This is a genomic window from Agathobacter rectalis ATCC 33656, assembly GCF_000020605.1.
Taxonomy (GTDB): domain Bacteria; phylum Bacillota; class Clostridia; order Lachnospirales; family Lachnospiraceae; genus Roseburia; species Roseburia rectalis.
The window spans coordinates 1427501-1485171 of sequence record NC_012781.1 but is presented as its reverse complement, the minus strand read 5'-3'; the positions used below and the strand labels follow the sequence as shown (position 1 = coordinate 1485171).

Sequence of the window (57671 nt, the reverse complement as noted above, 5' to 3'; positions counted from 1 at the left end):
TCGCCCATGCGTCCATGCATGGGCGTTGTTGGTTTTCGTATGCAATTCTACAGACTCTAAGCAGCTTCGTATATGCGGGCAAGGGCAAAAGCCCCGGCTGCGCCGGGTTCTGTCTTTGATAACTTTCTACTTTTATATGTGCATATGTTGCTCGTTGCACTCGCTTATATGCTAGCTAGGACAGATGCTTCAAAATCTCATCATACTGGGTATACATCTTCTGCACTTCATTTTCCAGTGTATAGTAGTGCATGATATATGGCACCAACAGCACTAGGAATAACAGTGTAAGTACAAGAAGCATTGGGTTGCTTATCATGATGGATGCGATTATTGACATCATGGTGAGTATAGCAAAGGTTACTGTCACTATGAGGTGCACAAGGCGCTCATGCTGGAAGAAGGCTATTTGTGTCAGGTGTTCCTGCAGTATTTTCTTCCACTCTTCTTTTGATATCTTATCAGGATTGGCAAGCAGATTGTCAATCTTAAGTCTATAATTAATTATTCGTTTTTTCATTTTATTTTCCACCTTTCCTAATACGTACTTTTTTATTTTAATACAATGATAATTGAATCTAAAAATCCGCTATACCAACCTCTGGCATAGCGGATTAAAAAATAAAATGCAATTAAAGATATCACCTGTTATGTGATTATAACTGGTTCAAGACATTTGATGTTTGCAGATAAACACCAGCAATAGCATTGATAACTGCAAGTACGATGGTAATAATTGACATAACAATACCAGCGGTTGCCATGCCCCTTCCACCCTTTTTCCTGCCTACGATACCGAGGATAAGTCCTACAATACCAATAGGTCCGCCAAGGATTGGAATACACCAGAATACCAGACCGATAATACCAAGCACCATAGATGCAATTGACATTCCCTTCTTTTCCTCCATCGGCGGCATAGGCGGTATATTTGGATTGCCCTGCTGATTCGCCTGATCATACATATTGAAGTTGTCGCTCATAACTATTCTCCTACCTTTCTTTTGTTTAAATGATATAATAACTGTCACTGTAATTTGTAACCATGGAGTATCGTAACATACTTTGACTACGAAAGCAATATATTTTTCATTACCGGATGCAACATCCCAGATAGTTACTGTTCACACCTAACAGTGTGACCAGCAACGATTACAGCCAATTTAAAATTTCTCTCCAACCACCCTGCACCGTTTCCTGCAAAAAGCAATGCCATAGGCTAAAATATCACACCGGTCCTCATCCCGCAGAGCCTCATCATAGCGCTTGTCCTTAATCTGCGTTATCGCAGCCTCGCACGCTGCGTCAAGTTCCTTCATCTCCTTAGCATACTTCACCTCTATAACGATGCCCGCATCAGGATCCTCCGGCATGATTAAAATATCGCTAAAACCATCTCCCGACTCACGATTCGACTTGATAAGCCAGTCCGGATTGCTGCCTCGAAGCAGACCAAGAAGTAAGCCATGATAGAAATTCTCCTTCATAGCATCAGGCGCCTTTGTATCGAGTATACTTATCATGCGGCTCATCACGATGTTTAGCTGCCTGGCAATCTGTTTCTCATCTTTATCCAGAATTGCCCTTGATAAAAGCTTCATAGTATCATCATCTTTTGCAACAACAGCCTTGAACCACTCCTGAATTTGGAGAATAAACACCTCACGCACCTCTTTATTAGGAATCACAAGCTTATAGGCATAGCTCTCACTGTCAGGCACCTTGACCTCTCCGATTTTGGTGAGATAGCCTGTAGTAAAGAGCACACTCCACAGATTGTCAATCGTATTGTCAATCTCATCATAGGTCAGATCAAGCCGAAGCTGCTTCTCCACAAATCCACCTGCCACGAGCTTCTCAATCTCATCTCTCGTGGTCTGATCAGCCTTGTCCACAAAGCGCTTCACCATATCATTGCCACTGCTGTTAATCCAGAACGCACTCGGTCTGGCTGACGGATCTGAAACAAGCTTCTTGGCAAAATTTATCACATCCCATGGACAATAAATATCCGCATTACCAAAATGATAACCGTCATACCATTCCTTTACGTCCGGGTACCTCTCGCTCCTGTCATAATCAGAAAGAAGTTTCATGACCTCATCATCAGTAAAGCCAAACTGCTCATCATGGTCAATATCCACAATAGAATTGATTTCAAAGTTATTGAGCCCTGTAAAAATGCTCTCCTTTGACACGCGAAGGCAGCCCGTGAGCACCGCAAACTGTAAAAACTCATTGGTCTTGAGCGCCTGCCCGAAAAGCCCTCTGATGAGAGAAACCATCTCCTTGTAGTAGCCATTCTGAAATGCCTTGTCGAGCGGAACATCATACTCATCTATGAGAATAACCACTTTCTGACCATAGTGCTTATACAACAGCTTTGAAAGCATTCGTATACTATCCTCAATATTGTCATCCTGCCCATGAAGCATCTTTGTAAACAGTATTCTATCCTCATCAGTCAATACAGCACTGGTCTTCAAATAGTAATGTCTGTCAAGCTCATCCTTTAAAATAGCACACAGCATACGTCTTGCCGTAATAAAGTCTAAACCATCCACACCCTTGAATGAAAGAAATATGACAGGATACTTACCCATATGCTCATCACAAAGTACTTTGTTGCCAGAAATATATAAGCCGTCAAACAAAGATTTGTCCATTCCTATTTCAAAAAAGCTCCTAAGCATACTCATATTGAGAGTCTTGCCGAAACGCCTAGGGCGTGTAAAAAGAGTCACCTTTCCCCATCCCTGTAAAAGCTGTTCTATAAGCCTTGTCTTGTCAATATAATAGAACCCCAGTTTACGAATTTCCTCAAAATTTTCAATTCCAACCGGTAACTTCAAAGTATTTGCCATAAAAGCCTCCAAAAAATAATCCGCTATACTTAACTCTAGTATAGCGGATTGCCATGTAAAATACAATATTTATGATTTCTTACCTTGTCCAAATTCAGCTCTCATTTCTGTCCGACAACTGTTTATTTCATTGCCACAATAAAGAATATAAAAATTTAATGGTGCCAGGCACCACCACTGCATCTACATATTTTGTAATTTTCTTACAATAAACACAAGAAATACAAAAAGATGTGTCGCGAAATCATAAGGGATTTCGACAATCTGCCTATGACAGATGAGATTAAGCCGCGTGTCGGCGTGGTCGGTGAGATCCTCGTCAAGTTCCTGCCTGCAGCAAACAACTATGTGGTTGACCTGCTCGAAGCTGAAGGAGCCGAGGCTGTAGTGCCTGATCTGACTGATTTCTTACTCTACTGCTGCTACAACACGAATTTCAAGGCTGACTATCTCGGTGCTTCTAAGAAAGCTAAGTTTATGAACAACCGACTTATCGCCTTCTTCGAGTGGCTCAGAAAGGATGCAAGGGATGAGCTGGCTAAGAGCAAGCACTTTGAGCCAACCGCTCACGTGCAGGATCTCGCAGAGTATGCTTCTCCTATCGTTTCTTGCGGTAATCAGACCTGTGAGGGCTGGTTTTTGACAGGTGAGATGCTTGAGCTCATCAATGAGGGCGTCACAAACATCATCTGTGCGCAGCCTTTTGCATGCTTACCGAACCATATTGTGGGTAAGGGAGTTATAAAGAGAATCAGACATGATCATCCGGATGCCAATATCGTGGCTATCGATTATGATCCGGGTGCTTCTGAGGTGAACCAGCTGAACCGTATTAAGCTGATGCTTTCTACGGCACAGAAGAAGCTTAAGAAGTAAGAGAATTGCACTGTTGTTGCTAGTGGGACGAACCCGGCGCAGCCGGGGCTTTCTGCCCTTTCCCGCATGAACTACGCTGCTAAGTGTCTGTACGAATTGCATATGCCGGTTGTGGCTTTTTGACACAACCGGCTTTTATGCGCCGTCCATGGCGCATAACACCTCGCCCATGCGTCCATGCATGGGCGTTGTTGGTTTTCGTATGCAATTCTACAGACTCTAAGCAGCTTCGTATATGCGGTCAAGGGCAAAAGCCCCGGCTGCGCCGGGTTCTGTCTTTGATAACTTTCTACTTTTATATGTGCATATGTTGCTCGTTGCACTCGCTTATATGCTTGCTAGCTAGGACAGATGCTTTAATATCTCATCATACTGGGTATACATCTTCTGCACTTCATTTTCCAGTGTATAGTAGTGCATGATATACGGCACCAACAGCACTAAGAATAACAGTGTAAGTACAAGAAGCATTGGGTTGCTTATCATGATGGATGCAATTATTGAAATCATGGTGAGTATGGCAAAGGTTACTGTCACTATGAGGTGCACGAGGCGCTCATGCTGGAAGAAGGCTATTTGTGTCAGGTGCTCCTGCAGTATTTTCTTCCACTCTTCTTTTGATATCTTATCAGGATTGGCAAGCAGATTGTCAATCTTAAGTCTATAATTAATTATTCGTTTTTTCACAGTATTTTCGACCTTCTTTTATCAATCAGATAGCAATTTTTAATTAAGCTTGGATTTAATTTCTTCCATCCTTGTATCATCCAGCTTATAAAACCTCTTAAACACAAATATGCCCACGATGAGCAGGATAACAGACGGAATCGTCATCCACATGCGAAGAGCATCAAGTGTATCCTGTGTCTGTACCGCAGCCGCGGTATCCAGATGAATCCAGTCAACCACCAGCCCAGCCAGAAATACTGCTACACCGGATGCGAGCTTTACCGTAAATGTCTGCATTGAGAAAATGACCGACTCCTCTCTCGTGCCATTCATCACCTCACCATAATCAACAGAATCTGAAAGAAATATAGTCATGATAACATTGAGCATACCATAGCCCAGATAAATCAAAATACCCGGCAGGCAGAGTATGTACCAGCTCTGCGGCGTGTAGAGCTTTGCAAATGCCATGATAAGTATCACCGCAAAGCCTGCTATCTGAATAATAAATCCTGATATAAAAAGCTGGCTTTTGCTGAATCTCTTGCGAAGCAGCGGTATAACCATCATGACAAGCACCTGTGCTGCAAAAGCAACTGCAGCAAATAAGGAATATGCGCCCTCGTTTCCCACATCAAACCTGAAGAAATAAAGCACTAGGTTGCCACAGATATTGAGTGATGTATACACGAGAATGATTGATACTACAACAGTCATAGCCTGGTCGTTCTTAAATAAGGCTTTAAACATATCAGATATCTTTCCCGGCTTCTCATCACAGGCAACCAGTCTTTCAGGCACACATGCCACGCATACAAGCTCAGAAATCACAAATACTACCGCTATAATAAGTGCCCACCACTTAAATCCAATCCTGTAGTCAGCCATAGAGCTTCCTGCACCAAGAATAGGCACCACTGTCATCGTGAGCACCGTAGGGATAGCATCTCCGATGCCAGAGCATGTCCTCGCAAGCGATGTAAGCTGCTCCCTGTCGCTGCCCGGCTCAGTGATTGCGGGAATCATAGACCAGAACGGAATATCCATAAGCGTATATGTGATGCCCCATGCAAAGTAAAACACCGTAAGCCACACTCTCTGCGCTGAATCACCCATAGACTCAGGAGTGGCATACAAAGCATAGATGGTCACGGCATTGAGCACCGTGCCGGCAAAAATCCAAGGCCTAAACCTCCCCCACCTAGTACGTGTCTTTGCTACGATAATACCCATCACCGGGTCATTGAATGCATCAAAAATCCTGGCCGCCATCATCACCGTACCGATAAACACACTGCTCATCCCAAGCACTACATTGTAGTAGTAGAGCAAATACGATGAAATAAGCATATACACAATATCTTTTCCGAATGCACCAAATCCAAATGCACACTTTTGTCCTGTTTTAAGCTTCATATAAATACCTCCAAAATAATCCGCTATACTTAATACTAGTATAGCGGATTGCTATGTAAAATACAATTTAAAGTTAATGTGCTTACAAATATAATTTACTGTACATTGCGACACATTGCGCCATCTGCACTGACATTCTTATCTCACAAAAATAGGCCACTTTATATACTTAAAATACTTATACTTACCATATTGTTGCACATATTCATCCCATGTAAAATATACAATTTGAGTACATTTATCTGTGCTTTCATATATAGTAACACCATTTTCGTCATGCCCGAGCAGTATTTGAGAATGTTTATAGTGCCCCATTCTGTCATTTCCCTTAATTTCATCACATATTCTAATAACAGCTCCCAACTCCGCTGTTCCTAAATACTTCTTACAATGTTCATGTGTAATGGTTCTGTCAGACAAGGAAGTATAAATTCGCATCATATCATCTTCTGTCCCGGTTCTGTTTGTAAAACTTTCCCGCCATATATGCCAGTATACATTCCTTGTAAAGCTCCAACAATTACTCCTTCCATAACTAGGCCAATCATTATGACCATCACAAGGACCATAAAATATATTATTTTCAATATAAGGTAATATTTTTTCCCGTATAATGTAAAACACCTTTTCTACTTCTGTTTCGTCAAACGGCTCTTTTCTACTTTCTGTAATTCGACAATCTCTTATCATATTTCTCCACACAAGAGCTCTATTTAAATCAATTCTGGCAATTTGGACTGCATGTGGATACAAAACCATTCGTTTTGGTGTAACTCTTGCTCCTGTAAGAGACAAAATCGCAACGTAAAACTCATCTATATCCCAATCTCTCACCTTTGCATCACCAAATAACTTATCAATAGATTTAAATTCATTTCCAAACATGTTAATTCTTATAGAATGCAGATAAACATATAATATAAACTTTTTAAATTCTCTACGCTTATTATTCTGAGTATTCTCATAATAATTTTTTAATCCATTAAAAAATAAATATGTATAAAAAAATTCAAAGAACTTACGACGTACAACACATTTATCATAACCTTTTTCTATTCCGATACAACGAATAAGCTGCATTTCCAGTGTTGAACAGCCTCGGATTTTACTTTTTAATCTATGGAAAAAATATATAACCGACCATGTTGAAGAAGCAATTTTCTCCTTTATTTTCCGTAAAACATATCTAAATAATTTAAACTTTCTGATTAGACTCCATATACACAAAAGCATATGCTTCAGAGATTTTTTCTCCCTATGTTCTTTAAGCCACTTTCTATTCTCTTTAAACGCCTTGATCTTATATTTCACAAATTCTATGGAAAACCAATTATACGAATTATCTCTATCAAAGTATGATTTATCCTCAAGCTCCACCATAATATCAAATCTACGCTGCAATTCCAAATCATCCCATTTTATCTTTATACCATCAAATTTATCAAAATAGCTTTTTATAACGGAAAAATCATAAAGACCAAACTTTGAAGTATTAAGCAGATGGATTGTAAACAACAAGATTATAATATTAACTACATAAAACCACCATATTTGAATATCCGTCTGAACAAACCAATCCTTTAACCATTTTCCAGATATGATTATATTTATTACAATACAAGCACCCATATCTATAAAAATAAATTGATATAAAAAATCGCATATCTTATACCAGATGTTACTTAGTAATTCACCCTTTACCTTATCATCCAAAAGGTATTCTTCCATAATAAACATTGATATAACAAGCATAGACAAAGTAACGGACCATTTATATCCTGATATGAGCTCCATAGCTATAGTTGTTGCATATATCAGCGAAACTCTCTGACATTTAGAAAAATGCTGATAATTCAATATTACTATGCAAGATAAAAAATATACATATATTGAATTGTTATTAAAATTTTGTATTTGCGCCAACATTGCCATTATAAATTTATCTCCAAATCCACTTTATAATCCATCACCTGACCACTTGATTGTCCAAGCGCAGACCATTATACAGTCCTTATAAAAAGAAAGGCTGCCAAGCCACTCCAACAAAATTAATCAGATTTCGAAATCTTGGTAAAAAGCATATATATTGTAACAGATTTTACAAAAGAAGAAAAGGATAGCATATTTTTTAACAGCTTTAACAGCTTATTAAAAATTGCAAAGTTTAATTCCGCCTTCAGTTTTATCAGAGATGACAGTGAATTTGCTGGTCTGTTGTATTGATTATATTTATGTTGTTTGAGGATGTGACGGATGAACGTTTTGTCCTGTACAACATATGAATTTCTCCGGTGCCATATGTGGCAGCTCCATATGCAAGGATTGAATTGAATATACAAAGTATGCTCTTTGTAACGCTCTCACCGGCTGTCTCAGGCAGTAGCTTGAGTATTTCATTGTGATTTAACTGATCTATGACACTTTCTCCCCAGTTTGGTTTAATATATTTATTGTATATAGTAGAATACTTTTGAATGGTAGAGCACTTCCGGCTGGATGCTATACTTTCAAGCCATTTCTCAGCGACTTCTTTTACGGTGATAGCGGACTGCTTGTGGGCTGCTGTTTGATTAAGTGAAGCAGCTTTTGCTGTAAGCAGCCTTTCTGTTACTTCCTTATAGCTGTGGCCGTATACCGATTTGCACTTTTTACTGCCGGCTGTGTCTACTATGTAGTAGCGGCCTTCCCAGCGTCCGTTGGCTCTCTTTCTGATATTGATTCCTCTTCTTGACATATCTGTTTCCTCCTTAAAATATATATGTATATATATAATTTATAGGAAGAAGAATATTAACTCCATATAATATCTTCAGTTTTATTTCTGACCACAATTTTGACCATCTAAAAATAAAAAATATATAAAATACATACCAATATTCCCTTAAAAATGTAAAAAGATACAAAAAAAGATACAGCCGTTGACATAAAATGACTAAAGTTTTATTATATATCTAGTGTTTTTTAACAGAGGTGATTTTCGCAGATTGTAATAATCTGCGAATTTTTTATTACATTCTTTCTGATTAGGCAATAGCAAAATATCATGAAAAAAGAGAGCGGGCCGGCGAATGGGAAGTTCGCCGGCCCAGATTTACACTAGGAGCAAAGTTTATACTTTGCGGAGATAAAATATGTTTTTCGTGGCCTTTCATGTTGTCGCGGCCACGCTATAGTCTGATTTGCTTATACCGCTGCCAGCTTCTTTCCAAGCTCCTCGCAGGCTGTCTTTGCATCATCGTCCGGTGCATCCTGGCAGATAACACCCTCGCCGCCTACCACTGTAGCTCCGGCTGCTGTCATCCGCTCTACCCAGTCGCGCATCCACTCGCCATCGCCCCATCCGTATGAACCGAACAGACCGATTGTCTTGCCTGCCACGCAGCCCTCAAGCTCTGTGACAAACGGCTCCATCTCGCCCTCCTCAAGTACCTCTGCACCCATTGCAGGACATCCGAGTGCGAATGCTGTCTCTGATTTAAGCTCATCTATTGAAGCACTGCTTACGAATACGATTTCTGCTTCCTTTCCGGCATCTGTGACGCCCTTTGCAACTGCCTCTGCCATTGCTGCTGTATTGCCTGACTGTGACCAATAAACTACACTGATTTTGCTCATTTTAATTCCTCCTATACCGCTATCTGCTGCGGTTCTTCTTTATATATTTCCAGTATCAGCCTCATATCTATGTCCTCGGCCAATAGCTGTATGACACTTTCCTTCGCCTTTTCAAAATCCTCAAACATCTTCTTTTTGAGTGGTACGTTGCGGTACACCTTCCAGTATCCTGAATACAGGCAACCGCATCCGTTATGCTCTATAAAGCCTCTCACATCCTCTATCGGATATCCAAGCAAAAGCCCCATCTCATGTGGAAACTGCTTGTGTTCATCATTCAGATACGCTTCGTAGCGTTTTTTGAATCTAAGTAATATCTTGCCGAATGAAAAATCCTCATATCCCGCTTTCTTTAGTATGTCCAAAGCCTCTGAATTATTCAGATATGCTTCTAAGAGGCTCCTGCGGAATAAGAGGAAGGCGGTTTTCTCATTCCTTGCTGCAAGCCTGAAATGCGATATCCCGGAAGCCCTCAGAATCACTCTCATGGCACTCTCATCAGCGCTGTCTATCATGAGCATATTTGAAATTCTCGCTCCTGTAATTAGTGGGGCACACTGGAGGGCAAGCTGCATTTCCACGCTCTTTAAATCCATGCTCATAGCAATCTGAAATACTTCCTGGCACATTTTAGCTCCTTTCGTGTTAGTTGTCTCTAACCTGAGTTAAATATATCTTACTTATACTTATATGTCAAGTATTTTTTTGCCATTTTTACACTTTTTATTCTCAATTAATTGCAACAAAAAACACACTAAGAATCTTTAATTCTCAGTGTGCTTTCCTTATTGCCGTTCTTCTTTTTATACAATTCCTATAAAACCAGGCTTATGACACCTGCACTCTATACATATTTTTGCGGTCAATCGCTCCAATCTCTTCGAGCGTATTGATCATCCGATACACCGTAGCAGTCCCGATAGAGTGGTCTATCTTTGATGCCCGGTAATAAATCTCTTTGCAGCTTCCGCACTCGCCCTCGAGGATTACATCAAGCAAAATAAGTCTCTGCTTTGTAATCCTGCATCCGCTGTCCTTTAGCTTGCCAACGATTACCTCTTTTTGCTCTATTGCTTCTTTCGACATACATCCTCCTATCGTTACCGATGCCGGCAGATGCAGCTTAAGCGGCAGATGAGTTCTTTCCATGAAATGCCCATCCTGTGCTTCATACACATCATGCCGTGGATTAATGACAGCCCTTGCAATGGCTGCAGTCCATTCCACACTGCAGGCTTTTGCCTGCTTTCTTTGATTTGATTATTGTCCTGATTACAAGTGCAACTATCACTACGAGAATTGCAATTACAATGATATCAGCCAGCATGTCATCATCTCCTATTCACTACAAATGCTACTAATTATACTACTGTGTTATTTCTTTTCCTTGAAAAATCCTATTATTATCTTTACGGCAAGCCCCAGCAGGCATAGAAGAACTATGACTGCTATGAGGTCTGCTGTGTTAAATTCCAGATTGATTCTCATTTAAAAACCCGTTACACGTTTGATGCCGCAAATGAAGTGCTCTTTGCTGTTGCCTTATTAGGGTCTTTTCTGAACAATAAGTATAATACACCTGCAAGGAGTACAAATGCAACTACTGTCCAGAAGTTGAAGGCTACCTCACCTATGCAAAGTCCCACAATCTGGTAGAACATAAGTGTTACACAGTAAGCTGATACGTTCTGGAATATGATTGTAAACCAGAAGAACTTACGGTTGTTAAGCTCCTTTGCGGTTGTTGAGATAGCTGCAAGACATGGTGAGTCAAACAGGTTGAACAGCAAGAATGATACTGCTACCATTGTTGTTGGGAAGAATGCTGCAAACTGATCATGCATGCTTACTGCATACTCTTCTACCTCTCCAAGTCCTGCGAGTACACCCATTGTTGAAACGATACCCTCTTTTGCCACAAAGCCTGAGAGTGATGATGCAACTGCCTGCCATGTATTGAATCCAAGTGGTGCAAAGATAACTGCGATTGCAGATCCGATTACTGCGAGTAAGCTGTTTTCTGTGTCAACAAGTCCGAATGCGCCATCCTGGATGCCGAAGCTTGAAAGGAACCACATAACTGCACAGCAGAGGAAAAGGATTGTTCCGGCCTTCTTAATGAATGCCCATACTCTCTCCCATACGTGTAACAGCACACCCTTTACTGAAGGGATATGATACTGTGGAAGCTCCATTACGAACGGTGCAGGTTCTCCTGCAAATGCTCTTGTCTTCTTTAAAATGATACAGTAGATGATTGTGAGACCGATTCCTGTAAAGTACATAAGAGGTGCCATCCACCAGCAACCGTCACCCATGATAAAGCCTGCGATAAGTGCGATAACAGGAAGCTTTGCTCCACATGGGATATTTGTTACTGTCATCATTGTCATACGACGGTCTTTTTCGTTCTCGATAGTACGTGTTGCCATGATTCCGGGTACACCACATCCTGATCCGATGAGGAATGGGATGAAGGACTTTCCTGAGAGACCGAATCTACGGAAGATTCTGTCCATGATGAAAGCTACTCGTGCCATGTATCCGCAGTCCTCAAGGATTGAGAGGAATAAGAATACGATAGCCATCTGTGGTGCAAATCCGATAGGTGCACCAAGACCTCCGATGATACCGTCAACTACAAGTGATACGAGCCATTCAGAGCAGCCTGCATTTTCCATGAATGTCTGTACTGCCGGCTGAATCCACTCACCAAAGAGTGTGTCGTTTGTCCAATCTGTTACAATTCCACCAAGTGATGATACTGCAACATAATATACAGCCCACATAATGAGTGCGAAAATAGGCAGTGCCAAAAATCTGTTTGTAACAATCTTATCAATTTTGTCTGATACTGTCTCTTTTCCGGCGCGTGCCTTCTTTACACATGAGCCGATGATTGAAGATATGTACTGATATCTCTCGTTTGTGATGATACTCTCTGTGTCATCATCGTATTTGTCCTCGAGAGCTTTAATCTCTGCGTCTACGTTTGGAGCACTCTTTAATACCTCAGAAATCTTTGAGTCACGCTCTAAAAGCTTGATTGCAAAGAATCTCTTCTGATTCTCTGCTACTGCAAGACCAAGCTTATCCTCGATGCCTGCGATTGTGCTCTCCACATCATCTGCGAAGTGATGCACCCTCTGAACGGATTTACCTGACTTTGCAATCTGGATTGCCTTCTCTGCAGTCTCCTTGATTCCTGTCTTCTTTAAAGCTGAAATCTCAACAACCTCACAGCCAAGCTTCTCTCCAAGTGCTTTGATATTGATTTTATCTCCGTTTTTTCTTACAATGTCCATCATATTGACAGCCATAAGCACCGGAATACCAAGCTCGATAATCTGTGTTGTCAGATACAGATTACGCTCGATATTTGTTCCGTCCACGATATTGATAATCGCATCAGGCTGCTCTCCGATTAAGTAATTTCTTGCAACAACCTCCTCGAGAGTATATGGAGAAAGTGAGTAGATACCCGGTAAATCCACCAGGTCTACATCCTTGTGACCGATAAGCTTTCCCTCTTTTTTCTCAACTGTAACACCAGGCCAGTTACCAACATACTGATTGGCACCTGTTAAGGCATTGAACAGTGTTGTTTTTCCGCAGTTCGGGTTTCCTGCGAGAGCAATTTTTACTGTCATGTTTTAATCTCCTTATTTTTGTTTGCTCATTCTGCCTATAGTTTGTATTTACTAACCTATAGTCAAAAAAAATTTACTCTACTTCTATCATAGAGGCATCGTCCTTACGAAGTGATAGCTCATAGCCTCTCACTGTCACCTCTACCGGATCGCCAAGCGGTGCCACCTTGCGGATAAATATCTCAACACCCTTAGTAATTCCCATATCCATGATACGCCTCTTGACTGCACCCTGGCCTGTGAGCTTGACAACCTTGACTGTCTCGCCTACTTTGGCTTGCTTTAATGTCTTCATGCTGACTACTCCTTTTTAATTTTATTGTTGTTTAAAAATTTATATAAACGTTTGCATAATATCATATACAAAGTCGTTTAAATCTTAAATGATTACAGCTTATACAGCACATTGCTGCATGTGTTGTATGTGTTATATGTGTCATACATGCTATATCCATGCCTGTTACATTGTTATATCAGACCATGATCTTATTTGCCATGTCCTTGCCGATTGCTACTCTGGCGCCCTTTACATTGACTATCATATTGCCGGCTATCTCTGAGATGACAGTCACCTCTGTGCCTACTACAAAGCCCAGCTTCTCAAGGAAAGATCTCACCTCTTCCTTTCCGCCGATTTTCTTGATTATCTGTGCCTCCCCAGCACCACTCATTGATAATGGCATCATATTTACCTCTTTTCACGTCTTTTCTTCACGTCTTTAATGATAAAAAACATCATTTGGTACCTCTTACGGGTGTTAGTATACTCTAACGTGGCTTAGATGTCAATAATATTTTTTAGATTTTTCTTACTTTTTTCAGTTGTGGCTAATAGTGTGGGGGCCCAAGACTCGGCACCATCGGGCTTGCTCGCGGATTCTCACCAGCTTAGTACTCTCGCGTTCGCTACTAAGATACTGTACGAAATTATGCTTGTTAGGATTTTCTGCAATTTCAGCTTCTTTTTCACGCAATTTTTCTGGCTTATGGGCTGGGTTGGGGAGCTGTTTTGTGGATTTCTACGGTTTCAGCTACCTTTTTCTGGATTTTTTTCGGCTTTTGGGTTTGGTTGTACATTATGCTAATTTAGTCCTACTTAATAAATATACTTTTTTGACTGAATGTCGGTACGCGCGCCCCGGGCACCGGTGGCGCACACATACTCTCCTTCAGGCGCATAGCGAAACAGTTTAGATACTGTTAGAATTATGCCCACGAATCGAGTAGGAGGCGGTGACTAACCGCCGTCCTCTCACAGCACCGTACGTACCGTTCGGTATACGGCGCTTTCAATAGTTGACGTGCACAGACTGATAGGCTGTGGCTAAATCGTAAAAGCCACTGTTTATCAGTCTTTCTTTATTCAGCGCCCAAATCACAGCTTTGTTATTGCTGATATACCAATACTTTCTGCGACTGTTTGCTATTGTTGACGCATAGTGTTCTGGGATTCCAAGTTTGACTAGATTTTTATATTTCGTTCTAGGTTTCTTCCACTGTTTCCATATACACATGCATATTCTGTGATAGAGCCATCCGTTGATGTCATCTATGTTGCTCTTCATACTTGCAATTCCGTAGTAGTTAAGCCATCCCCTTGCATACACCTTGATTTTCTCAAGGCTTGGCTTGATTGACTGACATCGCTTACGGGAAGATAACTCCTTCAATCTGGACTTAAACTTCTTCCATGACTTCGAATGAACTCGGACATAAGTGCCTTTCCCGTTCCTTCCCAATGCAAAGCCAAGGAATTTAAAATTTCGGATTGCAAACACGCTGACAGTACGGCTCTTTTCTCGGTTGACTGTAAGTTTCAGCCTCTTCTCAAGATATTTTGTACTGCTTTCCAAGAGTCTCTCTGATGCTCGTCCGCTCTTTGCAAGAAGCACGATGTCATCTGCATATCTTATGCATGGAACACCTCTTTTCAGGAACTCCTGGTCGAACTCATTGAGGTAGACATTTGCCAGCAATGGTGATAGATTTCCACCTTGTGGTGAGCCTTCCTCTGTGTCAATGACCACTCCGTTTTCCATTACACCGCTTTTCAGATAGCGCTTTATCAACTGTACTACACGTTCATCTTTTACATTCTTTCGGAGAAGATTGATGAGAATTTCGTGATTAAGAGTATCGAAGTACTTTGACAAGTCAAGGACTACAGCGAATGTATAGCCTTGTTCTGCATACTCCTTAACCTTAAGTATTGCATCTTTTGCACTTCTGTTCGGACGATAGCCATAGCTACCATCTGCAAACAGCGGTTCATAGATTGGCACTAACTGTTGGGTTATTGCCTGTTGAAGTGTACGGTCTATCACTGTTGGTATGCCAAGCTTTCGCACACCACCATCTGGTTTGGGAATTTCAACTCGTCTTACTGGAGACGGAGTATACTTTCCACGATAAATGCGGTCAGTTATCTCTTGTTGATGTTCCTTTAGATATGGAAGAGCCTCTTCAATGGTCATGCCATCAATTCCCGGCGCTCCCTTGTTTGCCTTAACTCTCTTATACGCTCTGTTAAAGTTGTCTTTATACAGTATCGTTTCCAAAAGTCTCGGCTGTGCACTGTCTCTTTCTTTCCATATCCGATTGAATGACCTAGACGCTTTCACATACCCTTCATGTTCCGCATTATCTCTTTGCGAACAGCCATTGTTTTCAATGTTTTCTGCCATAGACGGTCATTCCTCCTTTCTCGGTCATACTCAAGACTCCTACTGATTCGGTCCTTCACCTCTCGGCTACTATGACCTCTGCTGACTTCTGTGCGTTCAGCATTGCTTTATGCAATGGTTACCTCTTTCAAGGCATACCGCACAGACCTCCCTAGGTACCACACGTTTCTTCCTCTCCATCCATCTGCCTCATTTATCATGCATGATTCCGTGTAGTTATCGGGCTTCAACATGGCTTGCTGCCTTACCCACATGCATGACCTCATATGAGATTTCTGTTCGTCAGACCAGAGATTTGCCCGTGAGTTAGTATATTCCTCACATCCAGCTTCCTTCAGATTCCATCTCACGATGGACACCCTTGCTTTCGGCTATATCCTTCCCACTACCGGGCGGATTCGGGACTTTAACCCGTTAGAAACGTGCGCCGCTAGGCGCACAACGCAGAAACGCTCCTGCAAGGACGCAGGAGCGAGGAGAACCGCGCCATGGACGGCGCGTTTCGACGGTTTCGTCAAGCATAGAAACCCTAAAAAGCATAATTCATACAGTATCTTAACTGTAAAGCGTAGCCTGCAGGAAAGTACGTGTGCGACACCTAGTGCCCGGGGCGCGCGTACCGACCTCAGTCAAAAAAGTATATTATAATATTATATTACGTAAAACCAGCTCGAATCCGTCTCCATCTCGCTGGCCACAAGCTCCTTTCGCTCTCCTGTTCTGATGGAAAGCTCCTGGTTTTTGATGCTCACACGAGCCCCCGGCTCGATAGATGAGGTAATAAATGCATTACTTCCGATGACAGCACCTCTTCCGATGACAGTCTCACCACCAAGTATCGAAGCTCCTGCATAGATGATGACATTATCCTCAATAGTAGGATGTCTCTTCACTCCCTTTAGCTTCTGACCACCTCTGGTAGAAAGTGCTCCGATAGTCACACCCTGATATACCTTGACATTGTCACCGATAATAGTAGTCTCACCGACCACGATGCCTGTTCCGTGGTCTATAAAGAAATTCTTGCCAATAGTGGCACCCGGATGGATATCAATACCGGTCTTGCTGTGTGCATGCTCTGTCATCATACGCGGGATGAGCGGTACTCCAAGCAGATGAAGCTCGTGGGCTATACGGTTTGTAGTGATTGCAAGCAGTCCCGGATAGCAAAGGATAATCTCATTGTAATTGTAGGCTGCAGGGTCTCCGTCAAAAAACGCAGCCACATCAGTCTCCACCAAAGCTCTGATTTTTGGAATCCTTTTAAAGAAATCATTGCTGATTTTCTCAGACATATTGACAAGCTCGTGATGTGATAAGCTCCTGTATTTAGGATTCTGCGGCAAGGCAAGCACCACCTGCTTGCGCAGATTGTACATAATATCCTCCAAAAGAACAGCAATCTGGCTGTCCAGGTTGTAATATCTGAAGCTCGTGCCCTTGAAATAGCCCGGATACATTATCTTAATAAGCTTTGAGAGCAGATCACAAACAGCCTCCTTGTCCGGCTGTGAAAAAAGTGCCTGCTGATTTATGATTTTGTCATCATGATAATCGTCAAGTATCTGTGATACAAGCCCTTCTATCATTTCTTTATTATTATCCATATATTCGAAGCCTCCGAATTTACTATTTATAATATTTTTTTGCCTCCATACGCTCCTCCCATGTGCGGTTTATTATACCGCCTATGAAAAGCACATACATGCAACCATATAACCATACCATTATAAGCGCAATAGTGGTCATTGTGCCATAAAATGAAGAATAATTATTGTATTTATCCACGTACACAGAAAAGATTCCCGAAAAAATCATCCATGCAGCAGCCGCAAATACCGCTCCCGGCAACTGGTACTTTGCCCTACGCTTCTTGTTTGGCAGAAACACATAAATCACCCAGAAAAATAAAATAAGCACCGGCAGGCAGATTACCAGACGATAATCGACCACACTGCCTATTATACTTCCAATTATATGATGAACATTCGAAAAATACATCTTCCTGAGCATATTTCCAAACACCATGACACCCAATAAAAAAATGAGCGCCAGTGCAAAAACGATACTGTAAAGCACCGAATATATGCGCCGCAAAATAAAATTTCTGTTTTCCTTCACATGGTACATATCGTCAAGCCCAAGCTGAAACGAAATAAAAGCCTTTGAGCTTAAGTACACGGCTGTAATCATCGTAATAGAAAGCCTGCCTGTGCCGCTGGCATACACCTCACTGGCCAGATCCTTCATGATGTCACCAAACGACTCCGGAATAAACGAACTCGCCCACATCAAAAAATCAGCCTCTGTAAGCGGTGTCCAGCTCAGCAGTGAAAAGAAAAACAATAAAAACGGGAAAAACGACAGCATCAAAAAGAAGGCTGCCTGCCCTGCGTATGCAGAAATAGAGCTCTCTGAAAAATTAGTCACAAAATCAAAGGCTGTCACAATGATATCCCATCTTCTGCTGTATTTCCTCGCACTTTTTCCTTCGATGTTAGATTCTTTACAATCACCACCTACGGCCTTACGTTTCTCCGTTTTGATTTCCGGTGTTTTACTACCTAAATCCGTTCTACTTTGCTTTGTCATCTGCCTTCTTCTGGAATTTCTCCTCAAATACTATAAAACGCTCATGAGTACCCTCACCAATGAGTCCTGCCTCATCAAAAGCCTTTACAGAAAAAGTGAGCGCTCTACCATCCACCTTTACAAGCTCCGACTCACAAGTCACCTTCATGCCAACCGGTGTAGCCGAAACATGCTTAATATCAAGCGCAGTACCAACAGTACCACTTCCCTCCTCAAGCTCAGGCGCAACACTCTCAAAAGCTGTATTTTCCATCAGCGCAATCATAGCCGGAGTAGCAAACACATCCATCGTACCGCTTCCCATAGCCTTCGCTGTCTTATCCAAAGTCACTGTAATCTCTTTCTTACCTTTAATACCTGTCTGTAACATATCAGTCTCCTTATATCTATATTATAAAATAAATCCTAGCATTTTTACGCCACAATGTCCAGTGAAAAATAAGTTTATAAACTTTTCACAATTCCAAAAATACCCAATTCATGCGGTTTTCTGTCGTTTTGTTAGCACTCACTATTTTTGAGTGCTAATTTTCTATTGACTTTTCCGATAATGCGAACTATTATTTTATTATGCTTATAAAACAAGCTGATTTACTGCAAATATTAAATGACCTACACTCGCGGAAATAAGCTAAATTTGCGGGTAGCAGACAGTTGTTCCGAAGATAAAATATGAACTGCCATAGGGTTCCATTACCGGACAAAGCGGCGCAACCAAAATCATGCCACAAACTATCCATACAAAATCCTGTGGCTGACTTCATATTTTCTCTGAGGAATTATTGGCTGATACATCGCAACCTCATAGCCCATAGCCGCGGTGTAAAACATTTAACTTAATCTACATTCGCGGAAATAAGCTAACATTGCGGGTAACAGACAGTTGTTCCGAAGATAAAATATGAACTGCCACAGGGTTCCATTACCGGACAAGGCGGCACAACCAAAATCATGCCACAAACTATCCATACAAAATCCTGTGGCTGACTTCATATTTTCTCTGAGGAATTATTGGCTGCTACACCGCAACTTCACAGCTCATAACCGCGGCGTAAATGTAAAATAAAAAACAAGGAGTGTGTAAAAATGACAGAAAAACACGGCAATCTTTCAATTGACAGCGACAACCTGTTCCCTATTATAAAGAAATGGTTATATTCAGACCACGATATCTTCTATCGTGAGCTCATCTCAAACGGCTGCGATGCCATCACTAAGCTCAAAAAGCTCGACATGATGGGTGAATATTCCCTTCCTGCAGACTACAAGGGCAAGATTCAGGTGCTCGTAAACCCTGACGAAAAGACAATAAAGATTATAGATAACGGTCTTGGTATGACAGCTGATGAGGTTGAGGAATACATAAGCCGTATCGCTTTTTCAGGTGCTACAGACTTCATCGAGAAATACAAGGACAAGTCAAACGATGACCAGATTATCGGTCATTTCGGTCTCGGCTTCTACTCAGCATTCATGGTAGCCGACGAGGTAACAATCGATACTCTCTCTTATAAAGAAGGCTCTACACCTGTACACTGGTCATGTGACGGTGGCACAGAGTACAACATGGAGGATGGCGACATGGACGACGTCGGAACAGAGATTACTCTCTACTTAAACGACGACTGTCTTGAGTTCGCAAACGAGTACCGCGCACGTGAGGTCATCGAGAAGTACTGTTCTTTCATGCCTACTGAGATTTACCTTGCAAAGGAAAATGCTCCTGAGGAGTACGAGACAATAGACAAGGCCGACAAGCGTGACACTGACACTGTCATCGAGGAAATCCATGAAGACGCCAAGTACGAGGAAAAAGAAAATGACAAGGGCGAGAAGGAGCAGGTAGAGGTATCTCCTGCAAAGGATCAGCTCAAAATCGTTAAGCGCCCTGTTCCGCTCAATGATACAACCCCACTCTGGATCAAGAGCCCGAATGAGTGTACCGACGAGGAATACAAGGAGTTTTACAGAAAGGTATTCTTAGACTACAAGGAGCCTCTTTTCTGGATTCACCTGAATATGGACTATCCTTTCAACTTAAAGGGTATCCTCTACTTCCCTAAGATCAACACAGAGTACGACTCAATCGAGGGAACTATTAAGCTTTACAACAACCAGGTATTTATCGCAGACAATATCAAAGAGGTCATTCCTGAGTTTTTGATGCTCCTTAAGGGTGTTATCGATTGTCCTGATTTACCGCTTAACGTATCACGTTCTGCTCTCCAGAATGATGGCTTCGTAAAGAAGATTTCTGAGTACATCACCAAGAAAGTAGCTGACAAGCTCATCGGTATGTGCAAGACAGATAAGGAAGCCTATGAGAAATACTGGGATGACATCAGCCCATTCATCAAGTTTGGCTGCTTAAAGGACGAGAAGTTCTGTGACAAGATAAACGACTATATTCTTTTCAAGGACATCAATGACAAGTATCAGACTCTTCCGGAGCTGCTCGCACCTGTTGCGGAAGATGAAAAATCAGATGCAGAAAGTGCCGATGCTTCTGATGATACAAAGAAAGCTGACAATACTGATGCAAATGCCTCTGATGAAAACAAGGAGCCTGAGAAGAATACAGTTTACTATGTCACAGATGTAGTACAGCAGGGTCAGTATATCAAGCTGTTCAAGGAGCAGGGAATGAACGCTGTTATCCTTGACCACAATATCGATACCTCATTCATCACACAGCTTGAGCAGAGAAATGACCACTACAAGTTCATGAGAATAGATGCAGACCTCACAGAGTCTCTCAAGGATGAATCCGGTGCAGACCTCACAGAGGCAACCACTACTCTCTCAGAGGTATTCAAAAAGGCTTTGAACAACGATAAGCTTACTGTAAAGGTAGAAAACCTTAAGAACGCAGATGTAGCATCTGTGCTCACACTCTCAGAGCAGGGCAGACGTATGCAGGATATGATGAAGATGTACGCAGCCGGAGGCATGGGTGGAATGGATCCAAGCATGTTTGCCGCTGACCAGACACTCACATTAAATGCCAACAACGAGCTTGTGAAGTACATCTTAGACAATAAGGATTCTGAGCACGTTCCAATGTTTGCTGAGCAGCTTTACGATCTTGCAATGCTTTCTAACCAGCCGCTTTCAGTTGACCAGATGACTAAATTTGTAAAGAGAAGTAATGATATCATGCTTCTTCTCACAAAGTAATCCAACAAAGTAATTTTACTGTTAACATCTCATAAAAAAGCTGTACACTATGCAGGTTTCATAGACCTGCATATGTACAGCTTTTTATTAATTATTTGTATTCGTTCTATTATTATACGTTATTATTTATGCCATTTTATGTGACACTTCTTTAGCTTTATTTAGTCATCTCGCTCTTACCGGCTCTCTTAAACAAAAAGTTTACAAACACAGCCGATACCACCCCAAGCACTGCTCCGGCCAGGACATCCGTTGGGAAATGCATGAAGTTGTACATGCGCGAAAACGCTATAAGTACCGCAAGTACAATCGCCGGTATTCCCATTCTTTTGTCTATAAACATAAGTGTCACTGCCGCTGTTATGCCGTTTAACGTGTGTCCCGAAGGAAATGATGAGTCAAACGGTATCTTTACAATAAGACTGACTGTCTTATCTATCTGACATGGTCTCAATCTGTCGACCATATTTTTTATTATCAGATTGCCCACTATAAAGCTCAAAAGCTCTGCCGAAAGCATCTGCATACCTCCACGACGGTATTTTTTTGAAATACAAAGCACTACACCTATCACAATCCACAATACGCCTGCATTTCCGATGGTGGATAAAAACGCCATTAGCTTGTCTAAAAACGGTGTTCTGATGCTCTGAATTGCATATAGGATGTCAAATTCCCAGTCCATATTATATGCTCCTGTCTATTATTAATTATTATCGGCCTGTTCAATTGTCGGCCTGAAAGTATTTATTGTACACAGTAAAAAAGGAGCTTGTTTTCACATCCTTTTCATCCTTTATACTGATTGAATCCCACAGGTCATTGTTTAAACTAAAGCCTGCTTTTTTTACAAAGTGCTCGTAGTCATCATTAAACTGCTCCTGTTGTCTCTTTTGCAGTATAGTGACCTTGTTCTGCTCTGTTTTTTCCCGGTCCAGCTTGGATATACACTTGATGAAATAGTAGCCGTCATCTGTGCTTATCATATCAGATGTCTCTCCATCGCCAAGCTCAAATGCTACAGCCTCAACCTCCTGTGGCAGAGTGCCCTTTGCCGCATACAGCTCTGTCTGGCTGTCCTCACTGCTGCCTGATGCAACTGCTGCAAAATCTTCCTTTGACAAAAGCTTCTGGCTCACAGCATCTGCGCTCTCCTTGCTCTTTACAAAGATTTTCTGTATATGGATAACTCTTGCATCCTCATCACTCACCTCTGTATCAACGCCCTTCGATAGAGAATTGTACAGCTTTTGCGCAATCGCATAATGCTCATATGCGCTCTCAATGTCTGATAAATCAGCCTTTGTGAATTTCTTTTCAGCTTCGTTTAATGAGTCATAGTATTCCTTCGCAGCCTTTGACACACTACTCTTCTCCTTGTCTGTAAGTGTAATCTTCTTCTGCTTTGCAATTGAAACCATGCAGTATATGCGCGTCAGCTCATCAACAGTGACATCCCTGATATATTTTTCCACGTTCGACGCATCATCTGTCTCGAGCAGGTTTACATCATACATAGTGCCATACAGATTTTTGTAATTGGCTAAATATATGAGTGCCTCCGTCTTATCGCACTTCATATTGTCCACGGAAAAAACTGTATGGCTGTTCGTGGTATTTATATCAAGCACTATCTCCTTGCCGCCAATACTGCAGCCGGTGAGAAGTGTCGCTGATGCAAGCAGCATACACATCGTTTTCTTAAAATACTTCATACCTGCTATCCTTCCACAACAAGGAATCTGCCGTCCGCAATGGCAAAGACCTCACTCTGGTCCATAAGCTCATCATCTGACATGCCCGAAATATCTGAGCCTGCCTCATCAAAATAATCTCTTACTTCTTTTATATTCTTACATACCACAGCCATGCAGTCCTCTAAAAATTCCTCTGCAGCCTCCGGAGTATCTGCGACCTCCTCACTAAAAAGCTGTGTCTGTTTCTTTAAAAATGTGTCTAAAACCTCGTCGTCGTACTCGTACATATCGTATTCCTCCATGTAAATTATCTCTTTTCTTTGGCCTTATATACAGCTGTTCATACAGCAATTATGTCTGATATATTAATAGATTGTATATTTTTGTACCGCCTGTTAGACATTATATAATAGATTGCTGTGACATGCCACTATTTTTTATATTCACAACAGGTAACAATTGTCTGCTGTAAACGGAATGAATATATGAGCCTCTCATCCGCCTGTATGCTTTTCCCATCTGTAGAAAAAATCCTTCCAAGTGCATCAGCATACAGTTTTAACTGTGTGCTGTATCTGTCGATAAGCTCTTTAGCAGCATTTACCCTGTCTGTCTTATAATCAAGCAGCACTATTTTATCATTCTCCAGCCAGAAAACATCAATAATTCCCTGAACCAACACACCCTCATAGTCCATCACAAAAGGCTTCTCTTTATACAAATCGCCTCTCTTATCCGCCTGTGCCATACGCGCTGCCACATCTGATGATATAAACTGCTCTATAAGCTTTGGTCTGGTCAGCCTGTACATGTCATCTGTGATAAGCCTCTTTTCTAGCATTTCATCCATGCTTTTCTTCACAAATGCACTGACTGCCACATGATCTTTTGTATCTATATCACACAGGCTCTTGAAATCCAGACACTCCATGACACGGTGCACTGCAGTTCCGCGCAGCGCTCCCTGATTCACACCTGCTGCATTTTTAGGCTCTTTGCTTTCATTAGAAGCACCGCCTGCCTCATCATCCCTCGCAAAGTCCGGCACATACGTCTCCTTCTCCTCCAATAAGAACTTAGGACGCTCTGCCTCCCTCTCTGTGCTGTCGTACTTTTCAACCATAGAGTCATGCTTCAGCTCAGATACAGAATATTTGCTTTTTTTAGTTATATCAGAAGCATATACATACTCAAAATCAAATTCCTCTGCGAGCTCTTTGGCTTTTGTTTCATCCGCTGCACTTATGTGCCCAATAAGCTGCGCTTTTGATATATCGTTTGCCGCCATATCCATCGCAGTTCGTGCAGCGAACTCTGTTGCATCGACTGTGGATACCGTATACTTATCCGGGTACGACAGCATGGCAGGTATAATCCAGTCCAGGTAACACCCTGCTCCCTCCCTTTGTCCAAAGCTTATTGGCTGGTTCGCATTTACATTGCCTCTATACTTCTCAAAGGATTTTTGGGCATTTGAAAGTCCCCCTGTCAGGATAATCTTTTCCTTCGCCCTGGTGAGTGCTACATACAGCACACGCAGCTCCTCTCCCAGATTTTCCCTTTTAATGCGGCTCTCTATCTCATTTCTTATCAGTGATGGTCGCTTTGTCCTTGGGCTTTTTGTTTTTTCCACAAGACCAAGCCCAAGCTTTTCATGTATCACAAGGTCTGATTTTGTGTCCTGCGTGTTAAAGCTCTTGCCAAGCCCAGAAACAAACACTACAGGAAACTCAAGACCCTTGCTCTTATGGATTGTCATAATGCGCACCACATCGTCATTCTCGCCTGCGGTATCGGCCTCTCCATAGTCTATCTCATATTTCTGCTGTATATCTATGTACCTGACAAAGTGAAACAGCCCCTTGTAGCTGGTCTTTTCATAGGCTGCGGCCATCTCAATCAGCATATCTATATTCTGTCTGCGCCGTTTTCCTGCCGGCATGGCCGATGCATACCTGTAAAAGCCTGTCTCATCAAGCATCATGTACAAAAGCTCATGGATTGGCGTATCAGCTACAGCACCTCTTAGTCTCTCAAATACCAAAGCGAAGGCTTTAAGCTTCTCGTCCTCATAGCCATCCTCACCTGCCATGGCGCTAAGTGCAGCCTGTGCAAAGCTTACCCCCTTAAAGGCAGACCTGATCTGTGCCAGCTCCTCATCATCCATGCCCACGATAGGCGAGGCAAGCACTGCTGCCATCGGAATATCCTGCAGCGGATTATCGAGTATGCGAAGCATCGACAGAATAACCTGTATCTCATACGATGAAAAGTAGCCTGTATTCGACTCTACATGCGCCGGAATATCACAGTCCTTTAATACTGCTGCCACTGTATTGCCCCAGGTTGCAACACTTCTCGAAAGTATCACTATATCCCTGTACTGCACGGCTCTTAGCTGCCCTGTCTTTTTATCGGTCACCATGCCGTTTTCCATCAGACTCCTGATACGGTTTGCAATCAAAAGTGCCTCTATCTGCACCTTATCTCCATCCTCATCCTCTATAATTTCAGACAGATCCTCATCCTTATAGTCAACAAGCAAAAGCTCAGGACGCATCGTCTCCTTTGGATAGCTTGCACCGGGATACAGTGCCGCATCGTCATCATACTGCACATTGCCCAAATCTGCTGCCATGATTTTGTAGAATATGTCGTTAGTAAAGTCTAACACCTCATTCCTGCTTCTGAAATTTTTATGCAGGTCTATTCTCTGGTGTGCACTGTCATCTGATGTATATGTGTTGTATTTTTCCATAAACAGCTCAGGACGTGCCATTCGAAACCTGTATATGCTCTGCTTTACATCGCCAACCATAAACATGTTGCCGACTCCCTGGTGCTCTCTTGAAATAGCGGTAAGTATATCCTCCTGCACCTGGTTTGAGTCCTGATACTCGTCAATCATGATTTCCTCAAAATGTTTTGAAAACTCACGCGCTGTCTCTGTGGGCTCCAGTGTCTGTTCATCCACCAGTATACGAAGCGCAAAGTGCTCTATATCAGAAAAATCAAATACTCTTTTTTTTATCTTTACAGCCTCCATCGCATCATAAAACTCGAGTGAGAGCCTTATCAGCTCTTTAACAAATGGCCTTTGACGCTCCAGCTGCTCATACATAAGCTCAATTGACATGCCAAAGTATTTCTGCTTTATTCCGTCTACCTTCTTCTTGGCAGCATCGCGCATGCTTTTCACGCGCTCCTTTTTCTTCTCGTCTCCGTCAAATTTCCTGATGGCAGCAATTCTGCCAAAGGATATTTTGTTTAAGAACTCCTGCATGCCGACATAGCCTGTCACATCAGCCATTCCATCAAACAATGCTATATCCTCTGAAAGTGTAAGCGCATACTTTTCAAGCCCGGGTGTAGCTGATGCCAGGTCTTTCGCCATTGTAAGCTCCTGAACAGCCTCCTCCAAAAGCACCCTGCTGTAATCCACTATCTCCTTAATGATTTCTGAGTCCTCAAGCTGTTTAGCTGACTTTATATCATAGAGCCTTAGGAGTCTGTTCATCCACTTTCTCGGCCATGATGAGCTGCCCGCCTTATAGTAGATATCCTCCACCATCTGCCTGACGGCAGAGTCATTTCTCCCCTTGCTGTAGGTATCTATAAGATTGATAAATGCCTCGTTGTCTTCTCTTGCATAATTGTCCTCAAATACCTGTGCCAAAGCATCCTTTAGCATAAGCTTAAGCTCTGCCTGATCACCGATTCTGAAATCAGGATCCAGATTAAGCTGTGCGAAATTATTCTGCACCACAAACAGACAAAACGAATCGATTGTAGTGATAAGCGCATTGTGAACCAGTGTCGACTGCCTCTGCAGATTCTCATCATCCGGCTTTTGCTCCTTCAAGCTGTCTATCGCACAGCTGACACGCTCCCTCATCTCAGCAGCTGCAGCCTTGGTAAACGTCACCACAAGCATCCTGTCGATATCCACCGGCGGATTATCCACACATATTCTGTTTACTATACGCTCAACGAGTACAGCTGTCTTTCCTGAGCCCGCTGCCGCCGATACAAGTATATCCCTGTCTCTTAAATCTATAACCTTTTTCTGTTCACTGGTCCATTTAACATCCATATTATGTCTCCCGATTATGGCTTTATATTATTATCTCCATAGCATGCTTCATGCTCTGCCGCTGCAATCTGTGTACGCATTTTATCAAGTACATCTTCCTTATTGTCACCGTTAAAGCTTCTTTCGCTAAAGCCCGGTATCCTTGAATCATACCTGCATATGGCCTGAAAAGCGCAATATGCGCAGCTGTCTATTTTCTTGTTCTTGATAGGATTGACGTCAACATTTCCATCGTATATTTCTCTTCCTATCTCGCGAAGCTTCTCTCGCGCAAACCTTGTTATCACATCAAACTCTTCGGCGTTTGCCACCTTTGAGCCTGCAGCCGGTGTCTGATCCTTTTTTAAGGTGACAGGGATTACGTCAGAGCTTTTCTCAAAGTCCCTGTCCATGCCTCTGTATGCCTTTTCGTCCGAGTTGATAAGCCCGTCAGGCTTGAGCTTCTTTAATATCATCTGATTGATTTCTTCCTCAGACAGCTCAGTGCCCGGTGTCACATCCTTTAAATCAATTACAGGATCGTCGATGTGATAGTACAGCATACCGCCCGGCTCCACACTTACCTGCTTTAGCGCCTCTTTCTTTTGTTCCATGACAGCGTCCATGTACACTGCAAGCTGAAGCTGCGTGCCATAGTACAGCTTCACCAGGTCAAAAACTGTATTTCCCGACTTGTAATCCAGTACCTTCACAAAAAGCCTGTCCTCATCCGTATATGTGTCAGTCCTGTCCACGCGTCCCTTTATATCAACCGTCACATCATTTGCCATATCAAGGCTCTCGTAAAAAGAAAACTCAAACCTCTCAGGCACAAAGCTGCCTCTTCGTATCTGGGTTGTAAGTGCCCATACTGTCTGCTTAAAGACCGCCTTCATATGTGATATCGAATGTTGGCTTTCCGCTGTATCAAATATGCCAAAGCCTGCATACTCATCAATCACCTCATTTATTGCTTCCATCGCAAGCTCATCCCTTTTTGCATCTGTCACGCTAAACCAGTCAGTACTCTCCCTATCAAGCTTCTTACTGTATCTTTCCAGTGCTTCATGGTATATATTACCCATATCAAGAGATGTAAAGCCGCTCTCCTCACGCTCTGTAAGCCTCAATCCATAATTTAAAAAATGCGCATATGCACATCTGGCAAACTGCTCAAAGCGCGTGATACTGCCCTCCATGTGTCTGCCGTATATGCTTCTTGCCACATTTCGGCTAATCGGATCCTTTGAATAATGCTCAAACCTTGCATTGATGAGCCGCTCCACAGAATTTTTTTGAGTAAATGCTTTATCGTCTACTTCATTACCGTCCCCTGCATCACTGACTGATGCGTCATAGAACATCACTGCTGCTGCAATCTCGCACCATCTGTCATCCACCTCATTTGACAGCAGATAATCCAGAGCACTCTGCCTGCTTGATATATCCAAAAGCTGTTCTACATCCTCTGTCTCAGTCACGACAAGCTCCGGAAACATCCCCTTTAATATACCTATGAGGTACGATGGCTGGGCAGCCTTTTTTTCACTGTCAAGTCTCGTATAGCTGATATAAAGCTCCCTGGATGGCTTTGTCATGTTCAGATACAGATAAAACCTCTGTATAAATGCCTGCTCCCTTGCCCCAGGCGCAAGCTCTATATCCAGCTCCTTAAGTGCCTCTCTCTCATACTGTGATATGATGCCGCCTCTTCCTGCTGCCTTTGGCACAATCCCATCGTTTACGCCTGCAAAAAACATGACCTTTATGTTGGTCAGACGCGTTCTCTCAATATCTCCGATGGTCACAGTGTCGTATCCCGGCGGTATGACTGCTACATCTGCCGCATCCAGTCCTGCATCCAGTATCTGTGTAAATTCCTCTGCATCCATGCATTCATCGCCCAGCACCGCCACATATTTTTCAAAGAGCTGCATGACTATTTTGTATATCTGTCCATATTCCTTTGATGCGGTCTGGTCCCCTGCATCAAGCAGTGCCTGCTCCTTTTTTGCAAGCTTATCAGGTATATCAAGCAAAACTATCAGCTTATATATAGCGAGCACATAGTCCTTTACCGTTGACTTTTTATCGGAAAACACCTGATATACCGGCTTTAGCAGCTCCATTATATACTCCCTGCTTTGGTTTAAAAGCTCAATGTCATAGCCTGCCTTATGCTTTGGCAGCCTGACCCACTTTTTGTCCCATGCGCTTTTACCTCTTACTCCACAGGCGAGCACGTAGTTTTCAAGTACATCTATTTCACTGGCCGAAAGCTCCGTAAAGCCGCACCGCAAAAATCTGAACACCGCATCTGCCGAGAAATTTTGTGCCGCAATATCGGGTATTGACCTGATAAACTCAATAAACGGATGGAAAAGTATCTCCTGTGTGGCATCGATAAAGTAAGGAATATTGTATTTGTCAAATATTTCACGCACATAACCTGCATATATATTCACATCTCCTGTGACTATAGCAATATCTCGGTAACGCAGGTTTTCGTTCCTTACAAGCTCATTAATTCTTCTGGCTATCTTTGTCAGCTCCTGCTTCGGGTCACGCAGACAGTCTATATGAATGTGCTTTGGTGCTTTTTTAAAGGAGCTTCTTCGTTTTCTGAAAAGCTGCTGTTCCATAAAGCTTAGCTCTTCGTTTTCTGCAAGCCGGTAGTTTTTATCAAGGATAATAGGTTCCTCGACTTCTATGCCATAAAACGCTGCCATTTCGGTGAGTGATTTCACTGTCCTTTTTGGCATGTCAAACAGCTCCTGCATGCCTCTGCTCTTAAAGATATCCTCACGACAGTCTATTGTGAGCGTTACATATATTTTCTTTGAAATGACAAAGAGCTTTTTGATGAGCTGGTTCTGTATAGGTGTAAATCCGGTAAATTCATCAAATGCAATGACTGAATTTCTAAGAATTGCAGACTCCTCCGCCACATTGCTAAGCACATTAAGTATTTCCTCTGCAGTGATATATTTGTCCTGCATAAACTTCTCAAATGCTTCGTATAGCACGAGCACATCCTTAAGCTTATCTGAAAGTGTATCCGATAGCATGCCTGAGGCAATATATCTTCCGAGCTCCTCAGGTGATATATTGTACTGCACAAGCTCCGAAAGCAGTGACTTCACCTCGCTTATATAGCCGATGCGGTTTAAGTTTCTGCCTATTACGCCAAGCTTATCCGCCTCCTGTGCCGCAAGCTTTCTGAGTACAAGGTTCTTACCTGTCTCCTCAAGCACCGTGAGATTTGTGATTCCAAGCTCATCAAACACTCTGTAGGCTAAGCGCTTAAAGCTTAGCACATCTATATTCATGATAGCTTTATTCTCCGACAAATCTACAAGCTGTCTCTGCGTCTGCATTGTAAACTGCTCAGGCACTATTACAAGATAATTGTCCCTTGGGTTTGCCTTTGCCTCTTTCACTATCCTGTTAAAGAGATATTTTGTTTTTCCGTTTCCTGAATTACCTGTGATAAACTGTAATGACATAAAAAGACTCCATGATTAACTACTGTGTAAAATGTATACTGTAATTATATCATGAAGTCCCCTATTATTGAATTACTTATTGTGCTTAAATTCAGCTTAATAGCCGCTATACCTTGTGATTAGTGATGGAAAAGTCTGATTCCTGTAAAGCTCATTACCATACCGTACTTATTACATGTCTCAATAACATGGTCATCTCTCACAGATCCACCCGGCTGTGCTACATACTTCACGCCACTCTTGTGAGCACGCTCAATGTTGTCACCAAATGGGAAGAATGCATCAGATCCAAGTGCTACATCTGTATTCTTGTCAAGCCATGCTCTCTTCTCCTCTGCTGTAAATACGTCCGGCTTTACCTTGAAGAACTTCTGCCACTCGCCCTCTGCAAGCACATCCATATAATCCTCACCGATATAAAGGTCAATAGTATTGTCGCGGTCTGCACGTCTGATACCATCCACGAACTGAAGTCCAAGCACCTGTGGAGACTGACGAAGCCACCAGTTGTCTGCCTTTGAGCCTGCAAGTCTGGTACAGTGGATACGAGACTGCTGGCCTGCTCCGATACCGATTGCCTGGCCGCCCTTTACATAGCATACAGAGTTTGACTGTGTATACTTTAATGTAATCATAGAGATTGCCAGATCGATCTTAGCCTGCTCTGTGAGCTCCTTGTTCTCTGTCACAATATTTGAGAAGAAATCGTCATCAATATGAAGCTCGTTTCTGCCCTGCTCAAATGTGATGCCAAATACATCCTTTCTCTCGATAGGTGCCGGCTCATATGACGGGTCAATCTCGATAACACAGTAATTGCCGTTTTTCTTAGCCTTTAAAATCTCAAGAGCCTCGTCTGTGTAGCCCGGAGCGATAACACCGTCTGATACCTCTCTCTTGATTACAAGTGCAGTGCTCTTGTCACATACATCTGAAAGTGAAATAAAATCACCAAATGATGACATTCTGTCAGCTCCTCTTGCTCTGATGTATGCATTTGCAAGCGGTGTAAACTCAATATCCATATCATCAACCCAGTAAATCTTTTTCTCCACATCTGAAAGTGGCTGTCCTACTGCTGCACCTGCAGGTGAAACATGCTTGAAGGATGTTGCGGCCGGAAGACCTGTTGCCTTCTTAAGCTCTCTTACAAGCTGCCATCCGTTAAAGGCATCAAGGAAGTTGATATATCCGGCTCTGCCGTTAAGCACTTTTATAGGAAGCTCTCCCTCCTTCATAAATATTCTGGCTGGTTTCTGATTTGGATTACATCCGTATTTTAATTCGTATTCCTGCATTTTTCTGTTCTCCTGTTTTTATCTGCTTATCTTGTATATTTGACCGTTTATATAGTGTTTTATTTGTTTTTGTTTACGATTCTGCTCTCATACTCGCCTGTTGCGATATCAATATATCTGACAAAAAGTGATACCTTATTGTCTTCGTTTAAGTTCTCCCATACCATATCGGTAAACTCATCGATATCTCCCTCGATGTCTACCCATGTAGGCTCACCCTCAAAGCTTGGCAGTGGATTGCCATCGCCCATATATGTATGGATGAAATGTCCCTCTCCTGCAACCGGTGCTGAGTATGCAAATGTGTATCTGTTGCATGCATCAGGATTACCGTTATTGCTCTTTAAGATTGACATAGCGTAATTGAACTCGCCATTGTCAATATGCATGATTCCTGAAATTCTTGGTGTATAGTTAGGAGCGTCAGGCTCAAACTCTCTTGTCCTTAATGCCTGCTCAAATGTCTGCTGCTTGTCCATCAGCTCATAGATAGTATCTGTCTGGTCACCATTTGTGACAATTGTCTTGTTGCCAAGCACTCTTACAGGTGCGTAAATGATAAGACTTGGATCCTCAAGCTTTGAAGGGTCAAATGCCTGTGTTCTGATGCCCTCGCCATCCTCTACAAATACTCTGTTGCGACTGTTTTCGCTTCTGCCCATGATAAAGTATGCTGTTACAGCCTTCTTACCATCCTTTGTGCGGCCGATTACGATACCTCTGCCAGGGTATGTTGTGCTTGATAATTCCTTTGCTAATGATACTCTTTCCATGTCATCCTCCATGTTTTCTGATAATGTGGTCTGCATCCCCAAATTACTCGGGCCTGCCGGAATAAAAAAGACCGTCCGAACACACATAATAATATAAAGCTCTGCAGGAAACTTATATAAATGTGCGCCCAGACGGTCGGCAATCAACTGTTATACTCCATGTGGTTATCCACTTCCGTCAGTCATATAACTGTCTTTATTTAAGCATGTATTTTTGTCATTGTCAAGTACCACTTTAAAATAAGCATGTACTTATAAGTTATTCTTATAAGTACATGCTTGTAAACAATGCCATTATTTACTAATTTTTAAAGCTATGAATAGGTGCCGGGATTCTTCCTCCACGATTTACAAATGCATCACAAGAGAATCTGTTTACCGGCATAACCGGTGCACTTCCAAGGAGTCCTCCGATTTCTACCACATCACCTACATCCTTTCCGATTGCCGGAAGCAGTCTGCAGGCTGTTGTCTTCTGGTTTATCATACCGATAGCCATCTCATCTGCAATAATTCCTGAAATTGTGGTGGCCTTTGTATCGCCCGGGATTGCAATCATGTCAAGTCCCACTGAGCACACACAGGTCATAGCCTCAAGCTTTTCGAGGGTGAGTGCACCATCGTTTACGGCATCTATCATTCCCTGATCCTCTGATACCGGAATAAAGGCACCTGAGAGTCCGCCGACATATGAGGATGCCATGATACCGCCCTTTTTCACCTGATCGTTTAAGAGTGCAAGTGCTGCTGTTGTTCCCGGAGCTCCGGCTCTCTCTAAGCCTATCTCACAGAGAATATCAGCTACAGAGTCTCCGATAGCCGGTGTAGGTGCAAGTGAAAGGTCTATGATTCCAAATGGCACTCCAAGCTTCTTTGAAGCCTCCTTTGCCACAAGCTGTCCTACTCGTGTAACCTTGAAGGCTGTCTTCTTGATTGTCTCACAGAGCACCTCAAAGTTCTCGCCTCTTACCTTTTCAAGAGCAGTCTTTACTACTCCGGGTCCGCTGACACCTACATTGATGATGGCATCAGCCTCTGTCACACCATGGAAGGCTCCTGCCATAAACGGATTGTCATCAGGAGCGTTGCAGAATACTACAAACTTGGCACAGCCTGATACAGGAAGGTGTTTTGTCACCTCTGCTGTCTCCTTTATCATCTCGCCAATCAGCTTTACTGCATCCATGTTGATTCCGGTTTTTGTAGAGCCAACATTTACAGAGCTGCATACCAGGTCTGTCTCAAGCATTGCCTGAGGGATGGATTTGATTAAAAGCTCATCCGCCTTTGTCATGCCCTTTGATACAAGTGCTGAGTATCCACCGATGAAGTTGACACCTACCTCTTTGGCAGCTCTGTCAAGTGTCTTTGCTATGGTAACAAAATCCTCTGAGCTCTTGCAGGCCGCACCGCCGACAAGGGCGATAGGTGTAACTGAAATACGTTTGTTTACAATAGGGATACAGTAGTTGTTCTCTATCTCTTTTCCTGTTGATACAAGATTCTTTGCAAGTGTTGTAATCTTGTTGTAGATATTCTCATTTACCTTTGCAAGGTCTGAGTCTATACAGTCGAGCAGGCTGATACCGAGTGTGATTGTACGCACGTCAAGATTTTCCTTCTCCACCATGTCATTGGTCTCAATTACTTCACCAATATTTATCATTTTGCTGTTCTCCTTTAACTGTGTATGACATTTTTATGCTAAACTAGATTCGATGCATCATCTCAAAGATTTCTTCCTTCTGACACTTTATTGTTACACCAATTTCTTCTCCAAGTGCATCAAGCTGGTCAGAAATCTCTGCAAATGAAGCTGTAGCATTTGCCATATCCACAATCATCATCATGTTGAAATAACCTGAAACGATAGTCTGTGAGATATCAAGCACGTTTACACTGCCCTCTGACAGATATGTACATACCTTTGCGATGATTCCTACTGTGTCTTTTCCAACAACTGTGATGATTACTTTGTTCTTTGTGTTATCCATAACAACTTATTCTCCTGTTCTCTTATTCTACGGCTATGCGGTCTGATGCCCTGTCTCTCTTAGCCACATACATAGGGAAATCACTTGCCTTATATGGATTGTCTCCCATTGTGACCTCAAGCCTGACGGCTTCATACGCCAGCTTTTCGTAGTTGTTTTCTTTACTAAGGTGTCCCAGTATTACTGAGCCAAATTTATCATGAAGAAGCTCGCATAACAACTGCCCGCTTCTCTCATTCGACAAATGTCCGCTGTCACCCATGATTCTGCGCTTGAGCGGATACGGATATGCCCCTGTCTGCAGCATATTTATATCATGATTGGCTTCAAGCAGCAGCCCATCCAGGTTCTGAAGCTTTGAAACCAGTGCATCATCATACGTGCCAAGGTCTGTCACGACTGCCATCGCATGATTTTCGTTTTTAAATCTGTACGCGACAGGATCAGCCGCATCATGTGATATGTGAAGCGGCTCAAACTCTATATCACCTATCGTAAAATCGACGCCTGCCTCAATAGGATGAAACAGCTCATCATCTATATTTCCAACGGATTTGGTACATTTTATGGCCCCGATTGTGGCCTTTGTTGCATAAATCGGCATATGATAGCGTCTTGCCATGACACCAAGCCCTGCGATATGGTCTATATGCTCATGTGTCACGAGAATCCCATGCATATCTGTGGCAGTCATATCAAATTCATTCAGTCCGTTTTCTATTTTCTTACCGCTGATGCCCGCGTCTATGAGCACATGACAATCATCCGTACCCACGCATATACAGTTTCCACTGCTGCCGCTGGCAATGCTGCATAATTCTAACATGTTAATTCTCTTTCCAGTATAATTCTATTTTGTCTCCCTCATGAAGCTCCTCGGAAAACCGGGCATCTCTGCCATTTATTACAGTGGCTATTGCCCTTCCCTTTCCTGCCTGTAAATCAAATGAGATATGGGTAAATATATCGACAAATATATATGTATCCTTGCCGGACAGCTCTACAGGCTCACCGTTTACAATTACTGTAACTGTATTTTTTGATGAGTCTTCTTCGTGTATTTCTTCCTGTATATCATTTTTTGGCAATTCATTTTCCGGCAATTCGTTTTCCGGCACAGCAGATGCTTCAGCTTCTTTAGCAAAATCATCATGCAGCTCATCGAGCACCTGATTCATCATCTGCTCTGAGGTTCTGGCCACTGTGTTGTCTGACTCTGTGCTGTTTGCATCCTGCTCAGCTAATACCGAAGCCTCATCTGTATCAGACTCTTGTGTGTCATTATAAGTGTTATTGTCGATTCTTGCAACACCATATTCATCTGTTTTCCACTCAACAGAGAAATTTTCGTATACAAGAGTGTCGAGACCTGCCTCTTCATTGTTTACAAATATCATCTGGTCTGTGTCAATAACGAGGTCCATAAACTGCGCAATCTGGCGCACTGTATAGTAATTTCTTGTCTCAATCACATCATTTTCCCTGATGCTGTAATCCTCCGGCTCAAGCTCTCCGTTTACCTGGACAAACCTAGGACATGAAACCCTTCTGCCGTTTATGATAAAAGTAATGACAGAATGATTGTACTCATCAAGCTGCGATATCTTATACACTGCTGCCTCTCCTGCTGTGGACGGCTCGATGATTATCTCACTGTTTGGCTCAAGCGGTGTATTGATGCTTGCAGGCTTTCCATTCATGGTCACCACTGCGCCCTCTCCGGCCTCGCCTCTTACAAGCCTTGCCACACCGTTTACCGTAAAGTTTATCGGGGTGCCACGCTTTGGAAACAGCTCATCGTTTGGAAATCCCGCCTGAAGCGCCGCATCGACTATTGTAAGCCTGTTATTGTCATAGAGCTTTATTCTCTCACCGTTGAATCTGACCATGATAAAATTATTTCTCTGGTCATAATAATTCAGACATATACCAATTGGAGTGACAAGAAGCGGATCCTTCTTAATATCCTCCTGCTCAAAGGTCACATCGCCAAGCACTTCCTCACCTCTTAGAGCGACTCTTTCCTCCGGCAGGTCAAGGTCTTCCGCAAGCTTTTCCGTGAAGCCGTGTATCTTGCCTCCGCCTCCGACTACAAAGCAGGCACTCACTGTTTTGTCACCGTTTAGCTCTCTGATTTTAGCCGATACCTCTTGCGCAATATTATCAACAACAGGTGCTGCCACATCCCAGACATCCTGTGCAGGAATTGTGTGCTCGATGCTCATGATATCCTTGTATGTAACCGTATCACTTGTCGTAGACTGAAGCTTGATGCTCTCCGCCATATTGAAATCCACGAGGAAATGCTGCACAATAACTTCTGTCAGCTCATCTCCTGCATGCGGTATCATGCCATAGGCTATGATACTTCCGTCTCTTGTGATTGAGATATCACTCGTTCCGGCTCCCACATCGACAAGTGCGATATTAAGCATACGATAGTTCTCCGGAATTGCCACATTGATAGCGGCGATAGGCTCCAATGTCATATTGGCTACACTAAGCCCGGCCTGTCCCACTGCCGCATACAGTCCGTCTACCACATCCTCCGGCAGAAATGTAACTATGATATCCTCGCCTATTTTGTTTGCCTTATGACCCTCAAGGCTGATAAACACCTCATCATTCAAAAAGAATTTGACTGTAGAATATCCCACACAGTAAAACTTATAGCTTGTGTCGTTAACCTCCTTGAGTGCCTCCTGTGCTTTTTCTATGCCAAGCAGGTCAAGCGTATGGACATCCTCGCCGGTCACCACAGACTCCTGCGCATACTCATACTCCACATGCGTCGTGACAGTCTTTAATACTCGTCCTGCGGCTGCTATACACACCTCTTCAAGTGGCTGTCCTGTCTGTTTTTCAAGCTCGTCCTTTACTTCCTTAATGGTTTTTGCCACCCTGCCTATATCATGTATCTGACCGTCAAGCATCGCTCTGGTCTCATGCTCTCTGACATACTGTGCTGTAACCACAAATTCCTTGTCATCAGTCTGATAGCCGACAGTTCCTACAACATTTCTTGTACCAATATCCAAACCGAATACATTATTCATTTCCACTACTCCTTGTATTTGCTAAGCGCTTTATTTATTGAAGCTATCGTGTTTTCGATATCTCCATCATTATCGATAACCTCCTTGCAGTGCCTTCTGTACTCAGCTTCTTTAAGCTGGCTTGCAAAGATACTATCTATCTTCTCATCTGAATATCCGCGTGATGACTTAAGTCTTTTTCTTCTGACTTCTTCACTTGCATAAATATACCACAGCTCGTCGCAGATTTCACCATATCCCTCCTCTATAAGGAGTGCTGCTTCAAGCACAAGCATAAAAAGACCTTCTTTTTTTGCCTCTTTAACTGCATTAAGCACATATTCCTTTACTGCCGGATGCACTACTTCGTTTAAAAGCTCTCTTTTTTTATCATTCGAAAAAATCACTCCGGCAAGTGCCGGTCTGTCAAAATGCCCGTCCTCAAGCCATATCGGTTCCTCTGCAAACAATTCCTTTAATCTGTTGTAGCAGTCGCTTCCCGGCTCCATCAGCTCATGTGCTATCTCATCGGAGAGCATGACCCTTACGCCATCAAGTTCCCTAAGATAGCTAAGCACTGCCGATTTTCCGGCACCTACACCACCTGTTATTCCTATAAAAATCATACTGTTTCCTTTTCTGTCATCAATGCGCATCATACCAGTCATAGCCACACTCGGTGCCCACCTCCATGGATACCTTCATGTCCACCGCACCACGCATCTCTTTCTCCAGAAGCTTAATCACTTTATCCTTCTCAGCTTCCTTTGTCTCAATTAAAAGCTCATCATGCACCTGAAGGATAAGTCTTGACTTTAAGCCCTCGTCAAGAAGCCTGTCATGCACACGTATCATGGCAATCTTTATGATATCGGCTGCTGTACCCTGAATAGGTGAGTTCATCGCAACTCTCTCTCCAAACTGTCTTTGCATGAAATTGCTCGAGTTCAGCTCGGGAATCGGTCTGATACGCCCAAACATGGTCTTTGTATAGCCATTTTTCTTGGCATCCAAAACCGTCTGATCCAAAAACTCCTTAATCTTTGGATATTTGACAAAATAGCTGTCTATATAGCCCTGTGCCTCTTTCCTTGAAATCCCCAGATCGTTAGACAGACCAAACGCGCTGATACCATATACGATACCAAAATTTACCGCCTTGGCATTTCGTCTTTGAAGGTCTGTGACCTCATCAAACGGTGTGTCAAACACAAGGGATGCTGTACTTCTGTGGATATCCTGACCATTCTTAAAGGCCTCTATCATCCTTTCATCCCCGGAAAGCGCCGCAAGCACCCGAAGCTCGATCTGCGAATAGTCTGAATCAACAAACAAATCTCCCTCCTCAGGCAGAAATACCTTTCTGATAAGCTTGCCCAGCTCAATCCTTATCGGGATATTCTGCAGATTAGGCTCTGTGCTTGAAAGACGGCCTGTCGCAGTGATTGTCTGATTTAAGGTAGTATGGATTTTGCCATCGGATGCAATATATCCCGAAAGTCCGTCAGCATATGTGCTCTTTAGCTTTGTGAGCTGTCTGTATTCCAATATATCCGCGACAATCGGATACTCCGGTGCCAGCTTTTCAAGCACATCTGCCGCAGTAGAATAACCGGTCTTTGTCTTCTTTTCATTTGGCAGTCCAAGCTTTTCAAAGAGAATGACTCCAAGTTGCTTTGGCGAATTTATATTAAACTCTTCACCTGCTGCCTCATATATTTTCTTTTCAAGCTCAGTTATCGAAACAGCAAGCTTGTCTCCATACTCCTTAAGCTTTATTCCATCAGCCCTTATCCCCTCATTTTCCATATCATACAGTACGAAAACGAGTGGCAGCTCTATATCTCTGTAAAGAGTGAGCATATTCATTTCTTTTAGCTTCTGCAAAAGAACCGGTTTTGATTTCCAGGCAGTATACACCTCGTAGCAGGCACAGTCCACTGCCTTTTTCTCATCCTCCTTCATCATCTGAGTAAAATCAAGCTTTCCCAGATAATCCTTTTTAGATGAGAGCATAAGCCCCAGATAGTCCTTTGCAACCGCATCATAGGGATACTCCCCGACAAGCGGATTGATAAGGTATGCAGCCACCATCATGTCAAAATATCTGCCTCTGTCATCTGCCTTTATCTCTTTGCTCTTAAATCTGTGCAGATTGGTCTTTAAATCCGGTGATATCCATGACTTTACTTCCAGGGTATTTAATTTTTCATCCAGGAAGCTGCTTGAAATCTCATCACCTGTACAGATAAAATAAATGTCCTCCTCTGAAAAACAAATCGAAACAGCAAGATAATCGTTAGAAACCGGCTCCGAAAACAGACTTAGCTGTCCATCACTTTCGCTGTTTTCCAAAGACTCTCCTGGTACTACCGCAAAAGCAACCTCCCTGTCCTTTGCCTTCTCAAACACACTCTCTGCAGTCTTCAAGTCCCTTACTACCACAAAATGCTCCTCGGCATTGTTTTTAGGAGCCTCCACGTTAAACCGCGACAGCATGTTTTTGAATTCGTATCTTTTGCACAGTAAAAAGGCTTCCTCCGTGTAGAGTGACTCTACTCCGCCACTAAGCTTTGCATCAGAAAATTCATAGTCAACCGGCGCATCAAGTATGATTGTCGCAAGCTCCTTGCTCATAAGCGCCTGCTCCCAATACTCCACTATATTCTTTGAAGCCCTTGGCGGCTTTACATTCTCAGCGTCCTCATGTACTGCCTCTATACAGTGATATTTTGCTATAAGTGCACCTGCTGTCTTTTCGCCGATACCGGGTACCCCGGGAATATTATCAGACGTATCCCCCTGCAGAGCCTTTACATCGATAAACTCCTTTGGAGTGACGCCGTACTTTTCGATAACATCTGCTGTATTGTAATTTTCTATCTCGGTTCCTGTTTTCTTTGTCTTTGGAATCCTTACCATGACATGGTCAGTCGCAAGCTGCAAAAGGTCTCTGTCTCCGGAAATGATGGCGACATCCATACCGGCCTTTTCTGCCCTGACAGATAAGGTTCCAAGTATATCGTCGGCCTCATAGCCCTCCTTTTCCACGATTTTAATGCCCATAGCGGTAAGCATTTCCTTTATCATAGGCACCTGCTGCCTGAGCTCCTCGTCCATAGGCTTTCTCGTGCCCTTGTACGCATCAAACATCCTGTGGCGAAACGTCGGCGCATGCACATCAAATGCCACCGTCAGATAGTCAGGCTTTTCCTCGTCAAGAATCTTGAACATGATATTCAAAAATCCATAGACTGCATTTGTGTGAAGCCCCTCTGAATTGGTCAGATCAGGAAGTCCGTGATATGCCCTGTTTAAAATACTGTGTCCGTCTATAAGTACAAGCTTTTCACTCATTTTATACTTTCCTTATTACTTAATATTGTTGTAATCGCTGCCGGTCACACTGCAGTGCAGGCAGTAACGTTAAATAGCTCTTGTATATTTCTTAAGCCACTGAGCCTCCTCATCATTCAAAAATGGTGAAACAAGCTCATAAACTCTCGCATGGTAAGCGTTCAGGTATCCCTTTTCCCTGTCTGTCATCTGATTTGGATCAATCGCATCGAGATCTATCGGTACATAGGTCAGATTCTCAAAATACATGAACTGGCCATACTCATTTTTCTCGCCTTTTCGGCAAATCAGCTCATTCTCTGTACGAATACCGAATTTGCCCTCTAAATAGATGCCCGGCTCGTCTGTAGTAACCATGCCCTCTTCTATCACACGCTCTGCAGTTCTGCCCGGGTACTGCTTCCAGTGAAAGCTGTTTGGCCCCTCATGAACATTGAGCACATAGCCCACACCGTGTCCGGTACCGTGATTGTAGTCCATGCCAATCTCCCAGAAAGGCTCTCTTGCCAGAATATCAAAGTTTAGTCCCGAGCAGCCCTCCTTAAACCTTGCATTTGCCAGGTTCATATTTGAGCGGCAAACTCTCGTAAACATATCCTTCATCTCGTCAGTCACAGGTCCTAACGCAAAGGTCCTCGTGATATCTGTGGTTCCCTCCAGATAATGTCCTCCTGAATCAACCAAAAGAAGACTCTCAGGCTTAAGCTGCCTGTCAGACTCCTCTGTTGCAGAGTAATGCACAATAGCACCATGATCAGCATATCCGCATATTGTGGCAAAGCTCAAATCAAGAAAGCCCTCCTGCTCAGCTCTAAGCGATGCAAGATAATCTGAAGCCGAAATCTCTGTCATGGGTATCTTACCTATATTTGTCTTAAGCCAGTACATGAACTTGCACATCGCAACTGCATCCTTCAAATGTGCCTTGCGCAGATTTTCAAGCTGTACTTCATTCTTTACGGCCTTCATGACAACTGTAGGATCCTCCGCATCAATCACCTTAACACCATCCGGCAGGCTGTCGCAGATGCGGTAATTTACAATCGATGTATTTAAAAGCACTGTCTCTTTTTCATCAATATGCTTCACATATTCATAAAAATCATCGTAAGGTCTTGTCTGTATACCATTCTTATCGAGGTATGCCTTAAGAGTCTCTGTCACAACCTCTTCCTGCAAAAACCATATGCAGCTGTCCTGTGACAGTGCCAGGTATGAAAGCACTACAGGCACATAGCTTATGTCGCCTCCCCTGACATTTAAAAGCCAGGCGATATCGTAAAGTGATGACATCAGATGAAGTGTTGCACCCTTTTGTGCCATCTGCTCTCTGACTCTTTTAAGCTTTGAGCTTATATCCTCACCGGTGTATTTATTGTCAAAAATCATGACAGGTGCCTTTGACATAGGTGGTCTGTCAGTCCATATAATGTCAATCAGATCCTCATTTACGTACATGCTGCCGTGCTTTTCTTTTGCAATTTCAGAAAGCCTTTTGCCCCATGCGGCATTTACCACTCTGCCGTCAAAGCCTATTACACCGCCATCCGAAAGAGTATCCTTTATATACTCATCAACTGTCGGTACGCCCTCCTCGCCAATCTTAAAGAGCTTTACAGTGGTATCCTTAAGCTGCGCAGCCGCCTGCACAAAATACCTGCCGTCTGTCCATAGTCCGGCCTCATCCATAGTGATGACTGCGGTACCTGCTGAGCCCGTGAAGCCTGTAATATATTTGCGTGCCTTAAAATGCTCTCCTACATACTCTGACTCATGAAAATCAGCAGTAGGTACCACATACAGCGAGATGCCCCTCTTTGCCATCTCGCTTCTCAATGCTTTTAATCTATCCTGTATCATTTTATTATGCCTCTTTAAATTCAAAAAATTTTGTATCTAATTCCGGATACATTCTCTTTAATGAGATTGGTTTGCCGGATTTGTTCAAAAAGCAATGGCTGCTTTTTGCAGTGGTGCGAAGCTCGCCTGTCTCTTTGTCCTTCATGACATACTCAAGCTCCATCTTGATTCCGTTATACTTAAGCAGCTTTGTGTAGATGACGACCGTATCATCGAAATGTACCATACTGTGATACTCTACCGATATCGACAGCACCGGACTTATGATTTCCATATCCTCCATCTGCCTGTAGTTGAGTCCTATCTGATCCATCAAATCAAGTCTTGCTTCTTCCATCCACTTGACATAGTTTGAATGGTGGATTATACCCATCTGATCTGTTTCATAATATTTTGCGTGGTGCTCGTAAGGACGGATTCTAAGTTCACCTTGTGAGCCGGCAATCTGTAACTCATTGTTTGCCATAAAAACTTCCTCCATTCATATTTTGGTCTTATTTCTATTATGCCACATTGGACAGCTAAATTCAACGACTTGACCGTAAAATATAAACCGGCTGCTACCTGCGTATCATGCTGTAGCAGTCTCTGCATATATTGCGTGAATTTCCAATCGGAAGTATTCTGCCGCAATACCGGCATCTGATAATATACTCATCCTTGCTCTTTGATAGAAGCTGCATAATCTTTGCCTGTGTTTTGTCGCGCTCGTTTTCAAGCCAGTCCTCATCCACAATTTTGCCCATGCGGACTGAAAACTGATAGTACAAATCAAGCTTTTTGTAATAGGATTCGTATTTCATGAGCCCCTGATACTTTGAATGCTTATCAGGCTTGTCGAGAGAGATATCAGATGTATACGACATGCAGTAGCGCAGCCATTGTCTGACAAGCTCCCTGTCCTTTATATCTATAGGACATGTAATCATCTTATAAAGCAGATATTTGTTATCAAAATCTGCGATAAAGTATCGCTCCTTATACGCATATCCATACAAAAACAATATCTCATCGACATTGATTTTCCTAAACGGTGCTGATGGCTCTGCCTCATGCCAGAGCTTAATTATCGCATCAAGCGGCGCATCCATTGTAAGGAGCACCTGTGGGAAGCCAAGACTTACTATATCAATATCCTGCTCCGGTATATTTAGCGTATTCTTCAAATAACTCAGATTCTTTTGTCCCAAAGCTGTCACATAGCCTGTGTCATACAGACCAAATCTGCCTGCACGGCCCGCTATCTGTTTTATCTCAGAGATGACAAGCGGACGTCTTGATACTCCATCAAACTTTTCCACCTCCAGAAATACAATTCTTCTGACCGGCAGATTGAGTCCCATTCCTATCGCATCTGTTGACACGACAACCTGTGTCTTTTTCTCATTAAAAAGCGTCATCTGCCTGCGCCTTATTTCCGGTGGCAGACTTCCGTATATGACACTTGGCTTTATGCCGTTTTCCTCCAGACGCCCTGCTATATTGAGTACCGACTTCTTTGAAAATACGATAAAGGCATCGCCCTCTCTCACATCCTGTGGAAATGAAAAAGGCTTATCCTCCAGCTTTAGAGCTGTCTTTCTCTCATACTCCCTTATCTCATACTCGTCATGGCATAGATTAATCAGATGAATGACTACATCCTTTGCCACCGGGCTCATGCATATATGAATCTCTCCTGCAAGTGTACCAAGAATCGCCCTGGTCCACGAATGTCCCCTGTCATCATCTGCTACCATCTGTGCCTCATCAATCACTGCGATATCATATTCCTTGTCACAGTCAAGCATCTCCACTGTCGATGCTGTAATTCTGCTGTCAGATACCTCAAGACACTCCTGGCCTGTAAGCATGGTGCATGGTATACCTGCATCATTCATCTTCTCATATACCTCAAGTGCCAGAAGTCTAAGAGGTCCCAGATAAACTCCGTTTTGCGCCAGTTTAAGCCTCTCAAGCGCCTGATATGTCTTACCGCTGTTAGTCGGGCCTATATGAAGTATGAAGTGCCTTTTCATGCTCTGTGCTTTTGGAAACTCAAGCTCCGGCCGTGCCGGAACCAACGTGACAATCTCTCTTCTAAGCTCCTTGCTGCGGTACTCATTGTAAAGCGCCTTCATGCTTCTGGTACATATCGCACCTATATACTCCTTGCGCAAAAGCTTTAGAAAATCCTCTGTGAGATACTCTGCCTCCTTCTCATCAAACTGCTCCATATCCACCCTGACGAGCTGCGGAAGGATTTCTCTATTTAAAATCTGCCTTGCGTTCTTATTGTTGGAATAGTAGGTAATCAATGCAAGCCTTTTTATTTCCTGATGCAGCTTGTCAAGTGCTACAGTCTCATTTTTTGAAAATCGCGCATATTTAATTGATTTTGCTTTACTATTGAGCCTGTGAATATAGTGTGCCAGCTTTACAGGCTTACCTGTACTTCTCTTCGCATTCTCCCTGTACTGGTCAACATAAAACTGTACCAGTATCTCTTCAAACGATTTTTCCATATATGTGTGTTATCCTCTTTATTTGTATACACCGTTAAGAGTCACCTCAAACGTAACATCCTTTCCGGCTAGTTCTGTATTTGCCTTATAATCATCCGGGAACTTCAGGTTTAAATCAAAGGTTTCTCCCACCTTGTGACCTACCACTCCGTCCTCAAAGCCATCTATATAGCTGCCTGAGCCAAGCACCAGGTCTGTGCCCTGTCCATCAGTGCTTCCACCCTCGAATTTTTCTCCGTCCATATATCCTGTGTAGTCAATATTTACCTTATCTCCGTTTTCCGCAACCGTGTCAGTCTCTGTATTCAGTGTTGCTGCCTCGGTCTGTGAATCACTGCTTTGTGTCTCGGATGCCTGAGATTCTGTGGTCTGTGATGCAGCTTCTGTACCGTCAGTACCCTTTGACGATGAACCGCCCGATGTCGCAACTGCCCAGATTAGCACTATGACCACCACAACAACTGCCACTACCGGCACCCAGAATTTCAGCAGATTCACAACCTTTGCCTTCTTTTCTGCCTTCTCTCTCTCGATTCTTCTTTTTTCCTGTGCGATTTTTTTGTTTTGTTTGTTCATTTTGTTAATCTCCTGTTTTATTTTTATTATTGAATTATACTATTACAATTTGAACATTCTGTGTTTCGCATAAATGAACTATATACGTTGTCTGTCAGTACATTCACTATCTGTCACTGTTCGCTTTAAACTTTAAACGGCTGCGTCTCTTAACTATTTGACGAAACAATAAAAGCAGTAGAAAGACACCCACACAGCCTGCGCTTATAGCTGCACCTGCCTTAAGCCCCGGTGTCTCATAATAAAGCTCTATCTCATGCTCTCCCTCATCCAGATGAATGCTCACAAATGTATCGGAAAAATCCTCATACTCAGCATCCTTTCCATCCACTTTCATAGTCCATCCCTTTTCACTCGGAATAGAAAGTACAAGCTGTCCTGCCTGCTTCACATCAATGTGTCCGCTTATGTGTGTATCTGAAAAATCATCCACCGAGAGTGTCTGCTCATTGAGTGTATTGTAAGCACTCTCAACTGCAGCAATGGAAAGCTCGTATACATTAAATCGTACAGCATCGGCATCAGTGTTTGTGACGGAAACTGTCTCCCCCGCCTTCACATATCCCAGGTCAAACAGATACCTGTGAGTGGTCTTCGAATATGTGGTCTCATACTCTCCGTGGCTGAAGGTCAGACTGTCAGTGCTGCACGAATCGTATGCCGCATAATAATATCCGTCATGGTCAAAGGTGAGAGTCGTAGTTCCCGGATTTTCGTCCTGAGTGCACTCTGTCATGGTCAGCATATCATCTGCTGCGCCAAGGAGCCTGCCAAGGGAATTAATCGAATAGATTTTCGATGACGAGGATGGCTTCCACGCATCAATCACTCCCTCATCCATCATAAAACCAAGCGGAAGTGTGTAGTTATTCCGATACAGATAGTGATTTCCGCATTTTCCAACAAGTGTAGTCAGCTCATTCTGTGGCTGTATTGATTTTGTAACCATATATCTGACCGAAAGCATGGCTGACGTGACAGGTGTGGCACCGTTATAACAGTAGAAATTCTTGCCTCCCTCCATATAAAGAGCCTGATAAAAATGGCTCACATTTATATTCATCAGGGAAGAAAACTGTGTTCCAGAAGCATAGCCGTATCGTGTGTCATCATTTTTAGTTAGTCGGCCTGTATCCTCAACCCTGTAAAATGGTACATCGTTGTCAGCTGCATCCTCTTTTGCCAGCTCCAGTGCCTTTTGCATATCGTCCACATTGGCATTGTAGCTACTTCTGCCGGTACATCCAAGTCCTGTCACAGCCATATTGACAGCCAGCTCCACAATCGCAATACCGCATGTTATGACCATCAAAAGCTCCCTGTTTTTTCTTGCTGCAAGCTTTAAAAGTACTGTCATAATGCCGTACAGCGCAACAAACAATATACTTATGATAACTGCATAATACTCTGTCACATCCTCACCGGCAAACATCGTGCTTACTGCCATAAGCGCCGATGCAAATACCACTGCCACACCAACATGCCACAGTCTTATGCCACGCCACTTTCTTACTGTAGCATAGCCTATGGTCAATACAAGAAATGCATACAGATACGACTGTCTGCCAGGCAGCGAATCCGGAAAATGCAGTCCGTGCCATATAAAGTCAAGCTGTTTATTGGCAAAGCTTGCCATGAAAAACAACACAAACAATACTGGAGCTATTTTTTTCTTCCAATTAATCCTTTTGTTGAGCACAAACAGTATCAAAAGCATCACACTAAAGGCTCCGGCATACAGATTCGGCCAGTTCTCTGCACCCTCATAGACGCTTGCTGTCGTGCACATCCTGCCGACCTCTGATAAGAGATTAAAATACCACTCTATCTGCTTTGGAAACTCGATGCCCGACGAACCGCTGTAGCTTAAAATGATAAGCTCCGGGATGATTAGCACCATCGCAGTGCCTCCAGCCAAAAGTGAGTAAACGGCAAATCTCACAATTGCAGCCATTTTACCGCCATTTTGCGTAAAGAAAAGCCATGCAAACCAGAATACCAAAAAGATGCAAAGCATGATGCTCAGATAATAATTTGACAATATACAAAGTGCCAGTGATACATAGTAAAGCACCGGCTTTTTGTCCCGCACAAGCTTCTCAAGTCCTACTACCGCAAGCGGTGCAACCGCCACAACATCCATCCACATGACATCCCAGCTATACGCAGCTACAAAGCCGGAAAGTGCATATGCCGTAGAAAAAACAAATGCCGGCACAAATGTATTATCGTGATACCTGTTATCCTTTCCAAGAAGCCCAAAGTGTTCCTTCAGAAAATAAAAAAATGTTGCTCCGCTTAGCGAAATCTTAAAAATGATTAGCAGCTCGATAAACTCAATAATATGGCTCTTTGGAAAAAGCACCACAAGCCAGTTTAACGGACTCGCCAGATAATAGGCAAATACCGATACAAAATCACTGCCAAGCCCGATATTCCATGTATACATGAGGCTCGCACCATTTCTTAGCTTCTCCCACAGCTCATTAAAGAAAGGCAGATACTGGTGATACAAATCCATATGCAAAAGGCAGTAATCGCCAAATGGATATACACCATTTCCTATACAGATGATTATACATATGAAAAACGGAATTAAAAACGCTGTCAAAAGTGGATGCTTTTTAACAAAATTCATCACTTATCCTCCCAGTCAAACAGTCTGTAATATTGCAAAAGCTTATAATCGTTTAGCATATCCGAATCGGCCTGCTTCTTTTTGCTGCCGGTTGCCTTGTCTGATTTATTTGATGCTTTATCTAATGTCTTATCTGCAGTTTTATCCGTACGTACCGCTGATATAATTGGATACTCCTCCTGCAGCTTTAGCAGAAAGCTCTGATAGTCATTTGTCGGCACACCTGCCGCTTTAAGTACGTTTGCAGCCAGATAATTAACGCTCGTGTCTTTTCCTGCCGCCTCATCAATATCATAATTTGCCCAGATAACATACGGCACCTGATAACGCAGCTTAAGCTCTTCATTTGATAAATTATTATAGTCCATGCCGTTTGCTGCAAGAACGGAGCTTGCCACAGTATCATTTGGCTGATGATCACCGAAAAATACCACTATAGTTTTCTCATCCACATTTGAGAAATATTCAATGAGGCTCTTTAAATCCTCGTCTGTCAGCTTAATCAAAGAAAGATACTGGTCAAGTGCAGAATTATTGAGCTTATCCGCTGTCACCGTATTGTCAAAGCCGTAGTAGGTATCCGTGTATCCACCATGGTTTTGCATAGTGACATTGAATATAAATGCCGGCTGACCATCCGGTTTGTTCTCATAGGTCTCAATAATCCTGTCAAATGATGTCTCATCACTTATATATTTGCGCACAAACCTCTGATTAGAATAATCCTGCATAAACGAAAGATTGTCAAATCCCAAAAGAGGATAGACCGTATCCCGGTTCCATCCACTGCCATAGTACGGATGCTGTGCATACGTTGCGTAGCCTATGCTTTTTAAATAGCTTGCAAGGGAAGGTGTCGTGCTCTTTATATACTGCTGATAAGGAATACTTCCTACCGGAAGAAAAGCCATCGTATTGCCTGTCAGAAACTCAAACTCAGTATCGGCGGTATTTCCACCGCATACAGACGTATTCAGATATCCTGTTATGGTGTTTTCATTGCCCTTTTCAAGACTGTGCACAAACGGCATATAGTCTGTATTTGTATCAAAACCACCGAGCACTGACAGATCTGAAAATGCCTCATCCATCACAACTATAATATTCGGATAATCACTTTTATCTGTAATTGCAGTATTATCATCTGTACCGGCATAGCTGTCAAGCAGCTCCTTTGCCTTCTGTCTGCTATACCCGTCAGGCTTATCAACCGCCACAAACTTAAGATCCATCGCAAAGGTCACTGCCATTCCATTCACCTTTGTCATATATGCAGGTGTAAATAAAAACGGATACAGATAATTGTCCGTCTGGAAATCCTCATCCTGCAGGGCATTCACAAACAGACACAGCGCAAGTATTCCAAGCACAGTCGGAATTAGTCTGAGCCTGAATTTCCACTTAATTCTGAAATCAACAAAATGCATCAGCATAATAAGAGCTATAAATATAACTGTAACAACAACTACTCCTGCAGTCGGTGCGAAATCATAATTGGATGCAACACTTGTCGCCGTACCAATTGAAAAAATATCCCATGGAACAAAAGGAGTCGAGCGGAAAAGCATAACATAATGATTAATCAGTCCAAAAACCATGGCCACGATAAAAACTGCACGAAGTGCCCATTTCGCCCTGCCCGTAACAAAATAAAGAATCCAGGCAATCAGCTCAAACAAAATAATATTAAAAAATCCCGCCATAAATCTGACTTCTTCAAAAGGATTATGATCGTAGAACTCCATAAGATAAAAAGCCATAATCGGGAAAATCGAGAAAAATATAACATTGAATATAATTTCATATTTTTTATAAATCTTTTTTATCATCATAATGCTCCTGTTTGCTATCTGGTATTACAGCCTATATGGCAGATTTTTGGGTACAATTTTGGGGCAAATTTTTCTTAAAAGTACCCTAATTTCTTTAATTTTTTTAAAGATTATAAATAAAGAAAAAACCCGCAAACCCTTGATTTTACTGAAAATCTTGGATTTACGGGGTTTTGCAAATAGTGCCGGCAGTGGGACTTGAACCCACACGGGCTTGCGCCCAACAGATTTTGAGTCTGCATCGTCTGCCATTCCGACATGCCGGCGTCTTACGAACAGACAATATTCTATCACAATTATTGACTTCATGCAACTAAAATTTGTAATTTCAATATAAATTTCAATGCGATTGTGACTGTTCACGCCTAACAGTGTGACCAGCAACGATTACAGCTCATTTAAAAATGTCAAAGCCTTGAAATATGTCTCAGCATACAACCTTATTCTTACCGGTACATTTTCCGACATAAAGCTGTTTGTCAACAAAATTAATCCATTCCTTGTAATCCTGCCCCACTTTATATTTTCCTGCACCTATAGTCACTGTCATCCTTCCGCTGCCCTTAGATGTCCAGAAGGATTTTGAATTAATCTCCACACGAAGCTCATCGAGAAAATTCTTAGGCACCTCTCCGTCGACACATTTGCCAAGAAGTAAAAACTCTTCTCCTCCCCATCTGCAATAGCTAAGCTCAACACCTCGAGCCTTGTTTACGATAGTACGAGCGAGCATCTTAAGTGCATCATCTCCTACATTATGTCCGAATGAATCGTTAATTTTCTTAAAATCATCAATATCAATCATTGCAAGGAAATATTCCCCCTGCTTCTCAGCCTCAAAAAGATTCTTAAGCTTCGCCATCATATAGAAACGATTTGGAAGCTCCGTCAGCGCATCAAACTGTGCCTGCTTTTCCATTGCCCCCTCCTCGGAAGACATAAAATGCAAAAGGCACATCATACATGTTATTATCAAGAAAACTACACCAGAAATCATAGCAATAGAAATACTCTTAATTACAACAGAATCCAACTTATATAAAGGTGCGTAAAAGCCATCAAGCATATAAAGAATAATCAGAGCAATAGCATATACACAGCAAAGCAGAATGGCAACATGATTCTTTTTTTTCTTCCTGAGGACCACATAATCCATGGAAAAAAGAAAAAACATTGCATCGATCAAAAAAAGCTGAAAATTACATTGAATTCCGAGACAAACCACCGCAAGTATCATATAAAGCAATATCTCAACAGCCACACTATAAACATATATGCTCAGTTTTTCAGATTTTGTCAGACTGAATGCAAGGAAATAAAAGCATATGCTGATCAGACTGACTCCTGCCATCAAATCTACACCTAATGATGAAAACATAAATAGCATCAGCAGATGGATGACAAGAAATATTTTGTTTACATTAAATAGAAAGCTCTGCTCCTTAGCAGTACTATCATTGCTACTCATTGTCCAATACCTTCATAAAAAATATCTAATATATTACTATAGAATAATAACACATTTTAACAAATATAACAATATATTATTGTGCAAAAGTACTAGACTATTTTGCTACTTTTTTTCTAATTATATATCCAATAAGAATAATAACAGCACTTGTTATGACACTTCCATAAAATGTCATTCCCCTGCACAAAAGCTCCATATTTGCTGCATTACTACCAACAAGCTGTTTAAACCCATCAATCATAATATAATCGGCCACGCCCATAGCACCGGGTATCGGCACACAATTGGAGCCCATCGCCACAAAACACTGTATCACACTCACATCAACTGCCTTATTTACGCCTTCGCCGACTGCCATAAAAATCATAAACGATACCAAAAGCTGTGAAACTCTCTGCATTATATTCCAAAAGAAAATCTCGATGAGAAGCCCGGTCTGCCCTGTGATACTGTTTGAACACTCCTGATATTCTTTCATAGTATTTTTAAGCTTTATTCGAAGCCTGTCACCATGCCGTATTATATGTATTTTTTCAAAAAGCCGGATAAGACTATCACAAATTGAGTATAGTATACTTCCCTTCCTTAGCAGCATATAAAATACAAGAGCCAGAAAAATCAGCACCACAATCCCCAAACATATAAATATCCGCGAAATACCTGAGAAATTTTTCAGCAATGGATACTTAAAAATCATGCATAGTAAGCCAATTGTTAAAAGTGAAAGTGTATACATAACAAGATTAATCAGCAGGGCCACTGTAGCAGCATAGCCCGGTATGCCATCCCTTATCATGAAATACGCACTGGCTGGCTGTCCTCCCGATGCCGATGGTGTAATAGCCGAAAAATACACATCGGCTCCACCATACACAGTACCATCAATCGCACTGGTTTTGTATCCAAAGTGTCTTGCCATGCGTACCAGAGCAAATCCTTCAAACCAAATAAACCCAAACGTACAAACAAAACTCATAAAAAGCCAGCCTTTATTTGCATTTCTGATAAAACTCATAAGAATCTCAAACGAAAAATACTTGCTCTGCGAAACAACAGCCCATATGCTTAAGATAGCTATAAAAACAGAAGCTATCGCCCAAAATATCTTTTTTCTGTCCATTAAATCTAATCCCCTTAAAAAAACTGGTAAAGTGAATTATGAAAATACACCATACCAGTTTATTGTAGAGAATATATATAACTTTATCAAGTAAAATATTATTAATATCTTTTTAACGTTTGTTAAATTATTTACTGTTACAACTAACAAATCAGTCTAAATACAAATTAACTTCTATGATTCCTCTTCCTCATCATTGTCAGTGTTCATCATATACACACCCCTGCTTGCATCTCCATCAGGATTCTTTCCAAACTCGTAATCATTTCCCGGCAGAATAGCATTTAAGAAAATTCCTGCGATTGCTGCAATTGCCAAAGCTGTCAGTGTAATTGATGTTCCTGCTACAGTAAATGTCAGTCCATCTCCAAAGCCAAGACCACATACAAAAATAACACCTGCAATAATCAGATTTCTTGATTTAGTCAGATCTACCTTGTTTTCAACAACATTTCTAACTCCTATTGCTGAAATCATTCCATAAAGCATAAATGAAACTCCACCAATAATCGCTGATGGCATAGTAGATATTACAGCCGAAAACTTTGGAATAAACGAAAGTGCAATAGCAAAAACAGCCGCAATACGGATAACTCTCGGATCATATACCTTAGACAGCTCAAGCACTCCTGTATTCTCACCATATGTTGTATTAGCCGGTCCTCCGATTGCTCCTGCGAATGCAGTTGCAATTCCATCACCTATAAGTGTCCTATGAAGACCCGGATCAGCAATGAAATTCTGCTCTACTGTAGCAGAAATAGCAGACATGTCGCCAATGTGCTCCATCATAGTCGCAACAGCGATAGGCGCCATAACAAGAATGGACGTAATATCAAACTTCATGAACTGAAATTTAGGTATTCCGACCCACGCAGATGATGCAATTGATGTAAAATCAAGAATTGCGGAACCATCAGGATTAGTAATTCCAGCAGTATTCATAATAAGAGCCACAACATAGGAAATAATTACTCCCATTAGAATAGGAATGATCTTAAATAAGCCCTTTCCCCATATATTGAAAATAATTATAACTCCAAGTGCAATAATTGCAAGAACCCAGTTTGTTGAAGCATTATTGATAGCTGAGCCGGCAAGTGAAAGACCAATGCATATGATAATAGGTCCTGTCACTACAGGTGGAAGAAAACGCATTACACGCTTAATTCCAACCAGCTTAATGATAAGTGCAAGTACGAAATAAAGCATACCCGCAACAAATATTCCACCACACGCATACGCGGCCTTATCATTGACAGCCATATCTGCATACATACCACTGTCAAGGTTTGCAACAGTATAAAAGCCTCCTAAAAAAGCAAATGACGAACCCAAAAAAGCCGGTACCTTAAACTTTGTACACAGATGAAATATAAGCGTGCCAAAGCCTGCGCAAAATAGGGTAACCGATACAGAAAGACCTCTGGTAAGCGGCTCCCCACAAGCCTTCTGAAAATATCCTGATACAAGAATAGGCACAAGAATTGTTGCGCCGAACATAGCAAACATATGCTGCAAACCAAGAATAAGCATCTTGGCCGTTCCAAGCTGTCTCGCATCACGAATTGGCTCCTGTTTCTTTTGTTCCATAACAACCTCCTTAATAAATTAATGTTTTCGATAAGTAACTGAAAACATTATAGCAGTTTTTAATTATTATTTCATTATTTTTTTATAATTTTTTTACAAAAAAAGACATCTCATTGGATGTCTTAAATAATTCATATTTAATAAGTATGTACCTTCAAAACTTCATACAAATCCGATTTGTTTTTCTTAGTTATTAACCAGATTAAGCCCTCGACCTATTAGTAACAGTCAGCTCCACATGTTGCCATGCTTCCACCTCTGCCCTATCTACCTTGTAGTCTTCAAGGGGTCTTACTCCCGAAGGAGGGATATCTCATCTTGAGGGGGGCTTCACGCTTAGATGCCTTCAGCGTTTATCCCTTCCAGACTTGGCTACTCTGCCATGCCGTTGGTCGACAACAGATACACCAGTGGTCCGTCCATCCCGGTCCTCTCGTACTAAGGACAGCTCCTCTCAAATATCCTCCGCCCGCGCCGGATAGGGACCGAACTGTCTCACGACGTTCTGAACCCAGCTCGCGTACCGCTTTAATGGGCGAACAGCCCAACCCTTGGGACCTGCTACAGCCCCAGGATGCGATGAGCCGACATCGAGGTGCCAAACCACTCCGTCGATGTGAACTCTTGGGAGTGATAAGCCTGTTATCCCCAGGGTAGCTTTTATCCGTTGAGCGATGGCAATCCCACTTTATACCACCGGATCACTAAGTCCTACTTTCGTACCTGCTCCACCCGTCGGTGTCGCAGTCAAGCTCCCTTCTGCCTTTGCACTCTTCAAATGGTTTCCAACCATTCTGAGGGAACCTTTGAGCGCCTCCGATACCCTTTCGGAGGCGACCGCCCCAGTCAAACTCCCCGCCTGACATTGTCCCATTGCCAGTTCATGGCAACTGGTTAGAAACCCAGTACTACAGGGGTGGTATCCCAACAGCGACTCCGGACAGACTGGCGTCCATCCTTCTTCGTCTCCCACCTATCCTGTACATGCAGTACCGAATCCCAGTATCAAACTGGAGTAAAGCTCCATGGGGTCTTTCCGTCCTGGCGCGGGTAACCAGCATCTTCACTGGTACTTCAATTTCACCGGATGCATTGTCGAGACAGTGCTCAAATCATTACGCCTTTCGTGCGGGTCGGAACTTACCCGACAAGGAATTTCGCTACCTTAGGACCGTTATAGTTACGGCCGCCGTTTACTGGGGCTTAAATTCAAAGCTTCGCCGAAGCTAACCTCTCCTCTTAACCTTCCAGCACCGGGCAGGCGTCAGCCCATATACTTCACCTTTCGGTTTCGCATAGACCTGTGTTTTTGCTAAACAGTTGCTTGAGCCTATTCTCTGCGGCCTGCTCTCGCAGGCACCCCTTCTCCCGAAGTTACGGGGTCATTTTGCCGAATTCCTTAACAATGCTTCTTCCGCCGGCCTTAGGATTCTCTCCTCATCCACCTGTGTCGGTTTACGGTACGGGCACGCATTACACAATAGCAGCTTTTCTCGGCACATGGCTCACACGCTTCACTACTTTATTTCGCTCCACACCACGTCTTCGGATTATACAACGGATTTGCCTGTTGTACACCTACCCCGCTTGTACCGGTTTTTCCATTCCCGGCCCGTGCTTTCCACATGCGTCCCTACAGTTCTGATAATGCGTGGTACAGGAATCTAAACCTGTTATCCATCGCTTACGTCTTGCGACCTGTGCTTAGGCCCCGACTTACCCAGAGCAGATCAGCTTTACTCTGGAAACCTTAGATATTCGGCCGAAAGGATTCCCACCTTTCTCTCGCTACTCATTCCGGCATTCTCTCTTCTTATCCCTCCACTGCTCCTTCCGGTACAGCTTCGTCGGTTTTAAGAATGCTCCTCTACCACTCGCATTGCGAGTCCACGGCTTCGGTGTCGTGTTTCAGCCCCGGACATTTTCGGCGCAGGAACTCTCGACTAGTGAGCTGTTACGCACTCTTTGAATGTATGGCTGCTTCTGAGCCAACATCCTAGTTGTCTTCGAATTCCCACATCCTTTTCCACTTAACACGCACTTTGGGACCTTAGCCGGTGGTCTGGGCTCTTTCCCTTTTGACTGCCCAACTTATCTCGTGCAGTCTGACTCCCGATCATCATCTACATGGCATTCGGAGTTTGATATTCTTTGGTAAGCTTTGACGCCCCCGCGGAAATTCAGTGCTCTACCTCCATAAGACTAAATCGAGGCTAGCCCTAAAGCTATTTCGAGGAGAACCAGCTATCTCCGGGTTCGATTGGAATTTCTCCCCTATCCACACCTCATGCCCACCCTTTTCAACGGATGTGGCTTCGGTCCTCCATTGTCTTTTACGACAACTTCAACCTGGACATGGATAGATCACCCGGTTTCGGGTCTGCGTATACTGACTTAACGCCCTGTTAAGACTTGGTATCCCTTCGGCTCCGCACCTTAAGTGCTTAACCTTGCCAGTATCCGCAACTCGCCGGACCGTTCTACAAAAAGTACGCGGTTGTTCATTTAAAGAACTTCCACAGCTTGTAAACACAGGGTTTCAGGTTCTCTTTCACTCCCCTCCCGGGGTCCTTTTCACCTTTCCTTCACAGTACTATGCGCTATCGGTCACTAAGTAGTATTTAGGCTTACGGGGTGGTCCCCGCTCATTCCATCAAGGTTTCTCGTGTCTCGATGTACTCTGGATCCCGCTCAGTCAGCTCTTCTTTCGCTTACGGGGCTTTCACCCTCTCCGGCAGGCTTTCCCAAACCTTTCTGCTAGAATCACTGAATCTTAAATGCGGTCCGAACCCCGGAGTGCAC

Annotated in this window: 40 protein-coding genes, 1 tRNA gene, 1 rRNA gene, 2 pseudogenes and 1 riboswitch (1 of these 45 cut by a window edge); of the genes and pseudogenes, 2 read left to right on the top strand and 42 right to left on the bottom strand. The window is 42.7% G+C overall.

Annotated elements, in window-relative coordinates; translation table 11 throughout:
• Positions 1 to 175: 175 nt before the first annotated feature.
• The 3 genes from EUBREC_RS07140 to EUBREC_RS07130 form a co-directional block, all read right to left on the bottom strand.
• On the bottom strand, positions 176 to 520 hold the full coding sequence (locus EUBREC_RS07140) for a hypothetical protein (protein WP_012742441.1): 345 nt from the start codon (positions 518 to 520) through the stop codon (positions 176 to 178).
• A gap of 136 nt (positions 521 to 656) precedes the next feature.
• A complete protein-coding gene (locus EUBREC_RS07135) occupies positions 657 to 983 on the bottom strand; it encodes a DUF4190 domain-containing protein (protein WP_015516286.1) in 327 nt (108 codons plus the stop codon).
• A 180-nt stretch (positions 984 to 1163) separates the two neighbouring features.
• On the bottom strand, positions 1164 to 2864 hold the full coding sequence (locus tag EUBREC_RS07130; protein WP_041254012.1) for an AAA family ATPase: 1701 nt from the start codon (positions 2862 to 2864) through the stop codon (positions 1164 to 1166).
• A 213-nt stretch (positions 2865 to 3077) separates the two neighbouring features.
• On the opposite strand from EUBREC_RS07130, the pseudogene EUBREC_RS07125 reads away from it, so the two are divergent.
• Positions 3078 to 3740 (top strand): annotated as a pseudogene (locus tag EUBREC_RS07125) (2-hydroxyglutaryl-CoA dehydratase); the annotation flags it as partial.
• Between the two features lie 342 nt (positions 3741 to 4082).
• Here the strand turns inward: EUBREC_RS07125 and EUBREC_RS07120 are convergent.
• From EUBREC_RS07120 to EUBREC_RS07045, 15 genes and pseudogenes are all read right to left on the bottom strand, one after another.
• Positions 4083 to 4427 (bottom strand): hypothetical protein, encoded by a 345-nt coding sequence (locus EUBREC_RS07120; RefSeq protein WP_012742436.1) that lies wholly within the window; start codon positions 4425 to 4427, stop codon positions 4083 to 4085.
• Between the two features lie 39 nt (positions 4428 to 4466).
• On the bottom strand, positions 4467 to 5825 hold the full coding sequence (locus EUBREC_RS07115) for an MFS transporter (protein ID WP_012742435.1): 1359 nt from the start codon (positions 5823 to 5825) through the stop codon (positions 4467 to 4469).
• A 138-nt stretch (positions 5826 to 5963) separates the two neighbouring features.
• Positions 5964 to 7757, bottom strand: a complete 1794-nt coding sequence (locus EUBREC_RS07110) for a hypothetical protein (RefSeq protein WP_012742434.1) — start codon at positions 7755 to 7757, stop codon at positions 5964 to 5966.
• A gap of 253 nt (positions 7758 to 8010) precedes the next feature.
• Complete coding sequence (locus EUBREC_RS07105) at positions 8011 to 8559, bottom strand: tyrosine-type recombinase/integrase (RefSeq protein WP_012742432.1); 549 nt, start codon at positions 8557 to 8559, stop codon at positions 8011 to 8013.
• A gap of 449 nt (positions 8560 to 9008) precedes the next feature.
• Entirely contained in the window at positions 9009 to 9440 is a 432-nt protein-coding gene (locus EUBREC_RS07100) for a flavodoxin (protein ID WP_012742430.1), read from the bottom strand.
• Positions 9441 to 9451: 11 nt separating this feature from the next.
• Positions 9452 to 10069, bottom strand: a complete 618-nt coding sequence (locus EUBREC_RS07095) for a DUF3793 family protein (protein ID WP_012742429.1) — start codon at positions 10067 to 10069, stop codon at positions 9452 to 9454.
• A gap of 211 nt (positions 10070 to 10280) precedes the next feature.
• Positions 10281 to 10526 (bottom strand): annotated as a pseudogene (locus tag EUBREC_RS07090) (transcriptional repressor); the annotation flags it as partial.
• 103 nt (positions 10527 to 10629) lie between these two features.
• Positions 10630 to 10767 carry a FeoB-associated Cys-rich membrane protein gene (locus EUBREC_RS07085; protein ID WP_012742427.1) on the bottom strand — a complete coding sequence of 46 codons (138 nt, stop codon included), beginning with the start codon at positions 10765 to 10767 and terminating at the stop codon, positions 10630 to 10632.
• Positions 10768 to 10939: 172 nt separating this feature from the next.
• Entirely contained in the window at positions 10940 to 13090 is a 2151-nt protein-coding gene (feoB, locus tag EUBREC_RS07080) for a ferrous iron transport protein B (protein WP_012742426.1), read from the bottom strand.
• A 73-nt stretch (positions 13091 to 13163) separates the two neighbouring features.
• Positions 13164 to 13385: a FeoA family protein gene (locus EUBREC_RS07075; protein WP_012742425.1), complete on the bottom strand. Its 222-nt coding sequence runs from the start codon at positions 13383 to 13385 to the stop codon at positions 13164 to 13166.
• Positions 13386 to 13563: 178 nt separating this feature from the next.
• A complete protein-coding gene (locus EUBREC_RS07070; RefSeq protein WP_012742424.1) occupies positions 13564 to 13776 on the bottom strand; it encodes a FeoA family protein in 213 nt (70 codons plus the stop codon).
• Positions 13777 to 14379: 603 nt separating this feature from the next.
• Positions 14380 to 15774, bottom strand: coding sequence for a group II intron reverse transcriptase/maturase (gene ltrA, locus EUBREC_RS07065; RefSeq protein WP_012742422.1), 1395 nt, complete (start codon positions 15772 to 15774; stop codon positions 14380 to 14382).
• A 650-nt stretch (positions 15775 to 16424) separates the two neighbouring features.
• Complete coding sequence (locus EUBREC_RS07055) at positions 16425 to 17381, bottom strand: serine O-acetyltransferase (protein ID WP_012742420.1); 957 nt, start codon at positions 17379 to 17381, stop codon at positions 16425 to 16427.
• 22 nt (positions 17382 to 17403) lie between these two features.
• Positions 17404 to 18366, bottom strand: a complete 963-nt coding sequence (locus EUBREC_RS07050) for a YihY/virulence factor BrkB family protein (RefSeq protein WP_012742419.1) — start codon at positions 18364 to 18366, stop codon at positions 17404 to 17406.
• Positions 18350 to 18736 (bottom strand): thioesterase family protein, encoded by a 387-nt coding sequence (locus EUBREC_RS07045; RefSeq protein WP_012742418.1) that lies wholly within the window; start codon positions 18734 to 18736, stop codon positions 18350 to 18352. The genes EUBREC_RS07050 and EUBREC_RS07045 overlap by 17 nt, the downstream gene beginning before the upstream one ends.
• Before the next feature lie 716 nt (positions 18737 to 19452).
• Between EUBREC_RS07045 and htpG the strand changes: the two genes are divergently transcribed.
• A complete protein-coding gene (gene htpG, locus EUBREC_RS07040) occupies positions 19453 to 21543 on the top strand; it encodes a molecular chaperone HtpG (protein ID WP_012742416.1) in 2091 nt (696 codons plus the stop codon).
• A gap of 157 nt (positions 21544 to 21700) precedes the next feature.
• Here htpG and EUBREC_RS07035 read toward each other — a convergent pair whose 3' ends face one another.
• From EUBREC_RS07035 to EUBREC_RS06920, 24 genes are all read right to left on the bottom strand, one after another.
• The gene (locus tag EUBREC_RS07035; protein ID WP_012742415.1) at positions 21701 to 22228 is read right to left on the bottom strand and encodes a phosphatase PAP2 family protein; all 528 of its coding nucleotides are present in this window, start codon (positions 22226 to 22228) and stop codon (positions 21701 to 21703) included.
• 40 nt (positions 22229 to 22268) lie between these two features.
• The gene (locus EUBREC_RS07030) at positions 22269 to 23258 is read right to left on the bottom strand and encodes a peptidylprolyl isomerase (RefSeq protein ID WP_012742414.1); all 990 of its coding nucleotides are present in this window, start codon (positions 23256 to 23258) and stop codon (positions 22269 to 22271) included.
• Between the two features lie 5 nt (positions 23259 to 23263).
• Positions 23264 to 23542: a hypothetical protein gene (locus EUBREC_RS07025; protein WP_012742413.1), complete on the bottom strand. Its 279-nt coding sequence runs from the start codon at positions 23540 to 23542 to the stop codon at positions 23264 to 23266.
• 128 nt (positions 23543 to 23670) lie between these two features.
• Positions 23671 to 27333 (bottom strand): helicase-exonuclease AddAB subunit AddA, encoded by a 3663-nt coding sequence (addA, locus tag EUBREC_RS07020; RefSeq protein ID WP_012742412.1) that lies wholly within the window; start codon positions 27331 to 27333, stop codon positions 23671 to 23673.
• Positions 27334 to 27347: 14 nt separating this feature from the next.
• Positions 27348 to 30818 (bottom strand): helicase-exonuclease AddAB subunit AddB, encoded by a 3471-nt coding sequence (gene addB / locus EUBREC_RS07015; RefSeq protein WP_012742411.1) that lies wholly within the window; start codon positions 30816 to 30818, stop codon positions 27348 to 27350.
• A gap of 119 nt (positions 30819 to 30937) precedes the next feature.
• Positions 30938 to 32116 (bottom strand): phosphoribosylaminoimidazolecarboxamide formyltransferase, encoded by a 1179-nt coding sequence (locus tag EUBREC_RS07010; RefSeq protein WP_012742410.1) that lies wholly within the window; start codon positions 32114 to 32116, stop codon positions 30938 to 30940.
• Positions 32117 to 32175: 59 nt separating this feature from the next.
• Positions 32176 to 32889, bottom strand: a complete 714-nt coding sequence (locus EUBREC_RS07005) for an IMP cyclohydrolase (RefSeq protein ID WP_041254557.1) — start codon at positions 32887 to 32889, stop codon at positions 32176 to 32178.
• A gap of 119 nt (positions 32890 to 33008) precedes the next feature.
• A riboswitch (ZMP/ZTP riboswitch) is annotated at positions 33009 to 33085 on the bottom strand.
• A 105-nt stretch (positions 33086 to 33190) separates the two neighbouring features.
• Positions 33191 to 34555 carry a PFL family protein gene (locus EUBREC_RS07000; RefSeq protein WP_012742408.1) on the bottom strand — a complete coding sequence of 455 codons (1365 nt, stop codon included), beginning with the start codon at positions 34553 to 34555 and terminating at the stop codon, positions 33191 to 33193.
• A 43-nt stretch (positions 34556 to 34598) separates the two neighbouring features.
• Positions 34599 to 34883 carry an ACT domain-containing protein gene (locus EUBREC_RS06995; protein WP_012742407.1) on the bottom strand — a complete coding sequence of 95 codons (285 nt, stop codon included), beginning with the start codon at positions 34881 to 34883 and terminating at the stop codon, positions 34599 to 34601.
• A gap of 22 nt (positions 34884 to 34905) precedes the next feature.
• Complete coding sequence (locus tag EUBREC_RS06990; RefSeq protein WP_015516784.1) at positions 34906 to 35709, bottom strand: MBL fold metallo-hydrolase; 804 nt, start codon at positions 35707 to 35709, stop codon at positions 34906 to 34908.
• Between the two features lies 1 nt (position 35710).
• Complete coding sequence (pilM, locus tag EUBREC_RS06985; RefSeq protein WP_041254008.1) at positions 35711 to 37939, bottom strand: pilus assembly protein PilM; 2229 nt, start codon at positions 37937 to 37939, stop codon at positions 35711 to 35713.
• Between the two features lie 5 nt (positions 37940 to 37944).
• Positions 37945 to 38586 (bottom strand): dephospho-CoA kinase, encoded by a 642-nt coding sequence (coaE, locus tag EUBREC_RS06980; protein ID WP_012742404.1) that lies wholly within the window; start codon positions 38584 to 38586, stop codon positions 37945 to 37947.
• The gene (polA, locus tag EUBREC_RS06975) at positions 38564 to 41275 is read right to left on the bottom strand and encodes a DNA polymerase I (RefSeq protein ID WP_012742403.1); all 2712 of its coding nucleotides are present in this window, start codon (positions 41273 to 41275) and stop codon (positions 38564 to 38566) included. Before polA ends, coaE begins: the two co-directional genes overlap by 23 nt.
• Positions 41276 to 41344: 69 nt before the next feature.
• Positions 41345 to 43135 carry an aminopeptidase P family protein gene (locus tag EUBREC_RS06970; RefSeq protein ID WP_012742402.1) on the bottom strand — a complete coding sequence of 597 codons (1791 nt, stop codon included), beginning with the start codon at positions 43133 to 43135 and terminating at the stop codon, positions 41345 to 41347.
• Positions 43136 to 43139: 4 nt separating this feature from the next.
• Complete coding sequence (locus EUBREC_RS06965) at positions 43140 to 43601, bottom strand: acyl-CoA thioesterase (RefSeq protein WP_015516789.1); 462 nt, start codon at positions 43599 to 43601, stop codon at positions 43140 to 43142.
• A 94-nt stretch (positions 43602 to 43695) separates the two neighbouring features.
• Positions 43696 to 45639: an SUV3 family DEAD/DEAH box RNA helicase gene (locus EUBREC_RS06960; protein ID WP_012742400.1), complete on the bottom strand. Its 1944-nt coding sequence runs from the start codon at positions 45637 to 45639 to the stop codon at positions 43696 to 43698.
• Between the two features lie 18 nt (positions 45640 to 45657).
• Positions 45658 to 46215 (bottom strand): FKBP-type peptidyl-prolyl cis-trans isomerase, encoded by a 558-nt coding sequence (locus EUBREC_RS06955; RefSeq protein ID WP_012742399.1) that lies wholly within the window; start codon positions 46213 to 46215, stop codon positions 45658 to 45660.
• A 106-nt stretch (positions 46216 to 46321) separates the two neighbouring features.
• Positions 46322 to 48853, bottom strand: coding sequence for a YfhO family protein (locus tag EUBREC_RS06950; protein WP_012742398.1), 2532 nt, complete (start codon positions 48851 to 48853; stop codon positions 46322 to 46324).
• Positions 48853 to 50685, bottom strand: coding sequence for an LTA synthase family protein (locus tag EUBREC_RS06945; RefSeq protein WP_012742397.1), 1833 nt, complete (start codon positions 50683 to 50685; stop codon positions 48853 to 48855). The genes EUBREC_RS06950 and EUBREC_RS06945 overlap by 1 nt, the downstream gene beginning before the upstream one ends.
• 183 nt (positions 50686 to 50868) lie before the next feature.
• A tRNA-Leu gene (locus EUBREC_RS06940) sits at positions 50869 to 50951 on the bottom strand.
• A gap of 161 nt (positions 50952 to 51112) precedes the next feature.
• On the bottom strand, positions 51113 to 52153 hold the full coding sequence (locus EUBREC_RS06935) for a GGDEF domain-containing protein (RefSeq protein WP_012742396.1): 1041 nt from the start codon (positions 52151 to 52153) through the stop codon (positions 51113 to 51115).
• Between the two features lie 97 nt (positions 52154 to 52250).
• Positions 52251 to 53276, bottom strand: a complete 1026-nt coding sequence (locus tag EUBREC_RS06930) for a lysylphosphatidylglycerol synthase transmembrane domain-containing protein (protein ID WP_012742395.1) — start codon at positions 53274 to 53276, stop codon at positions 52251 to 52253.
• 174 nt (positions 53277 to 53450) lie between these two features.
• The gene (locus EUBREC_RS06925; RefSeq protein ID WP_012742394.1) at positions 53451 to 54869 is read right to left on the bottom strand and encodes a uracil-xanthine permease family protein; all 1419 of its coding nucleotides are present in this window, start codon (positions 54867 to 54869) and stop codon (positions 53451 to 53453) included.
• Between the two features lie 198 nt (positions 54870 to 55067).
• Positions 55068 to 57671, bottom strand: a 23S ribosomal RNA gene (locus tag EUBREC_RS06920) (it continues 281 nt past the right edge of the window).

What these genes read in the sequence shown, in the direction of transcription:
- EUBREC_RS06970 (WP_012742402.1), bottom strand. Translation starts at nt 43,135, where the DNA reads ATGATACAGGATAGATTAAAAGCATTGAGAAGCGAGATGGCAAAGAGG.
- polA (WP_012742403.1), bottom strand. Translation starts at nt 41,275, where the DNA reads ATGAGTGAAAAGCTTGTACTTATAGACGGACACAGTATTTTAAACAGG.
- EUBREC_RS07095 (WP_012742429.1), bottom strand. Translation starts at nt 10,069, where the DNA reads ATGTGCCAGGAAGTATTTCAGATTGCTATGAGCATGGATTTAAAGAGC.
- EUBREC_RS07035 (WP_012742415.1), bottom strand. Translation starts at nt 22,228, where the DNA reads ATGGACTGGGAATTTGACATCCTATATGCAATTCAGAGCATCAGAACA.
- EUBREC_RS06935 (WP_012742396.1), bottom strand. Translation starts at nt 52,153, where the DNA reads ATGAGTAGCAATGATAGTACTGCTAAGGAGCAGAGCTTTCTATTTAAT.
- EUBREC_RS07000 (WP_012742408.1), bottom strand. Translation starts at nt 34,555, where the DNA reads ATGATAAATATTGGTGAAGTAATTGAGACCAATGACATGGTGGAGAAG.
- EUBREC_RS07050 (WP_012742419.1), bottom strand. Translation starts at nt 18,366, where the DNA reads ATGACAAAGCAAAGTAGAACGGATTTAGGTAGTAAAACACCGGAAATC.
- EUBREC_RS07010 (WP_012742410.1), bottom strand. Translation starts at nt 32,116, where the DNA reads ATGCAGGAATACGAATTAAAATACGGATGTAATCCAAATCAGAAACCA.
- EUBREC_RS06930 (WP_012742395.1), bottom strand. Translation starts at nt 53,276, where the DNA reads ATGGACAGAAAAAAGATATTTTGGGCGATAGCTTCTGTTTTTATAGCT.
- EUBREC_RS06950 (WP_012742398.1), bottom strand. Translation starts at nt 48,853, where the DNA reads ATGAATTTTGTTAAAAAGCATCCACTTTTGACAGCGTTTTTAATTCCG.
- htpG (WP_012742416.1), top strand. Translation starts at nt 19,453, where the DNA reads ATGACAGAAAAACACGGCAATCTTTCAATTGACAGCGACAACCTGTTC.
- EUBREC_RS07055 (WP_012742420.1), bottom strand. Translation starts at nt 17,381, where the DNA reads ATGGATAATAATAAAGAAATGATAGAAGGGCTTGTATCACAGATACTT.
- addB (WP_012742411.1), bottom strand. Translation starts at nt 30,818, where the DNA reads ATGTCATTACAGTTTATCACAGGTAATTCAGGAAACGGAAAAACAAAA.
- EUBREC_RS07140 (WP_012742441.1), bottom strand. Translation starts at nt 520, where the DNA reads ATGAAAAAACGAATAATTAATTATAGACTTAAGATTGACAATCTGCTT.
- EUBREC_RS06965 (WP_015516789.1), bottom strand. Translation starts at nt 43,601, where the DNA reads ATGGCAAACAATGAGTTACAGATTGCCGGCTCACAAGGTGAACTTAGA.
- EUBREC_RS07025 (WP_012742413.1), bottom strand. Translation starts at nt 23,542, where the DNA reads ATGGAGGAATACGATATGTACGAGTACGACGACGAGGTTTTAGACACA.
- EUBREC_RS07070 (WP_012742424.1), bottom strand. Translation starts at nt 13,776, where the DNA reads ATGATGCCATTATCAATGAGTGGTGCTGGGGAGGCACAGATAATCAAG.
- pilM (WP_041254008.1), bottom strand. Translation starts at nt 37,939, where the DNA reads ATGAATAATGTATTCGGTTTGGATATTGGTACAAGAAATGTTGTAGGA.
- EUBREC_RS07130 (WP_041254012.1), bottom strand. Translation starts at nt 2,864, where the DNA reads ATGGCAAATACTTTGAAGTTACCGGTTGGAATTGAAAATTTTGAGGAA.
- EUBREC_RS07110 (WP_012742434.1), bottom strand. Translation starts at nt 7,757, where the DNA reads ATGGCAATGTTGGCGCAAATACAAAATTTTAATAACAATTCAATATAT.
- EUBREC_RS07030 (WP_012742414.1), bottom strand. Translation starts at nt 23,258, where the DNA reads ATGAAGTATTTTAAGAAAACGATGTGTATGCTGCTTGCATCAGCGACA.
- EUBREC_RS06955 (WP_012742399.1), bottom strand. Translation starts at nt 46,215, where the DNA reads ATGAACAAACAAAACAAAAAAATCGCACAGGAAAAAAGAAGAATCGAG.
- EUBREC_RS07085 (WP_012742427.1), bottom strand. Translation starts at nt 10,767, where the DNA reads ATGCTGGCTGATATCATTGTAATTGCAATTCTCGTAGTGATAGTTGCA.
- EUBREC_RS06925 (WP_012742394.1), bottom strand. Translation starts at nt 54,869, where the DNA reads ATGGAACAAAAGAAACAGGAGCCAATTCGTGATGCGAGACAGCTTGGA.
- coaE (WP_012742404.1), bottom strand. Translation starts at nt 38,586, where the DNA reads ATGACTGGTATGATGCGCATTGATGACAGAAAAGGAAACAGTATGATT.
- addA (WP_012742412.1), bottom strand. Translation starts at nt 27,333, where the DNA reads ATGGATGTTAAATGGACCAGTGAACAGAAAAAGGTTATAGATTTAAGA.
- EUBREC_RS07135 (WP_015516286.1), bottom strand. Translation starts at nt 983, where the DNA reads ATGAGCGACAACTTCAATATGTATGATCAGGCGAATCAGCAGGGCAAT.
- feoB (WP_012742426.1), bottom strand. Translation starts at nt 13,090, where the DNA reads ATGACAGTAAAAATTGCTCTCGCAGGAAACCCGAACTGCGGAAAAACA.
- EUBREC_RS06960 (WP_012742400.1), bottom strand. Translation starts at nt 45,639, where the DNA reads ATGGAAAAATCGTTTGAAGAGATACTGGTACAGTTTTATGTTGACCAG.
- EUBREC_RS06945 (WP_012742397.1), bottom strand. Translation starts at nt 50,685, where the DNA reads ATGATGATAAAAAAGATTTATAAAAAATATGAAATTATATTCAATGTT.
- ltrA (WP_012742422.1), bottom strand. Translation starts at nt 15,774, where the DNA reads ATGGCAGAAAACATTGAAAACAATGGCTGTTCGCAAAGAGATAATGCG.
- EUBREC_RS07105 (WP_012742432.1), bottom strand. Translation starts at nt 8,559, where the DNA reads ATGTCAAGAAGAGGAATCAATATCAGAAAGAGAGCCAACGGACGCTGG.
- EUBREC_RS06990 (WP_015516784.1), bottom strand. Translation starts at nt 35,709, where the DNA reads ATGTTAGAATTATGCAGCATTGCCAGCGGCAGCAGTGGAAACTGTATA.
- EUBREC_RS07075 (WP_012742425.1), bottom strand. Translation starts at nt 13,385, where the DNA reads ATGAAGACATTAAAGCAAGCCAAAGTAGGCGAGACAGTCAAGGTTGTC.
- EUBREC_RS06995 (WP_012742407.1), bottom strand. Translation starts at nt 34,883, where the DNA reads ATGGATAACACAAAGAACAAAGTAATCATCACAGTTGTTGGAAAAGAC.
- EUBREC_RS07045 (WP_012742418.1), bottom strand. Translation starts at nt 18,736, where the DNA reads ATGTTACAGACAGGTATTAAAGGTAAGAAAGAGATTACAGTGACTTTG.
- EUBREC_RS07100 (WP_012742430.1), bottom strand. Translation starts at nt 9,440, where the DNA reads ATGAGCAAAATCAGTGTAGTTTATTGGTCACAGTCAGGCAATACAGCA.
- EUBREC_RS07115 (WP_012742435.1), bottom strand. Translation starts at nt 5,825, where the DNA reads ATGAAGCTTAAAACAGGACAAAAGTGTGCATTTGGATTTGGTGCATTC.
- EUBREC_RS07005 (WP_041254557.1), bottom strand. Translation starts at nt 32,889, where the DNA reads ATGGAAAGAGTATCATTAGCAAAGGAATTATCAAGCACAACATACCCT.